At 33.6% G+C, this 57671-nt stretch carries 50 protein-coding genes and 4 tRNA genes (2 of these 54 only partly in view); 31 read left to right on the plus strand and 23 right to left on the minus strand.

The features are described 5' to 3' along the window. The 9 genes from JC605_RS11985 to JC605_RS12025 form a co-directional block, all read left to right on the plus strand. Window positions 1-645: the 3' portion of a serine hydrolase gene (locus JC605_RS11985; RefSeq protein ID WP_198856416.1), read on the plus strand. The gene continues 396 nt to the left of window position 1, outside the view; only the last 645 of its 1041 coding nucleotides appear in the window; the start codon falls outside the window, past its left edge; the stop codon is at window positions 643-645. Between the two features lie 5 nt (window positions 646-650). After that, window positions 651-1076, plus strand: coding sequence for a DUF1801 domain-containing protein (locus JC605_RS11990; RefSeq protein ID WP_198856417.1), 426 nt, complete (start codon window positions 651-653; stop codon window positions 1074-1076). Then, complete coding sequence (locus JC605_RS11995) at window positions 1073-2176, plus strand: MBL fold metallo-hydrolase (protein WP_198856418.1); 1104 nt, start codon at window positions 1073-1075, stop codon at window positions 2174-2176. The genes JC605_RS11990 and JC605_RS11995 overlap by 4 nt, the downstream gene beginning before the upstream one ends. 174 nt (window positions 2177-2350) lie before the next feature. Beyond that, complete coding sequence (locus tag JC605_RS12000; protein WP_198856419.1) at window positions 2351-3475, plus strand: lactonase family protein; 1125 nt, start codon at window positions 2351-2353, stop codon at window positions 3473-3475. 94 nt (window positions 3476-3569) lie between these two features. Continuing rightward, window positions 3570-4097: a GNAT family N-acetyltransferase gene (locus tag JC605_RS12005; RefSeq protein WP_198856420.1), complete on the plus strand. Its 528-nt coding sequence runs from the start codon at window positions 3570-3572 to the stop codon at window positions 4095-4097. Between the two features lie 92 nt (window positions 4098-4189). After that, complete coding sequence (locus JC605_RS12010; RefSeq protein ID WP_198856421.1) at window positions 4190-4771, plus strand: TIGR00730 family Rossman fold protein; 582 nt, start codon at window positions 4190-4192, stop codon at window positions 4769-4771. 82 nt (window positions 4772-4853) lie between these two features. Next, a complete protein-coding gene (locus JC605_RS12015; protein WP_198856422.1) occupies window positions 4854-5321 on the plus strand; it encodes an SRPBCC family protein in 468 nt (155 codons plus the stop codon). 272 nt (window positions 5322-5593) lie between these two features. Further along, on the plus strand, window positions 5594-5962 hold the full coding sequence (locus tag JC605_RS12020) for an iron chaperone (RefSeq protein WP_198856423.1): 369 nt from the start codon (window positions 5594-5596) through the stop codon (window positions 5960-5962). A gap of 8 nt (window positions 5963-5970) precedes the next feature. Next, window positions 5971-6654, plus strand: coding sequence for a 2'-5' RNA ligase family protein (locus JC605_RS12025; protein WP_198856424.1), 684 nt, complete (start codon window positions 5971-5973; stop codon window positions 6652-6654). A 1-nt stretch (window position 6655) separates the two neighbouring features. On the opposite strand, the gene JC605_RS12030 is transcribed toward JC605_RS12025, so the two are convergent. The 4 genes from JC605_RS12030 to JC605_RS12045 are packed head-to-tail and all read right to left on the minus strand — an operon-like array spanning window position 6656 to window position 10081. Continuing rightward, window positions 6656-7018: a glyoxalase gene (locus tag JC605_RS12030; protein WP_198856425.1), complete on the minus strand. Its 363-nt coding sequence runs from the start codon at window positions 7016-7018 to the stop codon at window positions 6656-6658. A 15-nt stretch (window positions 7019-7033) separates the two neighbouring features. Further along, the gene (locus JC605_RS12035) at window positions 7034-7459 is read right to left on the minus strand and encodes an SMI1/KNR4 family protein (RefSeq protein ID WP_198856426.1); all 426 of its coding nucleotides are present in this window, start codon (window positions 7457-7459) and stop codon (window positions 7034-7036) included. 3 nt (window positions 7460-7462) lie between these two features. After that, on the minus strand, window positions 7463-7921 hold the full coding sequence (locus JC605_RS12040) for a hypothetical protein (RefSeq protein ID WP_198856427.1): 459 nt from the start codon (window positions 7919-7921) through the stop codon (window positions 7463-7465). Window positions 7922-7933: 12 nt separating this feature from the next. Continuing rightward, on the minus strand, window positions 7934-10081 hold the full coding sequence (locus tag JC605_RS12045; RefSeq protein ID WP_198856428.1) for a cation:proton antiporter: 2148 nt from the start codon (window positions 10079-10081) through the stop codon (window positions 7934-7936). Between the two features lie 291 nt (window positions 10082-10372). Here JC605_RS12045 and JC605_RS12050 point away from each other — a divergent pair, with 291 nt between their 5' ends. The 7 genes from JC605_RS12050 (at window position 10373) to JC605_RS12080 (ending at window position 21147) form a co-directional block, all read left to right on the plus strand. After that, window positions 10373-11800 carry an L-serine ammonia-lyase gene (locus JC605_RS12050; RefSeq protein WP_198856429.1) on the plus strand — a complete coding sequence of 476 codons (1428 nt, stop codon included), beginning with the start codon at window positions 10373-10375 and terminating at the stop codon, window positions 11798-11800. Between the two features lie 192 nt (window positions 11801-11992). After that, window positions 11993-12811, plus strand: coding sequence for a 3-methyl-2-oxobutanoate hydroxymethyltransferase (panB, locus tag JC605_RS12055; protein WP_198856430.1), 819 nt, complete (start codon window positions 11993-11995; stop codon window positions 12809-12811). A gap of 164 nt (window positions 12812-12975) precedes the next feature. Then, complete coding sequence (locus JC605_RS12060; RefSeq protein ID WP_198856431.1) at window positions 12976-13665, plus strand: RluA family pseudouridine synthase; 690 nt, start codon at window positions 12976-12978, stop codon at window positions 13663-13665. Between the two features lie 76 nt (window positions 13666-13741). After that, the gene (locus tag JC605_RS12065; protein ID WP_198856432.1) at window positions 13742-15070 is read left to right on the plus strand and encodes an aldehyde dehydrogenase; all 1329 of its coding nucleotides are present in this window, start codon (window positions 13742-13744) and stop codon (window positions 15068-15070) included. A gap of 118 nt (window positions 15071-15188) precedes the next feature. Next, entirely contained in the window at window positions 15189-15986 is a 798-nt protein-coding gene (locus JC605_RS12070; RefSeq protein ID WP_198856433.1) for a hypothetical protein, read from the plus strand. A gap of 91 nt (window positions 15987-16077) precedes the next feature. After that, a complete protein-coding gene (locus tag JC605_RS12075) occupies window positions 16078-20130 on the plus strand; it encodes a PAS domain S-box protein (protein ID WP_198856434.1) in 4053 nt (1350 codons plus the stop codon). A gap of 162 nt (window positions 20131-20292) precedes the next feature. Then, window positions 20293-21147, plus strand: a complete 855-nt coding sequence (locus JC605_RS12080) for a neutral zinc metallopeptidase (RefSeq protein ID WP_198856435.1) — start codon at window positions 20293-20295, stop codon at window positions 21145-21147. A gap of 181 nt (window positions 21148-21328) precedes the next feature. Here JC605_RS12080 and JC605_RS12085 read toward each other — a convergent pair. The 4 genes from JC605_RS12085 to JC605_RS12100 form a co-directional block, all read right to left on the minus strand. Continuing rightward, window positions 21329-21402 (minus strand) — tRNA-His (locus JC605_RS12085). A 79-nt stretch (window positions 21403-21481) separates the two neighbouring features. Then, entirely contained in the window at window positions 21482-22198 is a 717-nt protein-coding gene (bshB1, locus tag JC605_RS12090; RefSeq protein WP_198856436.1) for a bacillithiol biosynthesis deacetylase BshB1, read from the minus strand. Between the two features lie 104 nt (window positions 22199-22302). After that, the gene (locus JC605_RS12095) at window positions 22303-23373 is read right to left on the minus strand and encodes a chorismate-binding protein (RefSeq protein WP_198856437.1); all 1071 of its coding nucleotides are present in this window, start codon (window positions 23371-23373) and stop codon (window positions 22303-22305) included. Between the two features lie 2 nt (window positions 23374-23375). Continuing rightward, a complete protein-coding gene (locus JC605_RS12100; RefSeq protein WP_012026684.1) occupies window positions 23376-23807 on the minus strand; it encodes a PaaI family thioesterase in 432 nt (143 codons plus the stop codon). 312 nt (window positions 23808-24119) lie between these two features. On the opposite strand from JC605_RS12100, the gene JC605_RS12105 reads away from it, so the two are divergent. Next, on the plus strand, window positions 24120-25631 hold the full coding sequence (locus JC605_RS12105) for a hypothetical protein (RefSeq protein WP_198856438.1): 1512 nt from the start codon (window positions 24120-24122) through the stop codon (window positions 25629-25631). A 593-nt stretch (window positions 25632-26224) separates the two neighbouring features. Further along, a complete protein-coding gene (gene purL / locus JC605_RS12110) occupies window positions 26225-29878 on the plus strand; it encodes a phosphoribosylformylglycinamidine synthase (RefSeq protein WP_198856439.1) in 3654 nt (1217 codons plus the stop codon). 186 nt (window positions 29879-30064) lie between these two features. Here the strand turns inward: purL and hypE are convergent, their stop codons facing one another. The 4 genes from hypE to hypA are packed head-to-tail and all read right to left on the minus strand — an operon-like array spanning window position 30065 to window position 32536. Then, on the minus strand, window positions 30065-31075 hold the full coding sequence (gene hypE / locus JC605_RS12115) for a hydrogenase expression/formation protein HypE (protein WP_198856440.1): 1011 nt from the start codon (window positions 31073-31075) through the stop codon (window positions 30065-30067). A gap of 1 nt (window position 31076) precedes the next feature. Continuing rightward, window positions 31077-31319 carry a HypC/HybG/HupF family hydrogenase formation chaperone gene (locus tag JC605_RS12120; protein ID WP_198856441.1) on the minus strand — a complete coding sequence of 81 codons (243 nt, stop codon included), beginning with the start codon at window positions 31317-31319 and terminating at the stop codon, window positions 31077-31079. Between the two features lie 3 nt (window positions 31320-31322). Then, entirely contained in the window at window positions 31323-32186 is an 864-nt protein-coding gene (gene hypB / locus JC605_RS12125; RefSeq protein WP_198856442.1) for a hydrogenase nickel incorporation protein HypB, read from the minus strand. A gap of 8 nt (window positions 32187-32194) precedes the next feature. Further along, on the minus strand, window positions 32195-32536 hold the full coding sequence (gene hypA / locus JC605_RS12130; RefSeq protein ID WP_198856443.1) for a hydrogenase maturation nickel metallochaperone HypA: 342 nt from the start codon (window positions 32534-32536) through the stop codon (window positions 32195-32197). A 162-nt stretch (window positions 32537-32698) separates the two neighbouring features. Here hypA and JC605_RS12135 point away from each other — a divergent pair, with 162 nt between their 5' ends. From JC605_RS12135 to JC605_RS12195, 13 genes are all read left to right on the plus strand, one after another. Beyond that, window positions 32699-33826 carry a hydrogenase small subunit gene (locus tag JC605_RS12135; RefSeq protein WP_198856444.1) on the plus strand — a complete coding sequence of 376 codons (1128 nt, stop codon included), beginning with the start codon at window positions 32699-32701 and terminating at the stop codon, window positions 33824-33826. A 17-nt stretch (window positions 33827-33843) separates the two neighbouring features. Further along, window positions 33844-35580, plus strand: a complete 1737-nt coding sequence (locus JC605_RS12140; RefSeq protein ID WP_198856445.1) for a nickel-dependent hydrogenase large subunit — start codon at window positions 33844-33846, stop codon at window positions 35578-35580. A 16-nt stretch (window positions 35581-35596) separates the two neighbouring features. Further along, window positions 35597-36343, plus strand: a complete 747-nt coding sequence (gene cybH, locus JC605_RS12145) for a Ni/Fe-hydrogenase, b-type cytochrome subunit (RefSeq protein WP_198856446.1) — start codon at window positions 35597-35599, stop codon at window positions 36341-36343. Window positions 36344-36374: 31 nt separating this feature from the next. Further along, on the plus strand, window positions 36375-36884 hold the full coding sequence (locus JC605_RS12150; RefSeq protein ID WP_198856447.1) for a HyaD/HybD family hydrogenase maturation endopeptidase: 510 nt from the start codon (window positions 36375-36377) through the stop codon (window positions 36882-36884). Window positions 36885-36894: 10 nt separating this feature from the next. Then, the gene (gene hypF / locus JC605_RS12155) at window positions 36895-39186 is read left to right on the plus strand and encodes a carbamoyltransferase HypF (RefSeq protein WP_198856448.1); all 2292 of its coding nucleotides are present in this window, start codon (window positions 36895-36897) and stop codon (window positions 39184-39186) included. Continuing rightward, the gene (locus tag JC605_RS12160) at window positions 39173-39799 is read left to right on the plus strand and encodes an FKBP-type peptidyl-prolyl cis-trans isomerase (RefSeq protein ID WP_198856449.1); all 627 of its coding nucleotides are present in this window, start codon (window positions 39173-39175) and stop codon (window positions 39797-39799) included. The genes hypF and JC605_RS12160 overlap by 14 nt, the downstream gene beginning before the upstream one ends. 1 nt (window position 39800) lies before the next feature. Further along, a complete protein-coding gene (gene hypD, locus JC605_RS12165; RefSeq protein WP_198856450.1) occupies window positions 39801-40877 on the plus strand; it encodes a hydrogenase formation protein HypD in 1077 nt (358 codons plus the stop codon). A 6-nt stretch (window positions 40878-40883) separates the two neighbouring features. Then, window positions 40884-41600 carry a sulfite exporter TauE/SafE family protein gene (locus JC605_RS12170; RefSeq protein WP_198856451.1) on the plus strand — a complete coding sequence of 239 codons (717 nt, stop codon included), beginning with the start codon at window positions 40884-40886 and terminating at the stop codon, window positions 41598-41600. Window positions 41601-41762: 162 nt separating this feature from the next. Then, the gene (locus tag JC605_RS12175) at window positions 41763-44171 is read left to right on the plus strand and encodes a TonB-dependent receptor domain-containing protein (protein ID WP_198856452.1); all 2409 of its coding nucleotides are present in this window, start codon (window positions 41763-41765) and stop codon (window positions 44169-44171) included. Between the two features lie 144 nt (window positions 44172-44315). Then, window positions 44316-44747, plus strand: coding sequence for a hypothetical protein (locus JC605_RS12180; protein ID WP_198856453.1), 432 nt, complete (start codon window positions 44316-44318; stop codon window positions 44745-44747). A 176-nt stretch (window positions 44748-44923) separates the two neighbouring features. Further along, entirely contained in the window at window positions 44924-46702 is a 1779-nt protein-coding gene (locus JC605_RS12185; RefSeq protein WP_198856454.1) for a long-chain fatty acid--CoA ligase, read from the plus strand. 121 nt (window positions 46703-46823) lie between these two features. Continuing rightward, window positions 46824-47678 (plus strand): hypothetical protein, encoded by an 855-nt coding sequence (locus JC605_RS12190; protein ID WP_198856455.1) that lies wholly within the window; start codon window positions 46824-46826, stop codon window positions 47676-47678. Between the two features lie 137 nt (window positions 47679-47815). Continuing rightward, window positions 47816-48730, plus strand: a complete 915-nt coding sequence (locus tag JC605_RS12195) for a phytanoyl-CoA dioxygenase family protein (protein WP_198856456.1) — start codon at window positions 47816-47818, stop codon at window positions 48728-48730. 109 nt (window positions 48731-48839) lie between these two features. Here the strand turns inward: JC605_RS12195 and JC605_RS12200 are convergent, their stop codons facing one another. The 11 genes from JC605_RS12200 to JC605_RS12250 form a co-directional block, all read right to left on the minus strand. Beyond that, entirely contained in the window at window positions 48840-49385 is a 546-nt protein-coding gene (locus tag JC605_RS12200) for a 3'-5' exonuclease (RefSeq protein ID WP_198856457.1), read from the minus strand. A 20-nt stretch (window positions 49386-49405) separates the two neighbouring features. Then, a complete protein-coding gene (locus JC605_RS12205) occupies window positions 49406-49972 on the minus strand; it encodes a metallophosphoesterase (protein WP_198856458.1) in 567 nt (188 codons plus the stop codon). Between the two features lie 73 nt (window positions 49973-50045). Beyond that, complete coding sequence (locus JC605_RS12210; RefSeq protein ID WP_198856459.1) at window positions 50046-50549, minus strand: hypothetical protein; 504 nt, start codon at window positions 50547-50549, stop codon at window positions 50046-50048. Window positions 50550-50872: 323 nt separating this feature from the next. Beyond that, window positions 50873-51970, minus strand: coding sequence for a slipin family protein (locus JC605_RS12215; protein ID WP_198856460.1), 1098 nt, complete (start codon window positions 51968-51970; stop codon window positions 50873-50875). 747 nt (window positions 51971-52717) lie between these two features. After that, window positions 52718-53500 carry a hypothetical protein gene (locus tag JC605_RS12220; RefSeq protein WP_198856461.1) on the minus strand — a complete coding sequence of 261 codons (783 nt, stop codon included), beginning with the start codon at window positions 53498-53500 and terminating at the stop codon, window positions 52718-52720. A gap of 12 nt (window positions 53501-53512) precedes the next feature. Then, the gene (locus JC605_RS12225; RefSeq protein ID WP_198856462.1) at window positions 53513-54061 is read right to left on the minus strand and encodes a 3'-5' exonuclease; all 549 of its coding nucleotides are present in this window, start codon (window positions 54059-54061) and stop codon (window positions 53513-53515) included. 144 nt (window positions 54062-54205) lie between these two features. After that, window positions 54206-54778, minus strand: coding sequence for a hypothetical protein (locus tag JC605_RS12230; protein WP_198856463.1), 573 nt, complete (start codon window positions 54776-54778; stop codon window positions 54206-54208). A 209-nt stretch (window positions 54779-54987) separates the two neighbouring features. Then, window positions 54988-55059, minus strand: a tRNA-Pro gene (locus JC605_RS12235). A gap of 57 nt (window positions 55060-55116) precedes the next feature. After that, a tRNA-Asp gene (locus JC605_RS12240) sits at window positions 55117-55189 on the minus strand. Between the two features lie 20 nt (window positions 55190-55209). After that, window positions 55210-55283, minus strand: a tRNA-Arg gene (locus JC605_RS12245). 826 nt (window positions 55284-56109) lie between these two features. Next, window positions 56110-57671 carry the end of a DUF4132 domain-containing protein gene (locus tag JC605_RS12250; protein WP_198856464.1) on the minus strand. It continues 3505 nt past the right edge of the window, so the window shows 1562 of its 5067 coding nt (coding positions 3506-5067); its start codon lies beyond the right edge, outside the window; the stop codon is at window positions 56110-56112.

Here is a 57671-nt window from a genome sequence, read left to right on the forward strand (position 1 = left end):
GGAATCACTGATTTACAAAAACCTTTACTTTTTAAACCAGGAAGCGATTTTAAATATGGCAATGAGGGTTATCCTATATTGGGTCAAATTCTCGAATCGGTATCTAAAAAAAGCTATTCAGAACTAGCAAATGAGCTGTTTAAAAAGCTTAAAATGAATAATACATTTTGCTATTCAAAAGACAGCGATAAAAATTTAGTTACAGGATACATCTCTAACGGTAATAATCTAGAAAAAGCAGAAAATAATTTAATATCTCCATACAAAGTGCCTTCAGGCGGTCTTGTTTCTACTGTAAATGATCTTTTAATTTGGAATAACAACCTTCACAAGGGAAAAATTCTAAAACCCGAATCATACAAATTAATGACATCGTATACAATTCAAAATCAACATAACTTTTTCGGAAAAGTAAAAGAAGGATACGGTTACGGTTTAAGAATTATCGAAAAAGAACCCGTAAAATATTTTGGACATACTGGCCTTGGCAACGGATTTTCTGCTGTAAACTTGTATTTTCCTGACAGTGATGTAAGCTTAATTGTTTTAGAAAATCAGATGCCCGAAGATTCTAATTTGTTTTATGCTTCTGAATTTAAAATCAAAAACATTCTTTTTAAAAGTGATTTATTAAGTAAATCGTAGACAAAATGGCAAAAAATAAAACTACAGAAACTCAAAGTAGCGTTACTGATTTTATTAACGCTGTCGAAAATGAAGTTAAAAAAAATGATGCTTTTGAACTTCTAAAAATAATTCAAGAAGCAACTGGTTTTGAACCCAAAATGTGGGGACCAAGCATTATTGGTTTTGGAAGCTATCATTACAAATACGACAGTGGACACGAAGGTGATGCTCCGTTGGCTGGTTTTTCACCAAGAAAAACAGCCATGACCGTTTATTTTTATCTGCCAGAAGAAAAAAGAGAAGAACTTTTATCTAAACTTGGAAAACATACTTCGTCTAAGGCATGCATTTACATTAAAAAACTCACAGATATTGATATTGAAATCTTAAAAAAGATAATTTTACTTTCAATTGAATATACCCAAAATTTATATCCTCAAAATAAATGACAACATTCCTAATTCTATTATTCCTGATTGCTTTTGCAATTTATATGTTTCTTCAACACCCAAAATTCGGAAAAGCACCTTCGGGAGAAAGACTGGTTCAAATTCAAAATTCGCCGCAATATAAAAACGGAAAATTCGAAAACCAGAGCTTTACACCCGATCTCGCCGAAGGCAAAACTATGGCTGGAGTTTTATTTGAATTTTTCTTCAAGAAAGTAGATCGAAAAATTCCGACAGATTTAATTCCGTCAGTAAAAACCAACTTAAAAGAACTCGCATTAAATCAGGATGTTTTAGTTTGGTTTGGGCATTCGTCTTATTTTATTCAGTTGGAAGGAAAACGCTTTTTAATAGATCCCGTTTTTAGCGGGAACGCCTCTCCTATTCCAGGAACAACAAAATCGTTTAAAGGAACTGATATTTATACGGTCGATGATCTCCCTGAAATTGATTATTTGCTAATCACGCACGATCATTACGATCATTTGGATTACGATACCTTCTTAAAATTAAAACCTAAAACTAAAAAAGTTGTTACTGCTCTTGGTGTTGGCTCGCACCTGGAATTCTGGGGATTTCCTTCTGAAAATATTATTGAGAAAGATTGGTATTCTAAAATAGAATTAGATGAAAATCTAACAATTCACACCACGCCATCAAGACATTTTTCGGGTAGAGGTTTTAAAAGATGTAATACGCTTTGGACTTCTTTTGTTTTAGAAAGCAAGGATTTTAAAATGTATTTGGGCGGAGACAGTGGCTACGACAAGCATTTTGCCGAAATTGGCGAAAAATACGGACCGTTTGATATTGCTTTAATTGATAACGGACAATACAACGAAAGTTGGAAATATATTCATAATTTACCTCAAGATGTAATAAAAGCCATGAAAGACCTGAAAACAAAAAGAGTATTTCCGGTACATTCTTCTAAGTTTTCATTATCTCTTCACGCTTGGGACGAACCTTTGAAAAAAGTAACCGAATTGAATAGTTTGTCTGAAAATCCGATTCCGTTAATTACACCAATGATTGGCGAAATTGTTGAATTGAAAAATGATAAACAAGAATTTAAACAATGGTGGAAAGGGGTTAACTAATGTTATGAATTATGAATTATGAATTCTAAACCGAATTATAAATTCATGCAATGTCACCCTGAGCGAAGTCGAAGGGCGATCCAATTGACACTAGGGCTTCGACTTCCCTCACCCTGACAAAAGTGAGCAAAACTTGAAACATGAAACTTTAAAACCTGAAACAAACTAAAAACCGTGAAACCAAAAATAATATTTCTATCTTTTTTCTTCCTTTTAATAACTAATGTCTTTTCTCAAAACACCTATGTATTTTTAGGGTCTTACAATCGTGATAAAACTGCTGAAGCTATTCAAGTATATCAATTGGATACCTTAAACGGAAAATTGACCAAATTTACTTCAGTCAAAAACATTATAAATCCGTCTTATTTGACGGTTTCGCCAAACGGAAAATATGTTTATGCCTGCACAGACACTAAAACACCAAATGCAGGAAGCGTAAGCAGTTTTGAATTTAATCCGTCAGCAAAAACTTTGACTTTTTTGAACAGTCAAAGAAGCGGTGGCGAAAATCCTGTTTATGTCAGTGTTCACAAAAACGGAAAATGGCTTGCCAATGCCAATTATACAGAAGGAAGTGTTTCTGTCTATCCTATTTTAGAAAATGGTAAAATCGATTCGATTGCCCAGAATTTTCAGTATATGGACGGAAGCGTAAATAAAGATAGACAAACTAGATCTCACGTACATTCGGCGGTATTTTCTCCACAATGCGATTATTTGTTTTTACCCGATTTAGGAGCCGACAAAATACGCTGCTATGCTTTTGATGAAAATCTGAAAAAGCCATTAGTAGAAACTAAAAATCCGTTTACGAAAACCGATTTAGAAGCTGGCCCAAGACATTTAACCTTTCATCCAAATCAAAAATATGGATATTGCATTGAAGAAATGGCTGGACAAGTAAGCGTTTACAGTTATGAAAATGGTGTTTTAAATAAAATCCAACGCATTGCTACACACTCAGATAAAATAAAAGATGGCTTTGAAAGTTCTGATATTCATATTTCTCCTGATGGAAAATTTTTATACGCAACAAATCGTGGCAAAGAAAACAATATTGCTATTTTCTCTATCGATGAAAATGGTCTTTTAAAAAACATTGGCTATCAATCTACTCTAGGAAAACATCCGAGAATTTTTGCTCTCGATGAAAGCGGGAAATTTTTGGTTGCCTCGAATGTTTTAACGGGAAATGTAATTGTTTTTAAAAGAGATTCTAAAACTGGATTATTAAAGAAAATGGGAAAAGAAGTAAAAATGGAGAATGTTTCTTGCGTACAGATTAAACAGATTTAATTTTCTTATAAGGTATATTATAGATAATCTTGTTATTTCTCGTTCCTCGAAATGACAAACTTTGTGTTAAAAATTATTAAATAATTAAAAAAATATGACAATAAGTAACTTCAATTTACAGCCAGATTTCTTAGAAAATGAAATATCCAAGTTAATTCCGTTAGAAGAAAAACATTTTGAAGCCTTATTTAAAGCAGCTTCCGATCCGTTAATTTGGGAACAAAATCCTGCGAAGGATCGACATCAAAGAGATGTTTTTAGAGCTTATTTTGATCTAATACTTACAAAAAGTCCGTTCCTAATTCTCGATAAACAAACCAATGAAATAATGGGAACAACAAGTTTCTACGATTACAATCCAGAAAAATCGAATATTAGCATTGGTTACACTTTTATTACCCGAAAATATTGGGGCGGCCCGTACAACAACTCAAACAAAAAATTAATGATCGATTACGCATTTGAGCATGTTGATTCGGTACTTTTTCATATTGGAGCAGAAAACTTCCGTTCGCAAAAAGCCGTTTTAAAACTTGGAGCCAAAAAAATCAACGAGTTAACATTTACGGTTAATGGTCGTGAAGTACCATATTTTGAATATGAATTGAAGAAAAAATTATAGAAAATTATGAGTTATGAGTTATGAATTTTGAGTTGACGATAACTTGTAATTTATATCATAACTCATAATTCATAACTCAAAAAACTCAAAAAATGAAAAGAATAACTGTTTTCTGTGCTTCAAGTTTTGGCACTGAAAAAATTTACGAAGAACAAGCAACCAATTTAGGCAAAACCTTAGCCAAACAAAATATAGAATTAGTATATGGTGGTGCAAATGTCGGTTTAATGGGCGCTGTCGCTGATGGAGCTTTAAGTGCTGGCGGAAAAGTAATTGGCGTGCTTCCTAATTTTTTAAGATCGAAAGAAATTGCACATTTAGGCCTAACCGAATTGATTTTGGTCGAGAGCATGCATGAAAGAAAAACCAAAATGAACGATTTGTGTGATGGTGTAATCGCACTTCCAGGTGGTTTTGGAACTCTAGAAGAACTTTTCGAAATGTTGACTTGGGCGCAATTAGGTTTGCATAAAAAACCAATCGCAATTTTGAATGTAAATGGCTATTATGATTCTCTAATAACGCTATTGCAAACTATGACAGAAAAAGGATTATTGAAAGAAGTCAATCAAAAAATGCTTTTGGTTAGCGATTCTATTGACGATTTATTAGATCAAATGAAAAATTACACTGCGCCCACTGTCGGAAAGTGGATTGATAAAAAAAAGTTATAAGTCAGAACTTAAGATCTCAATACAAATTTTAGAGTTATATTTACATTTCCTCGTTAGATCTAACTAATTAACTTCAAACAAAATGAAAACAGAAAACAACAAATACGCAAAGGCAGAAATGCTGATAAGAAAGCCTGTTTCAGAAGTTTTTCAGGCTTTTATTGATCCGCAGATTACAAGTAAATTTTGGTTTACAAAAGGATCTGGAAAATTAGAAGAAAATCAAAAAACAGAATGGACTTGGGAAATGTATGGTTTTTCTCTTTCTGTTACGACAATTGTACTTCAAGAAAATAAAAAAATTGTTATTGAATGGGGAAATCCTGACGAAATTACATTGGTAGAATGGGTTTTTAATCCGTTGAACGAAAGTGAAACTTTTGTAAGTATTACCAATTCTGGTTTTCATGGAGACACCGATAAAATTATAGATCAGGTTCGTAATTCGACTGAAGGCTTTACTTTGGTTTTGGCTGGAGCAAAAGCTTATTTAGAACATAATTTACAACTGAATTTGGTTTTGGATCGTTTTCCAAAAGGACTTGCTTAATCTTATTTAACCGCAAAATCTGTGTGTGTGTGTGTGTGTGTGTGTGTGTGTGTTTACCGCAAAGAACACAAAGGTTTACGCAAAGCTTGCTAAGTATTTTAAGAGTCACTAAAACGAAAAGTCCACAAAGCTTTATCTGTACAAAACTTTGCAAACTTTATATCTAGATTCTGTTTAGTCTCTTAATAAAATAACTTTGCGCCCTTTGCGGTTAGAAAACTAGCCACAAAGAAAAGCAACTTGAAACTTGAAACCTGAAACAAAAAAATGTCATGGAAGTTAAAAAACCAGAAAATATAGATGAATACATTGGCGGATTTCCTAATGATGTTCAAGAAATTTTGGAAAAAGTAAGAATGACGATTCAGAAAGCAGCGCCTGATGCAAAAGAGAAAATCAGTTATTCGATGCCAGCTTTTGAGCAAAATGGAATTGTAGTTTATTTTGCTGCTTTTAAAAACCATATCGGACTTTATGCTTTGCCAAGCGGACATGAAGCTTTTGCTGCAAAACTCTCTAAATATAAATCGGGAAAAGGTTCTGTACAATTTCCTCTCAAAGACCCAATGCCTTATGACTTAATTACTGAAATTGTAAAATTTAGAGTCAAAGAAAATCTGGCAAAAGCCAAAAAGAAATAAAACCACAAATGAATTTAACCCAACACTACGACCAACTTTACAAAACCTCTTCTGAGATTATTTCGACAGGAAAATATTCAATTGATTCTGAACTTAAAAATGAATCCGATTCTCGTTTTGGAATCACGTTGCTTATTCGCCCAAATGATGAAATAAAAGCAAATATTCACACTTTCCTAAATGAATTAAGAAAAGCAGAACCTGAGCAATATTTTTACCCTGATTCAGATATTCATATTACAGTTATGTCTATTATTTCTTGTTCTTCTGATTTTACTTTAAATCAGATATCGGCAAAGGAATATATAGAAGTAATATGCAGAAGCCTTGTTGATGTTGAGAAAATTCAAATTCATTTTAAAGGAGTAACTGCTTCTCCGTCTGCTCTTATGATTCAAGGATTTCCAAGCGATGAAACTCTAAATAATTTACGAAATAGACTTCGTGAAAATTTCAAAAATTCAGGATTAAAACAAAGTATCGACAGCCGTTATTCTATATCTACAGCACATTCAACTGTAATGCGTTTTCAGGAAAAACTCCATGATCCGAAAAAATTAATAGAAATAGCCGAAAAATTTCGTGATTATGATTTTGGAGAATTTGAGGTTAAAAACTTAGAATTGGTTTACAATGATTGGTATCAGCGTAAAAGTACGACACGCGTTTTAGGTGATTTTGGATTGAGGTGATTCACTTAAATTTCCCAAAATGCCATAAAACTCCCGAAGGATCGTGCATAAAACATTCACTCCCCCAATCTAAATATTTTATCGGAGTTAATTTTACTCCTTCATATTTTTCAGGAAGATTTAGAGACAAAAGTTCGCTATAATATCGTTCGACATTATCCACTTCGAGAAAAATCATAGTGTTTTCTATCCAGCTTTTATCGTAGTAATCTTGGAGGTAAAAAGCGATTTCTCCTGTTTTAAAAACTGAAAAATTAGATTCTAAAACTGTTTCCTCAAACCCTAAATCACGATAAAAACTTCTTGAAACTTCAAAGTTCTTAGCGCCAATAAACGGTCTGATAGATTTAACATTGTGATTCATATAATCCATTTAAATTTATAAAAACCATTCCACTCCATTATCAAGTCGAAGGAGAAAATCTGTAAATGAATTTCCTATTTCAACATGATACTTTGTGTCCAAATCTATAGAAGGCGAAAGAATAATTTTTAAAGAATTATCATCTTCAAATTCAATTCCAATAAATTCTCCACTTCCATTTGTACCTATTGCTAATGTTTGGGGCAGTTTTTCAAAAATATGATATTCCAAATTAGCATCAATAATTTCTTCTAGGCTCCAAAGTTTTATAAACTCAGCTCCAATAAACTGATCGATTCCAAGATAATTTTCGACATAAAAAACATAATCTTCAGGAAGATCAAATTTTAAATGTGCTTGAATATCTTCAATATCAACTGAAGATTCTATCTTTCTCTTAGGAAAACGATACTTCTGCAAAATCTCATCTAAAGTCTCCATATACTATAAATTTATGTCGTTATAATAAATTAAAAACCATTTATTCTGAATGAGTTTAAACTGTCTTTCCACTTCAAAACCACTGTCAGGAATCCAAAATCTTTCTGTAATTAAGGTATCGGTTTTTACTAATGAATGCTGATATTCTTCTATTTCCGATTTTTCGGCAACGGGAATTGCTTGAAACTGCCAATTCTTTCTTGTCCAATTGTACTGCTCAAAACCTGAAACATGCTGTCCTTCAATCGGAAAATCAACTCTCGAAACCTGAAAAAGAGAATCAGAATGGAATTTTTTATTGAATTCGTCAAAACTCTCAGGCAATTCTATTTTTACAGGTTTTACAACGCTATCATTTTTAAATGCTATTTCAGAATTTAAGTTCACATCTTCTTTAACTTTATTGCAATTCAAAGAAATAAAAGTGAGAGCCAAAACAAGCAAAATAGTTGAAATTTTCATGAAGATTCGATTTTAACCTTTCTTCAAAATACTTCCTAAACCACGCCCGATTTGTTCTATTGCTTCAATACCTTTTGCTAAAGGCGATGCAGTAAAATCTTCGTAAGCATCCATTGCGCTTTCTTTTCTGTCGTCTTGCGGATAAACAAGCATTACATTATTGCTATCAAAATACTTTTCAAACTTTGTTGGCAATTTATCAAAGATTGATTGATAAGAAACAGAACCTTTTCGAGATAAATTGACAATAATAAAATCGGTTGGTTTTATGTCTTCAGAAATTACTTCAAAATTTTCCCAATCAGAAACATTTTTAAAACCAAATTTACTGTTCAGTTTTAAATTAGAACCAATTTGCTGAATAGCTTCATGCGTTTTCTTTTCAGCATAAATCACAATCGGAATGCTTAATTCTTGTGACAAACGGCTCACTTTCTGCATTAACAAATGAAAACCAATTCCTCTTTCTGAAAACGGCGGACAAATAAAAACCAATCTTTTTTCTTCAATAAAATTCTTTTGAAACCTGCAGATAAATAAAGTCTTATCTACATTATTTATTATCGAATCTACATTCTCTCCGAAGATTTTATCAATAAATCCAGTCTTTCTTGGCCAGCCCACAATCACAATATCCGACATAATTTCTTTTGACGTTCTTGCAATTCCGCTCGCAGGATTATGGTCGATTCTGGCAATCGTATTAATTTTTACTTCTGAAGCCGATCCTTGAATTACAAATTTATCGGCTGCTTTTCTGTATTTTAAAATGTTCTTTTCTGCCTGATTATTGTTTGGAACAATCGTTAATAAAGTAACTGGATTAGATGATTTTTTATCTTTTATCAAAAGAGCAAAATCTAATAAACTTGCCGCAGCAGAAGATTTTGCTAACGGAATCAAAATATGTTCGTCTAAAATTTGATCTTTGTCGGCGTCTTCATGTGAAATTTCTTCTTCGCAGATGGCAATTTTTTTCGCTGCTTTTTCAGTTGCAAACGAAGCTACGATACACGTAATAAGAATTAGGATGATAGTTCCGTTTAAAATATTTTCGTCTAAGATTTTAGCTTTAAAACCAACTAAAATTACTGCCAAAGTTGCCGCTGCGTGCGCACTGCTCAATCCAAAAATAAGCTGTCTTTCTGTTCTAGTGTATTTAAAAACAATTTGAGTAAAAAATGCTGCGATCCACTTTCCAAAAATTGCTACAACACTCAAAGTTCCCGCTACGATCAAAGCTGTTGGTCCGCTTAAAATAACGCTTACATCTACCAACATTCCAACAGAAATCAGGAAAAATGGAATAAATAAGGAGTTTCCAATAAATTCAATTCTATTCATCAACGCAGAAGAATGTGGAATTAATGGATTAAGCGCTAAACCTGCAACGAATGCACCAATAATTGGCTCTACTCCTGCTACCTCGGCCAAAAATGCGGCAAAGAAAACCACAGAAAGCACAAAAATATAATGAGCGTGTTTTTCACTTTCTAATTTCTTAAAAAACCATTTTGCAACACGTGGAATAATCATAAACATTATCGCAGAAAAAATGGCTAAAGAAACAATTAATTTAACCCAAAATGCCTGATTCAAATTCCCTTGACTACTTCCCATAATTACCGCTAGGATAATCAAAACTGCAGTATCGGTCAAAATAGTTCCGCCGACTGTAATGGCAACCGCTTGGTTTTTAGCAATTCCCAACTTGCTTACAATCGGGTAAGCAACCAAAGTGTGGGTTGCAAACATGCTCGCTGTTAAGAAACTGGCATTAAAATCATATTTCAACAAGTAAAAACAAACCGGAAATCCTATTGAAAGTGGCAGAATAAAGGTAAAAAATCCAAATAGAACACTTTTGTTACGATTGGCCTTAAACTCATTCATATCCAATTCTAGTCCCGCAATAAACATGATATACAAAAGCCCGATTGTCGAAAATAAATCGACTGCAGAGTTTTTTGCCAGAATATTTAATCCGTGCGGGCCAATAATAACACCCGAAATGATAAGTCCGATAATTCCAGGAATATTGATCTTTTTTAATAAAATTGGGCAAAGCAGGATTATAAATAGTATTAACGAAAAAATTAATACTGGGTTGCTTAGAGGTAATTCGAATTCTTGTAATAGATGTCTGAAAAATTCTATCATATGGTAACTTTATCTTCTTGTGGCATTAACATTTGTAAAAAGACATTTCAGAATTAAAACAAAATTCCAGGAAGTATTAATATTAAGAGCCAAGCAATGCGCCTCGTTCTTCTACAAAAATACCGAAAAAACACGAACTTTTTACGGAAAGTGCATATTAAGGTTTTAAATTTATTTCGTTGCCGAATTATTAAATTTTAATATTTTTTTTAACAAATACGCAAGATTAACACTCAAAAAGAAATCATCATTGCATTATTCGATTATCTTTGTCTTAACAAAAATTGAACAATGGAAGAATGTATCTCTGTTTTTGATATGCTTAAAATTGGCGTTGGCCCTTCAAGCTCACACACTTTAGGTCCTTGGCGCGCTGCCGAACGCTTTCTAGAAGAGTTGAAAGACGAAGCAATTTTAGAGGATATCACAAGGGTAAAAGTCGATTTATATGGCTCACTTTCTTTAACTGGAAAAGGCCACGCAACAGATCTTGCCGTTATGCTCGGATTGAGTGGACAAGATCCTGAGTATATTCCTGTCGAAGATATTGCTGGTATTATTAAAAAAATCGAAACGACAAACGAAATCAATTTGGGAAACCAAAAAGTGATTCCGTTCTTTTTTCTTCAAGACATTGTTTTCAATAAAGATTTTCTTCCGTTTCATGCAAACGGACTAAAATTTACGGCTTACAAGTCTGATGATTCTGAATATGAATCTACTTTCTATTCTATCGGAGGAGGATTTGTGGTTAAAGAAGAACGTACAAATGCCAAAGAAAAAAAGGCTATTAAATGTGCATTTCCCTACCCAATTCAAAACGCAGCCGAATTATTGAATTATACTATTACTGAAAACAAATCGATTTCTGAAATTGTATACGAAAATGAAATTTCGATGCGTCCAGAAGCTGAAGTGCATTCTGAATTAATGCGCATTTGGAATACGATGCTGGAATGTATGTATATTGGATGCCATTCTGAAGGTATTCTTCCTGGCGGACTTCATGTGCGTAGAAGAGCTTTTGACATGCATCAAAACTTAATCGGATTATCTAACTATAATGATCCGCAGAGCTGGCTGGAAGAAATTAGAAAAACCGAAGTTAAATTCCGCCAAATCTTAAAATGGGTTAGCTGTTTTGCACTTGCCGTGAACGAAGTAAATGCTTCTTTAGGCCGTGTAGTTACTGCTCCAACTAATGGAAGTTCAGGTGTAATTCCTGCTGTTTTAATGTACTACATGGTAATTGAAAACCATAATGCAGGCGAAAAAGAAATAAAACAATTTTTGATGGTTGCTGGCGAAATTGGCAGTATATTCAAAAAAGGATCAACTATATCTGCCGCAATGGGCGGTTGTCAGGCAGAAATTGGCGTTTCGTCTTCTATGGCTGCAGCAGCGCTTTGCGAATTAATGGGCGGATCTCCTGCTCAGGTTTTAATGGCAGCAGAAATTGCAATGGAACACCATTTAGGTTTAACTTGCGATCCTATTGGCGGATTGGTTCAGATTCCGTGTATCGAAAGAAATACAATGGGTGCCATTAAAGCAATAAATGCTGCTGAATTGGCCTTAGAAACCGATTCTAAAAATGCTAAAGTTCCATTAGACAAAGTAATTAATACGATGTGGGAAACAGCAAAAGATATGAATTCAAAATATAAAGAAACTTCTGAAGGAGGTCTGGCGGTTGCCGTAAATATGGCCGACTGCTAAACTTTAAGTTATCAAGAATTCTACAAATTAATACTTATACATAAGCTGCATAATTATTTTATTATAATGTAAAACAGGCAATTTTGATTAGAATTTAAAGACCGAAAACTATTTTCTGTCGAAATATTCTACAATTGCTAATTCCTGTTTTACATTTATTCAATACTTTTACAATATCAAAAAAACATTAAAATGTCAGTAGCAAAAAAAGATTATAAAAGAATCACAACAAAGTCATTAATAGAAATGAAAAGCAACGGAGAAAAAATCTCTATGCTTACTGCGTATGATTATACAATGGCAAAAATCGTTGATACCGCTGGTGTCGATGTAATTTTAGTTGGTGATTCGGCATCAAACGTAATGGCTGGACACGAAACAACTCTACCTATTACTTTAGATCAAATGATTTATCATGCTTCTTCTGTAGTTCGCGCTGTAGAAAGAGGTTTGGTTGTAGTTGACTTGCCTTTTGGAAGTTACCAATCTGATCCAAAAGAAGCTTTACGTTCTTCTATTAGAATTATGAAAGAAAGTGGTGCTCATGCTGTAAAATTAGAAGGCGGAAAAGAAATCAAAGAATCAATTAAAAAAATATTACATGCTGGTATTCCAGTAATGGGACACTTAGGTTTAACTCCTCAGTCTATCTACAAATTCGGAACTTATAGTGTTCGCGCAAAAGAAGAAGAAGAGGCTGAAAAACTAATTGAAGATGCTCAAATGCTTGAAAAAGTTGGATGTTTTGCTGTTGTTTTAGAAAAAATCCCAGCAGAACTTGCTAAAAAAGTAGCAGAAAGCATTTCTATCCCAGTAATCGGAATTGGAGCTGGAGGTGGCGTAGACGGTCAAGTTTTAGTAATTCACGATATGTTAGGAATGAATAATGAATTTAGTCCGCGTTTCTTACGTCGTTACTTAAACCTTTACGACCAAATGACTAAAGCAATCGGTCAATATGCAGCAGATGTTAAGTCTAGTGATTTTCCTAATGCTAATGAACAATATTAGATTTTAAGATACTAAGGTTCTGAGTTGCTAAGGTTCTAAGTTTTTAGGGCAAGGGAACAAAGGTTCAAAGATTTTTGAATTGCCTCCAGCTTTAGCTGGAGGTTTATTTTTAACACATATTAAAGGCTTTAGCCAAACTTTTCAATTTAAAATTTCACTTCAAAATGAAAATTGTTTCAGATAAAAATAATCTCCAAATTTTACACGAAGATAATCACATTATCGTGGTCAATAAACGTGTAGGTGATATTGTACAGGGAGATAAAACGGGTGACAAACCTTTGTCTGATGTTGTAAAAGAATATATTAAAGCTAAATATAACAAACCAGGTGATGTTTTCTTAGGCGTCATTCACCGATTAGACAGACCTACAACGGGAATTGTGGTTTTTGCTAGAACGAGTAAGGCTTTGTCTCGAATGAATGAATTGTTTAGCAATCGTGAGACTAAAAAAACATATTGGGCTGTTGTAAAAAACAAACCAAAAGAAGCAAAAGCAAAACTGATTCATTATTTAAAACGAAATGAAAAAAATAATACTTCTAAAGCTCATTTAAAAGAAGTTCCAGATAGCAAATTGGCTAGTTTAGATTATACCATAATCAAAGAACTTCAAAATTATACGGCATTAGAAATCAATTTGCATACAGGTCGCCATCATCAAATTCGTGCTCAATTAAGTGCAATCGGATCTTCGATTAAAGGAGATTTAAAATACGGAGCAGATCGAAGCAATCCTGATGGCGGAATTCATCTTCATGCTCGAAAACTGACTTTTGTACATCCGGTTTCAAAAGAGAATATTACAATTATTGCCCCTACTCCAGACGATCCAATTTGGAATGCTGTATGATTTTTATGATTTAATTGTTAAATTTTTAAATTTTATCGATTAACTTGCAGGGAGAAAAAAACAAGCTAATCGTAAAATGGACTTTAAAAGCGACATCGGATATCGAAAGGAAACTCTAAAAAAGTTATTGTATAATATTCAAAAAAGCGAAGATTTAATTGTAAAAGCTTTATATGATGACTTTAAAAAACCAGAGTTTGAGGCTGTTTTGACCGAAACCAATTATGTCATTTCAGAACTTAAAGATGTTATCAAAAACCTTAACAAATGGGCAAAACCAAAACGTGTTTTTCCGTCACTGCTTAATTTTCCTTCTACCGATTATATTTACAAAGAACCTTATGGCGATGTATTAATCATTGCTCCTTGGAACTATCCTTTTCAACTTGCTTTATGCCCTCTTGTTGCTGCTGTCGCCGCAGGAAATAGAGTTGTTTTAAAACCATCTGAACTTACACCTCATACTTCTGCTGTAATTGCAAAAATTATAGAAAAAACATTTCATGTTAATCATGTTGAAGTTTTTGAAGGCGGAGTTGATGTTTCTAATAAATTACTGGCGCAGCGATGGGATTACATCTTTTTTACAGGAAGTGTCGCTGTTGGAAAAATTGTTGCAAAAGCCGCAGCAGAAAATTTAACGCCAGTTACTCTTGAATTAGGCGGGAAAAACCCGTGCATTATTGATCAAACGGCCAATTTAAAACTGGCTGCAAAACGAATTGTTTGGGGAAAATTTATAAACGCAGGACAAACTTGCATTGCTCCAGATTATATTCTAATTCAGAAAAACATGAAAGTTAATTTCATTTCTTTTATGATTGAAGAAATCATAAAAGCTTATGGAAAGAAAGTAGATAAATCTCCTGATTTTGCACGAATTATAAATACGAAAAACTGGTATAGATTAACCAATATGATTCAAGGCGAACATGTTTTATTTGGTGGAGAAAGCGATGCCAATAAACTTTATATTGCACCTACTCTTCTTGAAGAACCAGATTTAGATAGCGCTGTTATGAAAGAAGAAATCTTTGGGCCTATTCTGCCAATTCTTGTTTATGAAAATGAAAATGATATTGAAAAGGTTGTAAGCCGTTATGAGAAACCTCTTTCATTTTACATTTTTAGCGAAAATAATTCATTTGCAAAGAAATTAATTTCAAAATACTCTTTTGGAGGCGGATGCATTAACGATACGGTTATTCATTTTTCTAACAATAGACTGCCTTTTGGCGGTGTCGGGCATAGCGGAATTGGTGCTTATCATGGCAAACGAAGCTTCGATACATTTTCTCATCATAAAGCAATTGTAAAAAAAGGAAATTGGCTTGATTTGCCAATGCGTTATGCGCCATATAAGGATAAACTGGGCCCAATAAAACGAATTCTAGACTGGCTATAAATCAGTTAAAAACATTTCGGAATGTTTTGTAGATTTTTATACGGAATTGATTAAATATATTATATTTACGTCAAGATACCTTTCAAATATTACAAGTCTATAAAACAATCTTACATAAATGAAATCTACACTTGACCAAATTGAGGACATTAAAAAAAATGGCTTTTCCCTTGATTTTGCTACAGTTTTTAATCACGCCTTCGAAAATTATAAAAAAATAGCACTTTATTCTGGGCTAATCATCTTGGTATTTTCAATTATTGCAGCTGTAGCTTTTATGGGCATAATGGTTGCCTATTATGGAGCTGAAGCAATCTCAAAAGATTTTATTCAAAATTTTGAAAACCAACAATTCACTACTATTCAGCTTGTAATTCAAACTGTTGCCGTTTCTATAGTTGCAGGAATAACAGCTCCATTTGGTGCTGGTTTTCTAAAAATGGCAGATTCTGCAGACAGAGATGTAGAATTTAATGTTTCTACTATCTTCACTTATTACAAATCACCATATTTTGGGCAAATTTTTGTTGCAGCCTTTATTCCTGCCCTTTTCGGAACTGCTATTGCCAATTTAATTGAAAGTGCAGGAATCATATTTGTTGGAAATTTAGTTTCATTTATGGTTTCTTACTTTATGTTTCTATCAATTCCGTTAATTGTTTTTGGAAACCTTGGGGCTATAGACGCTATAAAATCGAGCTTAGTTATCGCTACAAAAAACCCACTTAATATATTTGCTTTTTTCATCATAGGTTTCCTTGGTTCAATGGTTGGTTTTATCGGTTGTTGCGTGGGGATTATTTTCACTGTTGTTTTTAATAGTTCAATGATTTACGCGACCTATTTTGCCATTTTTGGAACACAATCTGAAGATGAAGATTCAATTGATTCAATTGGAAAATACAATGTAGATTAAAATAGAAAATTCTTAATTTCAGAGAACTTAACCACTTCTTTTTAAGAATTTTCAAAACGCTATTTACTAAACCAACATACCCCCAAATTCTATGGCCGCAAACTGTAGTTTTTTCAATTTGATTCTTTCAGGAATTTCCACTGTTGGAAGTACCTTCGAATCGATTGTGACTAGGTGGTATGTATTTAATTCAGACATAATTTACTACAATAACCATAAGCTTTTTGTTTTAGGTTTATCGCTCTTTGCATTTCTGTCGCTTCTAGTTTACCAATTTTTTAGAATTAAAGCTAAAATTGGATACTTCATCGAAAAAAAGAAAGAACAAGATACCGTTGGCAGAGAATATCAGCTTTATATTTTATTTTTTGGTATTGCAGTTATTATTATTGAGATCATAAATGAGATCTTTAAAATTAGACCTAAAAGTCTATTAATAGTCAATGTTTTAATTGGTATTTTTGTTCTTGTTATCTACACTATAACAAACAAAATTAAATGGGTAAGAGATCACATTCAACAGATTTTCATTTCCTGCTTCTTTGTTTATATCAGTTATGTTGCTTACAACATTGTCACTTTAAGCAGTGATGTTGTACCAATTATTGTCTTCCTGATTTCATTTTTCTTTTCTTACAACATACTTAAGCCCATAAAAATATACTGGCTTTTTGTTGCGTTAACATTTGGCTTTTTAATAGCAACAGTTGCATTTCAGCTAATTCCAATAAAATCTTCTATTTTATTAATCAATTTCTGCATCCTTATTTTCATCATAAACCAAGTAAAATATGCAGTTTTATTAGACAATAGAGACAATTTTAGATTTGCAAGCGAAATTGTTCATAAAGGAAATTCGCTTACAATAGCATCCAACCAAAAAGGTGAAATACTTTTTTGCAGCGAAACCATAACCCCTATTTTAGGATACCAACCTGATCAGGTTATGGGTTTAAAATTCTGGGAATTGACTGAAAATTTAGAATCCAACGAAAAATTAAATCTTGTTAGAAATCAAGAAAACAAACTTTACATTAGAAAATTAAAAGCCGAAAGCGGTGAATATAAATACATTCAATGGAAAGATAAAAAATTCTCAGACGACCTAATTATTAGCATTGGACAAGACGTAACAGAACAAGTTATTGTTCAGGATCAATATAAAAATCTAATTGAAACGGCAACAGATATTATTTTTGAAATCGATGCTGACGGTCATTTTACTTTTATAAATGAATTTGGCATTTCTGCTCTTGGATACACTCAAAACGAAATAATCAAAAAGCATTATTCTAATTTCATTCATGATAACTATATCAGTAGTGCTGTTGATTTTTATGAAAATTTGGTGCTTAACGAAAATAATTATCCGATTATCGAAATTCCTATTTTGAAGAAGAATGGTGATGAAATATGGATTTCACAAAAAATTATTGTTCGAAAAAACGACTTAGGATTAACGGCTGGATTTTCTGGAATTGCGCGAGATATTACCGAGAAGAAAAACATCGAAAACGAGAAAAAAAGACGTCTTAAAAAAATTGAGGCCTATAATAATTCAACCAAAAAATTATCTACGACAGACTTTAGCAAATACGATGATTTAAATACGGTTATAGATTTAATCTTAAAAGAAGCCGCCTCTATAAGCAATACGAACCGCGTAAGTTTCTGGAAATACGACAATGATTTAATTACCTGCAAAAACCTTTTTAGCATAGACAATCAAAGTTTAAGCGATAAAAACATCTTAAATAAAGAATCCTATCCTATTTATTTTGAAACCTTAAACAACAAAGCCATTATTAACGCGCCAGACGTATTCAACAAACTGGAAACCTCTGAGTTTCAAAAGCTTTATTTTACAAAAAACAATATCAAATCAATGCTAGATGTACCTATTTTCTTAACGGGACAATTAGCAGGCGTTGCTTGTTTTGAAAGCACAGAACAAAAACGAGAATGGGATAATGAAGACATTAATTATGCGAGAACTATCTCTGATGTAATTTCACTTGCAATTTCTTCACAAATGCGTTTAGAAGCAGAAAGAAAATTAGAACTTAAAAGTCAGCTCTTGTCTGCACTTTCTCTATGTACCGAAAAGTTTCTCTTGAGCAAAACTACTCATCAGATGTTTCAGGAAACCTATCAAATTATTGGAAAAGCAGCCAAAGTAGATCATATGTATTACTACGAAAAGGATCCGATTTACAATACTGTTAGTCAAAAATATAAATGGTCGCGTGAAGGTGTTGTCCATCAAATTACTCCTCTGCACCATATGACAGAAGAAAATCTTCAAGAAATTTATGATGTTGCTTCGCAAAGAAAAATTCTAAACACATTTACAAGAAATCTTAATGATGGTTTTTTCAAAAAACTACTTATAGATAATGAAATTCAATCGATCTTAATTCTGCCAATTTACATTAACGATTTATTTACTGGTTTTATTGGTTTTGACGACTGCACTACTGAAAGAAAATGGTCTGAAGACGAAATAAACATCTTTCAGGTATTAGCAAATAATATCTCGTCTGCTCTAGAAAGAAACCGAAACGAAACTAAAATTATTGAAAGTGAAGAGAAATTTAAACTGATTGCAAACAACATTCCTGGCACAGTTTATCTATCAAAATTTGATGCCTTCTCTACCAAAATATTCTTAAACGATGAAGTTTTAAATCTTACGGGATATTCAAAATCTGAATTTATTGAAAATAATTTATCTTTCTTATCGTTAATTCATCCAGATGACAAAGAAGAGGTAATTAACAATCAAATCGATAATCTACAGCATGGAATGCCTTTGCATAATGTATATCGCATTCAACGCAAAACTGGCGAGTTTATTTGGATTGAAGAATTTGGAGATGTAATTAAACGAGATGATGAAATTGAATTTGTTGGCGGAATTTATTTTGACATTACAAGTAAAAAAGAAATAGAAGATGCTATAAAAGCGAAACAGCTGGCTGAAGCGGCAAACAAATCAAAATCTGACTTCTTGGCTAATATGTCGCACGAAATTAGAACTCCTTTAAACGGAATTATTGGTTTTACACACTTATTAATGAAAACGGAATTGGAGGAAATTCAAGAAAAATACATGACCACGATTAACCAATCAGCTCATTCTCTTCTTGAAATTATAAATGACATTTTGGATTTCTCAAAAATTGAAGCAGGAAAACTGGAACTGTTTATTGACCTATATGATATTAAAAAAATTTTAGGTCAAGTTTTTGATTTAATTGTTTACGAATCGAACAAAAAAAATCTGGAACTTGAATTAAACATTGATCCTGATGTTCCCAAATATATCTGGACAGATATTGTTCGTCTCAAACAGATCTTGATTAATCTGCTTTCAAACGCTGTTAAATTCACAACCGAAGGATCTATCAAATTAAACGTTTCGGTTTTAGAAAAGAACCATAACAACAATTGCGTGCTTCGTTTTGCCGTAATCGATACTGGAATTGGAATTCTTGAAAAAAATCAGAAGAAAATCTTTAAAGCTTTTCTACAAGAAGATAGCTCTACAACAAGAAAGTTTGGAGGAACCGGATTAGGCTTAACCATATCTAACCAATTGCTCGCTTTAATGGAAAGTCGTTTACAGCTGGAAAGCAAAATTGACGAAGGAAGCACTTTTTTCTTTGATTTAAATCTAAAAACAAGTAATCAAAGTATAAATGATAAATATAATGCCGAGCTTAAAAGTTTAGATATCGATCTAGATTCTGATGAGATCGAAACAAACGACAATAATATTACTTTTCTAATTGTAGAAGACAACAAGGTAAACATGCTTCTTCTTAAAACAATTATAAAAAACTTATACCATAATGCCTTTATTTTCGAATGCGAAAACGGGTACGAAGCCATTCAACAATTTGAAAAAATAAATCCAACCCTTATTTTTATGGATATTCAAATGCCAATAATGAATGGTTATGAGACTGCAAAAGCCATTAGAAATACTAAAAAAGGGCGCGACATTCCGATAATTGCCGTTACGGCAGGTGCTGAAAAAGAAGAACGCAATAAATGCATTTCTGCCGGAATGGACGATTACATTTCTAAACCAATCATGAAAGGAACAGTTGAAGAAGCATTAGTAAAATGGCTAGGATGATTTAGTTTTTGAATCTCAGTTTGAGTCACAGCCTTAATAAATTGCTTTTGATAAAAAACAAAAAAATGAGACTGAAAACTTAATGTTCCGATTGTGAAATTTATCATAAAAAATCTATAAATTCGTACAACGTTTTAATAACCAGATTAAAAAGAATTCAATATGAAATGGCAAGGCAGAAGACAAAGTGACAATGTAGAAGACAGAAGATCAATTTCTGGCGGTGGCAAAGCACTAGTCGGCGGTGGAGTTATTGGGATTATTATTTTACTGCTTAATGTTTTTGGCGGTGAAACAGGTCAGCAAATAGCGCCAATTCTAGAACAAATGCAAGGTGGACAATCCCAACAAACAGAAACTGCAGCTCCTCTAAGCGAGGAAGATAAAAAAATGGGCGAATATGTAAGGACTTTACTTGCATACAATGAAGATACGTGGACAAAGATTTTTGCAGAACATGGAATGACCTACGAAAAACCAAAATTAGTTCTTTTTAAAGGCGCTGTACAAACTGCTTGCGGCGGAGCATCATCTGCTTCAGGTCCTTTTTATTGCCCAGGCGACCGCAAAGTATATATGGATTTAGATTTTTTTGAAGAGTTAAAAACTAAATTTGGCGCAAAAGGAGGCGATTTTGCGATTGCATACGTTATTGCGCATGAAATTGGCCATCATATTCAAACCTTAATGGGAACATCTTCTAAAATGCGTCAAATGCAGCAAGGAAAAAGCGATGCAGAAGCTAATAAATTATCTGTAGCCTTAGAATTACAAGCTGATTTTTATGCTGGAGTTTGGGCACACGATAACCAGAAAGATCTTGATGTGGGAGATATAGATGAAGCTTTAAGTGCTGCAAATGCTGTTGGAGACGATGCTATTCAAAGCAAAATGCAAGGACATGTTGTTCCTGATTCTTTTACTCACGGAACTTCAGAACAAAGAATGTATTGGTTTAAGAAAGGTTTTACAACTGGAGATATTAAACAAGGAACTACATTTGAAGAAATTAGATAATACATAAAAACCAAATAATTACCAACCAAAAAAGCACAACCCTACCAGTTGTGCTTTTTTCATGAAATCAAAAAAAAATCCAAACATCAAGTTGAGACACTTTGATATTTGGATTTTAAACATTTGAAAGTTTTGTCTTTAAACTAAAAAAGCCTTGAATTTCTTCAAGGCTTTCTTTCTGGGTGGCTGACCGGGTTCGAACCGGCGACCCGCGGCACCACAAACCGCTACTCTAACCAGCTGAGCTACAACCACCATTTTTCTGCTTAGCGAGTGCAAATATAGAACAAAGGTTGAGTTCTACAAAGAAAAAAATGAAAAATTTTCATAAAAATTATATCAAATTTTCTAAGCTATTGACTGCCAAACATCTTTCAACTGTAAAACCTTCTGCAAAATCTTTCCCAACTAGTCTTCCTAAGTCCTGCGCGCGGTAATTTAGACTTTCAAAAAAGTTTTTACTTGTAATTGGTGTTGCAGGTTCTTTTGAATTCGGATCGTAAAATTGGGTTTTATAAGCAGAAATCGCTTCTACTTTCTTTTTTTCAAATCCTGTAATATCTACAACAAAATCTGGAGTAATATTTTTCCATTGAATATAATGATAAACAATTTTAGGTCTCCACGCTTCTTGCTGTACTCCATCAATCGAAGTTTCAATTTTCATTAATCCCGAAAGAAAGCAAGAATCAGAAACTAGTTTGCTTCCTTTTCCATGATCAATATGGCGATCGTCTATTGCATTGCACAATACAATTTCAGGTTTGTATTTACGTATCATTTTTATGACTTCTAATTGATGTTTTTCATCATTCACAAAAAAGCCATCGCGCATTGCTAAATTTTCGCGTACTAAAACACCTAAAATCTTAGCCGCATCTTTTGCCTCCTGATCTCTAATTTCTGCAGTTCCACGTGTTCCTAATTCACCACGTGTTAAATCTACAATGCCTACTTTTTTCCCAAGGGAAACTTCTTTTAAAATTGTTCCAGCACAACCTAATTCTACATCGTCTGGATGTGCACCAAATGCTAATATATCTAGTTTCATTTTCTCTTTTTGTTTGTTTTGTTTCAAGTTTAGCCACAGCTGCAATATTAAGTCTCAGTAACTGAAAACTGTGACTTTGACTGAAAACTCATAATTCATAACTTCTAACTCCTAACTTTCAAGACTCTTTTCATCGTCATTGATTTATTGACGCTTTCTTCCCATTCTTTTTCCGGAACGCTTTCTCTTGTAATTCCGCAACCCATATATAAAATTGCTTTTTCTTCCTGAATCTGCATGCATCGTAAATTTACAAATAAATCAGAACTTGCTTGAGCTTCTCCAAAAGTGCTGTTCAATTCACCTAGAAAACCTGTGTAAAAAGTTCTATCATAATTTTCGTTTTCAATAATAAATCCTTTCGATTTCTTTTTTGGAAGTCCGCAAACGGCTGGAGTTGGATGCAACGTATCGATTACTTCTTCTAAAGTCGAATTATCTTTTAAAACTCCAGAAATATCGGTTTTTATATGCCAAATAGATCCTGCTTTTAAACTATAAGGTTCAGAAACCACAACCGAAGCTGTAAATTCTCGAAGCCTTTTTACAATAAAATCAGTTACAAATTGCTGCTCGTCTTTTTCTTTTTGCTGCCAAACAATTTTAGTTTCCTGATTGTCTTTTTGCGTTCCTGCCAAAGCCATCGTTTCAAAAACATTTCCGTTTGCCTTTAGCAGTTTTTCTGGAGTCGCTCCCATCCACAAACCAATTTTAGGATGAAAGAAACAATAGCAAAAAGTTGCTGGATACAATTGAACCAAGTGCTGAAACGTTTCAATAAAATCAAATTCAGATAAAGGCACTTCTTCGTTTCGCGATAAAACGACTTTTTTGAATTCTTCGTTTTTTATCGCTTGAATTCCTTGTGCTACCAAATATTCGTATTGAAACTTAGCTTCAGAATCAAAATTTAAATCGTCAATCTCGATTGGTTCAAATGAAGCTGGCTCTTTGTGGAAAGAAATAATTTCTGATTCATTTTCAGGAATCAAGACTAGTTGTTTTTCATCAAAAGAAGCAAAAACAAATCCTTTTTCACTGTAATCAGAAACATTGTATAATGTATTATTTTGCTGTAAAATCCCAACATAGCTTTCTGTATTGGGCTTTGAATAAAGTACAAAGGGTAAATTTTGTTCTTTATGATTTTTAATTTTTAAGAAAAATGAATTCATATTTATTCGCTTTTCTTTCTATCCAAAACCATATTCGTCAATTTGCAAAGCGAAACCAGATTTCCCTCTTCATCAGTAATTTTGATTTCCCAAAGATGGAGACTTCTTCCTTTGTGAATAATTCTGGCTGTTCCAAAAACATAACCTTCACGAATGCTTTTTAGATGATTTGCCGAAATCTCGATACCTCTTACCTCCTGTTCTTTCGGATTGATAAAAAAGAAAGAAGCCGCACTCCCCACACTTTCTGCCAAAGCAACAGAAGCGCCTCCATGCAACAATCCCATTGGCTGATGAACACTTGGATTTACAGGCATTTTTGCAGTTAAAAAATCTTCTCCGGCGTCTATATATTCTATTTTTAACGTTTCCATCAATGTGTTTTTAGAAAACTCATTGCAGCGCGCCAAAATCTGCTCTTTTGTATAATTCATTAAAATAAACTTTAAAATCGTAAAATTAAAGAAAGATAAGACATAAATCTAAAATCCGATCCTAAATTTAAAATTCAACTTCAAACGTGTAGGTTTTTTGTTATTTTTACAAAAACAATCAAAATCAATCTTTGGCTAGAAATTATTTTATTTGCCACAGATTGGACAGATTAAAGGGATTTTAAAAATATAGCCAAGAAATACATAAATTTTCGCGAATTATATTTCAATTTAATTTGAGAAAATTCATGGAATTGGTGGCAAAAAAAATCTTTTTAATCCTTTTAATCTGTGGCAAAAAAACTTTTTTAAATGCGTCAACACTTTACACTTTTAATCTTCGGAATCATTCTTGCTTTCAGTTCTTGTCGAACTGATTTTGATACCGTTGCTAGTTCTGGAGATTTAAAGTTTTCAAAAGACACCGTTTATTTGGATACTGTTTTTAAAAATATTGGCTCAAGCACTTACCAATTAAAAGTCTACAACCAAAGCAAAAAAGACATTTCGATTCCGATTGTACAATTTAAAAAAGGCTTGAATTCTAAATACAGAATGACTGTTGATGGAATGTCGGGTAACAACGGTAAGATTTTTCAAAATGTTACACTTTTAGCAAAAGACAGTTTGTACATTTTTATAGAAACAACTGCCGATATTACAGATGCCAATCCTGATGATTTTTTATATACTGACCAAATTCAGTTTGACAGCGGAGCCAATTTGCAAGAAGTTGCTTTGGTTACTTTAATTCAAGATGCTGTTTTTTTATATCCGAACCAAAATACTGACGGAACCAAAGAAAAAATTAAAATTGACGGCAAAGATGTTGATGGATTCTATTTGAGCGAAAATGATCCTATAAATGGAAACGAGCTTCTTTTTACAAACGAAAAACCATACGTCATTTATGGATATGCTGGAGTTCCAGAAAACAAAACCATAACTTTTGAAGCTGGTGCAAGAATTCATTTTCATGCCAATTCTGGTTTGTATGTTGGTAAAAATGCTTCTCTAGAAATTAACGGAAAAACTTCTACGACAAACAAACTCGAAAATGAAGTTATTTTTGAAGGCGACCGTTTAGAATCACTTTATTCTGACATCCCTGGGCAATGGAAATCGGTTATTTTTGAAAAAGGAAGCGCGAATCATTCTATCAATCATTTGACTTTAAAAAATGCGATTGTAGGCTTAGATTTCAGAAGTTCATTAAATCCTATTTCGATCAAAAACACACAAGTTTACAATTGCGTTGAATACGGAATTTTAGCTCAAAACGAACAAATTACTGGAGAAAACATTGTTATAAATCGTGCTGGAATAGCAAGTTTATCTTGCATCTATGGCGGAAATTATAGTTTTGCACACTGTACTTTTAATAATAATTGGTCAGGCAGTTCTCCGTTTGCAGTAAATTTAAGCAACTCTTTGGCAGGAGCAACTCCAGAAACCAATCCGCTTACTCAGGCTACTTTCAATAATTGCATTATTTATGGTTCAGCTACAAACGAATTAAATTTAGATAAAAATGCAAAAGCCACATTTGTTTATCAATTCAATAATTGTTTATTGAAATTTAGCAACTCAACAACCAATCCTAATTACCAATTCAAAACCGATACAGAACATTACACGAACATTATTCTAAATGAAAATCCTAAGTTTTATAATGCTTCTGAAAATAAATTCAATATTGATAAAACTTCTGCCGCTTTCGCTAAAGGGAATCAGGCCTATATCATTACAACAGATATTTTAGGAATTACAAGAACTTCGCCGCCTGACTTGGGTGCTTATCAGAATCAGGATTTCCCTAAATAATGGTTTTGCCACGAAGGCGCTAAGGCGCAAAGTTTTTTTAGAATTTTGCTTGTGTATTTTGCTCGCAAAGACGCAAAGACGCAAAGTCGCAAAGTATTTTGACAAAGTATCCATGCAGTTTGTAATTTCGACGGAGGAGAAATCTTCGCGAGTAACTCCGCGAAGAGAATTCAATCTTTGTCGAGCTTCTTGTGAAGATTTCTCCTCCGTCGAAATGACAAAACACACTTAAAGCTAAGAAAATTACCACAATTAACTTTTAATTAAAATCATTTTTTCAAAATTTATACTTTTTCTTCATTTCCAGATTTCGTAATTTTTGCAAATCCATTCATTTAAAGACATTAAACTTATGAACTTTAAATTTTGATTTTTTTCTTCTAAAAGTTTAATATTACAGAACATATCAAAAAAGAAATTTTAATAAATCATTAAATTTCAGGAAAGACTCAAACTTATTGATTTTGCGTCTTTTTGGTAGAAAAAATGCAAGAAAAAAGCAATTTCATTTTTTTTGAAAAGAGATCGTTTTCAAATTTGCGCTTACTATTTATTTACATTAAATTTGCAGCTCAATACAACAAACTACACAAATGATCCATTTCTTTGAAAACCAAAGCAAAACTGTTTTTGCCGTACAAACGCAAAACGAAATTTCAGCTCAAGACATTTCAAAATTAAACTGGCTTTTTGCCGACGCAAACAAGATCGAAAAATCTGCATTGACAGGATTTTTTGTTGGTCCACGCGCCACTATGATCACACCTTGGAGTACAAATGCTGTAGAAATTACTCAAAACATGGGAATTTCTGGCATTATCAGAATCGAAGAATTTCATCCTGCAACGGAAGATTTTACTGATTTTGATCCAATGCTTTCTCAAAAATTCAACGAATTAGATCAAGAAATCTTCACTATCAACATTCAACCGGAACCAATTCTGGAAATTGATGATATTGCGACTTATAACAAAGTTGAAGGTTTAGCTTTAAGCGAAGAAGAAGTTGATTATTTAAATAATCTTTCGACTAAACTAGGAAGAAAATTAACTGATTCTGAAATTTTTGCTTTTTCTCAAGCGAATTCAGAACACTGCCGTCACAAAATCTTCAACGGAACTTTTGTAATTGACGGTGAAGAAAAAGAAACTTCTCTTTTCAAATTAATCAAAAAAACATCTCAGGAAAATCCTAACGATATTGTGTCTGCTTACAAAGACAATGTTGCTTTTGTAAAAGGACCAAAAGTGCAGCAATTTGCTCCAAAATCGGCAGACAAACCTGATTTTTACGAAATAAAAGAATTCGATTCGGTTATCTCATTAAAAGCCGAAACACACAATTTCCCAACAACAGTGGAGCCTTTCAACGGAGCTGCAACTGGTTCTGGAGGAGAAATTCGTGACCGTTTAGCGGGAGGTCAAGGATCTTTACCATTAGCTGGAACTGCAGTTTATATGACTTCTTACTCTCGTTTGAAAGAAGATCGTAAATGGGAAAATGCTGTTGAAGAAAGAAAATGGTTGTACCAAACACCAATGGATATTTTGATCAAAGCTTCAAACGGAGCTTCTGATTTTGGAAATAAATTTGGTCAGCCACTTATTACAGGTTCTGTTTTAACTTTCGAACATTCAGAAAACGACCGCAAAATTGGTTATGATAAAGTAATCATGCAAGCAGGTGGAATTGGATACGGAAAACTAGATCAATCAATCAAAAAGAAACCACAAGAAGGCGATAAAATCGTAATTCTTGGTGGAGAAAATTATAGAATCGGAATGGGTGGTGCTGCGGTTTCTTCTGCAGATACAGGAGCTTTCGGTTCAGGAATCGAATTAAATGCGATTCAGCGTTCAAATCCTGAAATGCAAAAACGTGCTGCAAACGCGATTCGTGGTTTAGTAGAAAGCGACAATAACCCAATTGTTTCTATTCACGATCACGGAGCTGGAGGTCACTTAAACTGTCTTTCTGAGTTAGTGGAAGAAACTGGAGGTTTAATCGATTTAGATAAATTACCAGTTGGAGACCCAACGCTTTCTGCAAAAGAAATTATTGGTAACGAATCTCAGGAAAGAATGGGATTGGTTATTGGTCAAAAAGATATTGATACCTTACAAAGAATTGCCGACAGAGAGCGTTCGCCAATGTATCAGGTTGGAGATGTAACGGGAGACCACCGTTTTACTTTCGAATCAAAATCAAATGGTTCAAAACCGATGGATTATGCTTTAGAAGATTTCTTCGGAAGTTCTCCAAAAACGGTTATGACAGACAAAACTATCGACAGAAAATATGCTGATGTTGCTTATTTAGCAAATGACTTCGAAAGCTATTTAAAAGACGTTTTACGTTTAGAGGCTGTTGCTTCAAAAGACTGGTTAACTAACAAAGTTGACCGTTGCGTTGGAGGAAAAGTGGCTAAACAACAAAATGCAGGACCGTTACAATTGCCTTTGAATAATGTTGGAGTTATGGCTTTGGATTATTTAGGTAAAGAAGGAATTGCAACTTCTATTGGGCATGCTCCTATTGCAGCTTTGATTGATCCGGTTGCGGGATCTAGAAATGCGATTGCAGAATCGTTATCAAACTTAGTTTGGGCACCAATTATTAATGGTTTAAAAGGAGTTTCATTATCTGCAAACTGGATGTGGGCTTGTAAAAACGAAGGTGAAGACGCTCGTTTGTACGATGCTGTACAAGGTTGTTCGGATTTTGCAATTGAATTGGGAATCAATATTCCGACAGGAAAAGATTCACTTTCAATGAAACAAAAATATCCAAACGATGAAGTAATTGCGCCGGGAACGGTTATTATTTCAGCTGCTGGAAACTGTACAGATATTAAAAAAGTAGTAGAACCTGTTTTACAGAAAAACGGAGATTCTATCTATTATATTAATTTATCTCAAGATGATTTCAAACTTGGAGGTTCATCTTTTGCACAAATCAGAAACACAATCGGAAACGAAACTTCTACAATTAAAGATTCGGTTTTCTTCAAAAATGCATTTAATACAATTCAGGAATTAATCTGCGAAAACCAAATTCTAGCAGGTCACGATATTGGAAGCGGTGGTTTAATCACAACTTTATTAGAATTGTGTTTTGCTGATGTAAATCTTGGAGCTAAAATTGATTTCTCTGCTTTCGAAGAAAAAGACTTATTGAAAATCCTTTTCGCAGAAAACATCGGAATCGTATTCCAAGCTAAATCTGATGCAACTGTTGAAGCTAAATTAAAAGCAAACAATATCGAATTCTTCAAAATTGGTTCTGTAACTTCTACAGCTTCTTTAGAAGTTGGAAACTGGAACTTAGATATTCCAACTTATAGAGATGTTTGGTTCGAAACTTCTTATTTATTAGATCAAAAACAATCTAAAAACGGAAGAGCTCAGGCACGTTTTGAAAACTATAAAAATCAGGTTTTAAATTATACTTTCCCTGCACATTTCACAGGAAAAAAACCAGAAATCGACAACTCTAAACCAAGACCAAAAGCGGCTATTATTCGTGAGAAAGGAAGTAATTCTGAGCGTGAAATGGCAAATGCAATGTACTTAGCTGGTTTTGACGTAAAAGACGTTCACATGACAGACTTAATCTCTGGTCGTGAAACACTTGAAGACATTCAGTTTATTGGTGCAGTCGGAGGATTCTCTAACTCTGACGTTTTAGGTTCTGCTAAAGGTTGGGCCGGAGCGTTCTTATACAACGAAAAAGCAAAAACAGCTTTAGATAATTTCTTCAAAAGAGAAGATACTTTATCTGTTGGAATCTGTAACGGATGTCAGTTGTTTATGGAATTGGAAGTTATTAATCCAGAGCACGAGGTTCACGGAAAAATGCATCATAACGAAAGCCAGAAACACGAAAGTATCTTTACTTCTGTAAAAGTTCAAGAAAACAATTCGGTTATGTTGTCTACATTAGCGGGAAGCACTTTAGGAGTTTGGGTTTCTCACGGAGAAGGTAAATTCAAATTGCCTTACGCAGAAGACCAATACAACATTGTTTCTAAATATGCTTACGAAGGTTATCCTGCAAACCCTAACGGTTCTGATTACAACACGGCTATGATGTGCGATAAAACAGGAAGACATTTAGTAATGATGCCTCATATTGAGCGTTCGACTTTCCAATGGAACTGGGCACATTATCCAAAAGACAGAAATGACGAGGTTTCACCTTGGCACGAAGCTTTTGTTAACGCCAGAAAATGGATTGAGAAAAACTAAAAATATATTTTTACTAAAAGCGCCCGATAATTCGGGCGTTTTTTTTTGCCACAGATTACACAGATTAACACAGATTTTTTTCTAATAAAAGAAATCATCATAATCCTTTTAATCTATGGCTATAAAAAATAACTTGTGTAATTGCTTCGTCTATTCACTATCGCTCAGGTCGTGGCAAAAAAAAAATTAACAAATTCGTGGCAACTGTTCTCCCACTAAAGGATTTACCACTCTTTTGCCTCCAAAAGCACTTTCGATAATTATTTTTGAAGGATGTTCAGGAGTGACAAAACCAATTTCTGATGCGTTTGGATTTGCTTTTTGCAAAATTCTCAATACCTCATCTTTAATTTCTGGCGCAGCAACGCAAACAAAAATCCCTTCATTGGCAACATAAAGTGGATCTAACCCCAATAATTCACAAGCACTTTTTACCTGATTTTCTACTTTTATATTCTCTTCTAAAAGTGAAATTCCTAAATTAATTTCTGCCGATATTTCATGTAAAACTGAAGCCAATCCGCCACGAGTAGCATCTCTTAAAAAATGAATTTTATCTCCAAATTGTGTTATTAAATCTACAACTGTATGGTTTAAATTTGTTGTATCGCTTAAAATATCGCTGTCGAATTCTAATCCTTCACGTTCTGACATAATTGCCATTCCGTGCGAAGCTATTGCTCCATTTATGATTATAACATCATTCTCCTTAATATTTTGAGCTTTAATATTCGCTTTTTCATGAATAACTCCAATTCCAGAAGTATTGATATAAATTTTATCTCCTTTTCCTCTTTCTACAACTTTTGTGTCTCCAGTAACGATTTTGACATTTGCCTTATCAGCAGCTTTTTTTACTGATTTAATGATTTGAATAAATTCTTCCAAACCGAAACCTTCTTCTATAATTAAAGCAAGTGAAAGATATTTAGGAACTGCACCACACATCGCAAGATCATTTACAGTACCATTTACAGCTAACTCGCCAATATTACCGCCTTTAAAAAATATAGGCGAAATGACATAGCTGTCTGTAGAAAATGCCAAACTGCCTTGTATGTCTAAAAATGCACCATCATGGCGAACTTCTAAAACATCATTCTTTAAAATTTTAAAAATCACTTCATTCAGTAATTTTGTCATATGTTCACCACCACTGCCATGATGCAAATGAATTACTTCACTATTTTTTTCCATTTCACTCAATTAAATCTTCACCCATTTCCTTAAGAACCTCCATTGTTCGTTTAGCCTCTTCTTCGTCAATAATTCCAATGGCAGCGCCCACATGAACTAACAAATAATCTCCAATTTTAGCCTCTGGAACAAGAGCTAAATTTACTTCTTTAATAATACCCTCAAATGATACTTTTCCTATTCTAAAAGTTTCGTCAAGTTCTACTGTAACTTTTTCTAAACGGCCGGGAACTGCTAAACACATATACTATTGTTTTATAGATTGAGACAAAAAATCGTACCAAGCCGACAATCCTTCTCCTGACGTTGCTGAAACTTCAAAAAAGATTAAGTTCGGATTGACTTTTTTCGCATATTCTTTTAATTTTTCTAAATCAAATTTCAGGTAAGGCAGTAAATCAATCTTATTAATAATACAAATTTGCGATCCCGAAAACATGTCAGGATATTTTAGTGGCTTATCTTCTCCTTCGGTAACCGATATAATGACAATACGTTTTAATTCGCCAAGATCAAACATTGCAGGACAAACTAAATTCCCAACATTTTCAATCATTAATACAGAATCTGAAACAGGTTTTAGCTCTTTAACGGCTTTTGCTATCATTTCGCTATCCAGATGACAGCCTTTTCCTGTATTAATCTGCAATACAGGAACATTCAATTTATGAATTCTATCTGCATCATTTGTTGTCTGCTGATCTCCCTCGATTACAGAAAAAGCCATTTTGCTTTTCAAATCTGAAATTGTTCTTTCTAATAAAGATGTTTTCCCAGAACCCGGAGAACTAACTAGATTTATAGAGAAAATATTCAATGCTTCAAAAAAGCCTCTGTTTCTTTCGGCAGTAAGCTGATTTTTAAATAAAATATCTTTCTCCAACTGTACTATATTAACTTCATGAGAATGCGAATTCCCATAATTATGGTCATGCTGATGGTCATGACTGTCATGGTCATGGTCATGATCAGAATGGTGTTCATGATGATGATCTTCGTGATGATGGTGATGAAAATGTCCAGAATGATAATGAGAGTAGGAATTTTTATCTCCGATTTTAGTAAACCTAATTTCGTTTTCATCAGAACTGCAACCGCAAGTGGTACACATAATTAAATTTATTTAATGATTATTTTCTTTATTTTCAACTCTTTTCCTGTTATGATTTCTTTAAAAGGACTGTTACAATTTGGACAACTGTCAAAACTTTTTTCGATTTGGAATTTCGTTTCACATTCAGCGCATTTTGCTGTTCCTTCAGGTTCTTCTATAAACAATTTTGCATCTCTTAAAACGGTTCCGTTTATGCATTGCGGCCAGATAAAATGAAAAGAACTCATTTCAATGCCAGATAATTTTCCTATTTGCAAGTAAATCTCTAAGGCCTTGTTTCCTCCTATTTTATCTACCTCTTGTTTAGCAATTTTTACGATTGAAGTAACTATAGAAAGTTCATGCATAACTTATCTGTTCTTTAAAATATATTTCAATTTCGCAAGGTATCAACAAAAGAAATCCCAAAAACTGATATTTATCACATTCATAGCAACAATATTTAGATAATTTTAAAATCCTTTTAAACACACAAAAAGTCTTTTTATCTATAATTTAAAACATAACGGATGGAGGAAAAAAACAAAGAAAACGAAACCTATTACAATAGTATTGAAAGACAAGGTTACAACAGAAGGGATTTCTTAAAGTTTGTAGCTTATATTGGAGCCTACATGGGCGTTCAAAGTTCGGCAATTGGCCAGATAGCCAAAGCGCTAGAAACTACTCCACGTTTGCCTGTAATTTGGGAGCATTTTCAGGAATGTACCTGCTGCAGTGAATCCTTCATTCGTTCTGACCATCCTATTGTTGCAGATATTATCCTAGACAAAATTTCTTTAGACTATACTTTGACATTAATGGCCGCATCTGGTCATCAGGCTGAAGCAGCTAAAAAAGCTACTATGGAAAAATATAAAGGAGAATACATCCTTTGCGTTGAAGGTTCTATTCCGATGGGAGCTGATGGAAACTATTGCTGTATTGGCGGCCGAAGTGCTGTAGATATTCTTAAAGAATCTGCAGCAGGAGCAAAAGCTATTATTGCTTGGGGAAGCTGTGCTACATCTGGTTGTGTACAAGCCGCAAAACCAAACCCTACTGGAGCTGTGCCAATTCATAAAATCATAACAGACAAACCTATTATAAATGTTCCTGGCTGTCCTCCTATAGGCGAGGTAATGGCTGGAATTATTGTGCATGTGGTAGCATTTGGAAAACTGCCTGAATTAGACAGTTCTGGACGTCCAAAAGCTTTTTATTCAAAAAGAGTTCACGACAGCTGTTACCGCAGACCTTACTTTGATGCAGGATTATTTGCAGAAAATTTTGATGATGAAAATGCAAAAAAAGGTTATTGCTTATACAAAGTAGGCTGTAAAGGGCCAAGCACTTATAATGCTTGCGGCAATATGAAATGGAATGGCGGTGTTAGCTATCCTATACAATCTGGCCACGGCTGCATTGGCTGCAGTGCTAAAGATTTTTGGGATGCAGGAAGTTTTTATTCCAGAGATGCAGCTGTAAGCCCTGGCAATATTGAAGCTAATGCAGATACTCTGGGAAAAATTGCTCTTGGAGGCGTAGCTGCAGGAATTGGAGTTCATGCTATCCTTTCGAATGTATCGAAAAGAAAAGAGCTTAATCAGAGAATTAATCAAGGAACTGAAAACGAAAAACACTTAGAGGATTTATAATCTAATAAAAATAAAACATGGCAGAGCGAATAGTAGTAGATCCAATTACCAGAATTGAGGGGCATCTTAGAGCCGAAGTAGAAATCTCAGACGGCACAATACAAGAAGCTTTCCTATCTTCTACAATGGTTAGAGGTTTAGAAAATATTGTAAAAGACAGAAACCCAAAAGATGTTTGGGCCTTTGTGCAAAGAACCTGCGGCGTATGTACATCAACACATGCAACGGCATCTGTACGATCTGTGGAAGATGCGCTTGGAATTGTTATTCCGCCCAATGCAGAAATTGTTAGAAATATCATGTTAGGCTCATTATACCTTCATGATCACGTAGTGCATTTTTACCATCTGCATGCTTTTGATTGGGTTGATGTACTAAGCGGACTAAACGCCGATCCTGTAAAAACATCTCAATTGGCTCAATCCATATCCAATTGGCCCAAAAGTTCACCTGGTTATTTTTCTGATTTGCAGAAAAGATTAAAAAAATTTGTAGCCAGCGGTCAATTAGGAATTTTCGCAAATGGATACTGGGGACATCCGCAAATGAAATTGCCTCCGGAAGCCAATTTAATGGCAACCGCACATTATCTAGAAGCATTAGAATGGCAAAAAGAAATTGTCAAAGTTCACGCTATTTTTGGAGGCAAAAATCCGCATCCTAATTTTCTTGTGGGAGGAATGGCCTGCTCTATTAATCTTGATGATGCTAGCGGCTTAAATGCTGAAAGATTGGCATTTGTAAGACAATTGCTGGAAGAAGGAAAACGATTTGTAGAACAAGTTTACCTTCCAGATGTTTTAACCATAGCAGGTTATTATAAAGACTGGGGCGCCATTGGAGGCTTTCATAACTTTATGACTTTTGGTGATTTTCCAACACAAGGGTATAATAACACCAATAGTGATACTTTTAAATTTCCGTCGGGAGTTATTCTAAATAAAGACCTCACAAAAGTACACGATCTAGATCTGAGAGATTTAAAAACTGTAGAAGAATACGTAAACAATTCTTGGTATGATTATGAAGGAGACGGCAATACCGGAAGACAGCCTTGGAGCGGAGAAACCAAAATAAATTATTCTGGTCCAAAACCTCCTTATACGCATTTAAATGTTGATGAAAAATACAGTTTTATTAAAACACCAAGATGGAAAGGCCATGCTATGGAAGCTGGCCCTCTAGCTAGAATGTTAGTAGGATATGCATCGGGAAGAGAAGAATTCAAAGATACTATCGATGCTGCCTTATCCAAACTTCAAATTCCTGCAGAAGCTTTATTTTCTACTTTAGGCAGAACTGCTGCAAGAGCATTGGAATCGAAATTAGTGGCTGGCTGGAATCTCGAATTCTTTGACCGTTTAATTGAAAACATTAAAAATGGAGATACCAAAATGGCCAACATGGAAAAATGGGAAACTTCAACTTGGCCTAAAGAAGCTCAAGGGGTTGGTCTTGTAGAGGCACCAAGAGGTGCATTAAGCCACTGGATCGTAATAAAAGATGCAAAAGTTGCGAACTATCAGCAGGTAGTTCCTTCGACTTGGAATGCTTCTCCGAGAGACCCTAAAGGACAACGTTCGCCGTATGAAAGCAGTTTGTTAAATACACCTGTCTCTAATCCAGAGTTGCCATTAGAAATCATTAGAACCATACATTCATTTGATCCTTGCATTGCCTGCGCTGTTCACTTATATGATGAAAACGGCAGTATTATTAAAGAAGTAAACGATATCTCAATCTGTACCGTATAATTTAAAATTGTTAAACATGCCAGCAAAAACTAACGATTATAAAAGAGCCTACATATGGCAGCTGCCGATACGTATTTTTCATTGGGTAAATGCATGGGCTATTACAGGACTAGTGGCTACAGGGTTTATTATTGGCAATCCGCCAGGTATAATTTCGACTAGAGAAGCAACAAACCAGTTTTGGTTTGGGTATGTCCGAGAAATTCATTTTGCCTGTGCTTATCTATTAGTAGCCGTAATGATTTTAAGAATTTATTTTGCTTTTAAGGGAAATAAATATGCCAGCTGGCGTGTGTTTTTTCCTTTCAAAAAAGAAGGTTTTAAACGAATGTGGCATGTTATAAAATATGATATTTTCCTGCAAAATGAACATACAAATGGCTCTCCATCAGGAGCCGTGGGACACAATAGCGTAGCCGCAGCCTCTTATTTAATAATGTTTGTTATGGCGTTAATTATGATTGCTACAGGTTTTGCAATGTACGCTCCAACCTCAACTTGGTTTTTTCCTAAAATGTTTGGCTGGGTAACCAATTTTGCTGGTGGTGATTTGAACGTCAGAACTATACATCATTTTACCACTTGGACTTTTATATTGTTTGCTATTGTTCACATTTATTTAGTCTTCTTTCATGACTGGCTTGAAGGACTAGGTGAAACGTCGGCAATGGTAAGCGGTTATAAGTTTGTACGAACTGAAAGAATAAAAAAAGACGAAGATTTAGAGAAAAAGATCGAAATCGTTGAACAGGAAAAAGTTTAAATCGTTTCATCGATTTCAAAAATAAAATTAGATGCAGGAAGAAATTATTGCAAAAAAAATAGATGAGTTTCACACAGATGGAAATGAGATTTTAGTACTTGGAATTGGAAACTATTTAATGGGAGACGAAGGTGTTGGCGTACATTTTATAAACAGAATAGACAAAGCCCAATTTCCCGAAAACATTTCATTTATTGATGGAGGGACAGGTGGCTTTACCTTGATTCCTTATCTAGAAAATCATAAAAAAGTAATCATTGTAGATGCAACGATGGATGGTAAAGATGAAGGAACAATTACGCTCTTAAAACCTCGTTTTTCAGAAGACTTTCCAACTGCATTAAGCGGACATAATTTTGGACTTAAAGATATGGTTGACATTTTATCAATGCTGAATGTCATGCCCGAAATCTCTCTGTACACAATTACAATCCTAAAAATGGAACCTATGTCTATGAACCTTTCGCCAAAGGTAGATGAAGCAATCCAAAAAGTTACCCTTCAGATTATTCAGCAAATTGAAAATTTTAAAAATACATAATTCACTTTTTTTGAATCTTACATTTCAAATAACAATTTCAGGTAGTGTGCAAGGTGTAGGCTTTCGTCCCTTTGTATATAATTTGGCAATCAGCTATGATCTGAAAGGCTATGTTTCTAATAATGAAAATGGAGTCATTATCATAGTACAGGAAAAATCGCCTACTGTAACTGAATTTTATAAAGAGCTTAAAAAAAAACATCCTAAAAATGCTAAAATAAAACACATTGAGATTGTAGAAATTTTAAGCGATGAAACATTTGATACTTTTTCTATAAGACCAACTGAGAAAAACATCGCAATCAATGCTCCTCTAACTCCTGACTTTGCAATCTGTAAAAACTGTAAGAGTGAGGTTTTAGATCCAAATAATCGACGTTATTCTTATCCATTTATAAGCTGTACGTCATGCGGACCAAGATATGCTATTGCTAGAAAGTTTCCTTTCGAAAGAGAAAACACAAGTTTAAATGAATTTAAAATGTGTAAAACATGTCTTGAGGAATATAATAATCCCAAAGACATTCGTTTTCATTCTCAGACTAATTCATGTCCTGAATGTGGTGTAAGAATTTCATTTACAGACAATAAAGGAATCATAACAAAGGGAACAAATAAAGAAATATTTGAAGCTCTTTGCGAAAAACTTACAGCAGGAAAAATCATTGCCGTAAAAAACATCAGCGGCTACCTACTCTTATGTGATGCAACAAATCCTAAAGCAGTTCTAGAATTACGAAACCGAAAAAAACGCCTCACAAAACCATTTGCAGTTTTATTTAAAGACATTAAACAAATAGAAAATTATCTGTATTGTCAGAAAGCAGAAAAAAAAGCAATCACTTCCTGCCAAGCTCCAATTGTAATTTTACCGCTAAAAAAGAAAGCAGATTTAGCTATTACAGAAATCAGTCCAGCTATAGAAACTGTTGGCGCTATGCTGCCGAATTCTGGCATTTTACATTTAATTTCAAACTTGTTTCAAAAACCATTTGTGGCAACTAGTGGCAACTTTAATGGCGCAGCAATCTGTATGAACCAAAATGAAGCTTTAAAATCATTAAATTCTGTTGCCGACTTTTATTTACATCATGATTTAGAAATTCAACATTCGCAAGATGATTCTATATTAAAATTTTCAAAAAAGCATAAGCAAAAAGTAATATTGCGTCGAGCACGTGGTCTTACTCCAAATCTCAATTTGTCTTTTTTAGCTCCGAGGTCAGAAAAACTGCTTTGCTTAGGTTCAGATCTAAAAAATACTATTACAATTACACCAAACGAACAGACCTACATAAGCGAATACATTGGAGATCTTGCAAATTATGATACTTATAACAGATTTGAAAAAAAGATTAATAGCTATTTGACTTTTTTCAATTTTTCACCACAAAAAATTATTTATGACCCGCATCCCAGTTACCAATCTGCCAATAAAATTTCAGCTTTCACATTCGAAAACAAAACTATAGAAACGCTTACAATACAGCATCATGAAGCACACTTTGCTGCTATTTTGGGTGAGAAAAATTTATGGAAAAAGCGCAAAATATTAGGAGTTATTTGGGATGGAGCAGGTTTTGGAAGCAATACAGAGATATTTGGCAGTGAATTTTTTGAATATAATCTTGGACAGATTAACAGAATTGGGCATTTAGAATATTTTCCGTGGATTTTAGGCGATCAAATGTCTAGGAATCCAAAAATAGCAGCATTCTCGATTAGCAGAAACAATCATCACTTTCAGCAACTTTTCAATAAAAACGAAATCAAAATTTATTCGAAACATATTGAAAATAGTGTAATAAAAACTTCTTCGATGGGACGCTTATTTGATGCCGCTGCTTTTATATTGGGCTTCAAAAATCCAATTTTGTTTGAAGGCGAAGCTGGAATGTATCTCGAAAAACTAGCTCAAGAAGCTTTTAGTAAATCTACTGTAAAATTGAAAGATTACCTTCAAGACGAGAAAATCACAAATCTGATTCCAACAAAAACACTTTTGTTAAATCTCAATAAAGCAGTAAAAAACAATACCCAGATAGAAAACGCCGCATTAAATTTTCATTACACTTTAGTTAAATGCATTGAAAAAATAGCTAGGCACAAAAAATCAAAACATCTCGCATTTAGTGGCGGCGTTTTTCAAAATACGGTCCTTATTGATTTAATAATTGATCATTTAAAACCAAAATACAAACTGCATTTTCATGAAATGCTTTCTCCTAATGACGAAAACATTTCATTTGGACAACTGAGTCATTATTTACACTTAAAAAAATTAAAACATGGATATTCTTGAACTATTAGGGCATATTGGGAAAACAGAAGAAAAAGACAAGATTTCTTACTCTACTGGTGTTGTTATGGCATTGAGTCTTAAAGACATTGGATTTGAAGAAATAATGTATGAAGATTTTATTGACGGCATGAAATCTATTTTTGAGAAATCAAGTGAAAAAATCTCTCCAAAACGTTCTATTGAAATTTTCAATAATTATGTTGCCCTCTTACAAGAAGAACTAAAAGTAAAAAATGCCGCAATAGGAACTGCTTTTTTAGAGAAAAATGCTTTAAAAGAAGAAATTACTTCTCTAGCCAGCGGTTTGCAATATGAAATTTTAGAAGAAGGCACAGGCGAAATTCCAAAAATATCAGATACAGTAAATGTTATTTACGAAGGTTCTTTATTAAATAAGACCGTTTTCGATTCTACTAAAGATTCTGGACCACAAAAAATGCGTGTATCAGAAACCATAAAAGGCTGGCAGGAAGCTTTACAATTAATGCCCGAAAAATCAAGTTGGAAAATTTACATTCCGCATCATCTTGCGTATGCCGAGATTGGCGCACCGCCAATGATACAGCCCAACTCTACTTTAGTGTTTACTATTAAGCTCTTAAACATTGTCTGAAATGAAATATCTTTCTGAATATCGAAATCCCGAACTAGTAAATTATTATTTAAATGAAATTCATAAAATTACCACTAAACCTTGGAATATCATGGAAATCTGTGGTGGTCAGACACATTCATTGGTCAAAAATGGATTATTAGATTTGCTTCCCAAAAATATTAGAATGATCCACGGACCAGGTTGTCCCGTTTGTGTTACTCCAATTTCATTAATAGATAAAGCAATAGAATTACTGAAAAAAGGTGTCATTTTATGCTCTTTCGGAGATATGATTCGCGTGCCCGGATCTTCTAAAAGCTTACTTCAGACAAAGGCCGAAGGAGGAGATCTTCGAATTTTATATTCACCTTTGGAAGCTGTAAATATTGCCTCAAAAAATCCAGATAAAGAAGTCGTCTTTTTTGCTGTAGGTTTTGAGACTACCGCACCAAGCAATGCTTTGGCTGTTATCTATGCTCAAAAATTAGGGCTTACTAACTTTAGTTTATTAGTCTCTCATGTATTGGTTCCACCAGCTATGGAAGCTATTTTATCTGATGAGTTTTGTACCATTAATGCTTTCCTAGGAGCGGGTCATGTATGTACGATTGTTGGTCTCGGAGATTACTATCCTATAGCTGAAAAATATAAAATTCCTATTGTGGTTTCAGGATTTGAGCCTGCCGATATGGTTCAGGCCATTTATCATACCGTAATTCAATTAGAAAAAGGAGAACACAACGTAGAAAATCAATATACCAGATTAGTAAAAGAAGAAGGCAATGTAAAAGCCAAAGAAGTTGTTAATAGTGTTTTTACAATTGGAACTCAGGAATGGCGAGGAATTGGTGTAATTAAAGACAGTGGACTTGTAATGCAAGCAGAATATAAAATGTATGATGCTAGCCAAAAGTTTTCGATCACAACTTTGCACAAAAATACAGATCAATACTGTATTGCCGGACAAATTTTAACAGGACATAAAAGACCAAATGAATGTCCTGAATTTGGGAAAAAATGCAAACCGTCCAATCCCTTAGGCGCACCAATGGTTTCTTCTGAAGGTGCTTGCGCGGCCTATTTTAATTATTTGTAAAAAATTATGATTGGATTTCTGATTACGATTTACGCTGGATTAGAACATGCCTTTGAAGCTGATCATTTACTGGCTGTAAATAATTTGGTTACTAATAGAAATAGAATCAAAGATGCTTTAAAAGATGGAATGTTCTGGGGTGTTGGCCATACTTCCACAATTTTTTTAGTTGGCATTATCATGATTGGCTTTAAAATTTCGATAAGCGAAAATATATTTAGCTATCTCGAAGCTATTGTAGGTTTGATGCTTATTGTGCTGGGAATAATTCGTTTGTTTAAATTATTGTACAAGAAAAAACATGCGCACACGTATTACCATAGTCACGAGCATACGCACAGTAACGGAGTTACACATACACACATGCACGCTCACACCTACTATCATTCGCATCCTATTGCCTCTTTTAAACATGCCCATTTTGATGAATCAACAAATTATAAAACGGCATTTGGCGTAGGACTGGTTCATGGTTTGGCAGGGAGCGGATCTTTGGTTATTTTGGTTATTTCGCAAATGAAAACTCCATTAGAAGGATTACTTTATATCCTAATTTTCGGAATTGGTTCTATAATAGGAATGTTTATCGCTGCTGGATTATTTAGTATTCCGTTTACAAAAAGCATTCTCAAATCTCAAAAATTGCAATATGCCTTAATAATAATTTCTTCGGTAATATGCATCATCTTCGGCTTCAAGATTGTTTATACTAATTTATTCTAAAAATTAAGTTTATTCAGATATAAAAAAATGCTACGACGCTATCCCCATGTCGTAGCTTTTTTTTCTTCATTAATTATAATCTAATTAACATATAAGAATAGCTTAATGATATCTTAAGGCTATTTTTAAAGCTTCATTTACTGCGATAAATATCTTTGCTTCATGAAAAATATTATACGCAAATTATACCTCCCAATTCTCTTATTTACTTTAAGCCAATTTTCTTTTGCTCAAAAAACAGCAATAAAAGGAACCATCACCGACGGAAAAACCCCTATAGAATTTGTTGATGTTATTTTAAAAAGTACAGCCGATTCAACAAAAACTGCTAATTATACCACAACAGATGTTTCCGGCAATTTCGCTCTAGAAAATGTAACTTCTGGAGAATATCTGCTTCAATTTAAATTAATCGGTTTTAAAATAAATACTAAAAAGATAAAATATACAGGCACGGCTATTTCACTCGGCACTATCATTTTGCAAGAAGATGCAAATCAGCTTAATACTGTAGTTGTAAACTCACAGAAAAAACAGATTCAAAAAACTGCAGAAGGTTTTGTTTTTAATGCGGTTTCAAATATTTCGCAATCAGGAGGAACAGCAATTGATATGCTAAAAAATATTCCAACAGTTTCGGTTGATGCTGATGATGCCATTTCGTTAAGAGGAAAAACGCCTTTGATTTTAATCAATGGGAAAAATTCTGCTATTACTGATATGAATCAGATTCCTGCAAGCAGTATTGAAAGCATCGAAATCATTACAAGTCCGACTGCAAAATACGATGCTAATGCAGAAAGTGGCATTATCAATATCAAACTTAAAAAGAATAATCTAAACGGAATAAATGGTGCTGCAGTTCTTGGTGGCGGTTTTGGAGCAAAAGGAAGATTAAGCAGCTCTGCTCTTTTAAATTATAAAAACGACAAATGGAATGTTGGCCTTGCTTACGACAATCGTTTTGCAGGAAGAACAAAAAGTATTGAAGGTGACCGAACGAACTATTTTATTCAAGACGAACATTATATCCATCAGACTCGAAGTGACCAGCGTACAGAAGGTTTACAAAATCTAAAATTCAATCTTGATTTTTCTCCAAACGAAAGAAACACTTTCTCTTTTGAAGCACTTGGAAATCTTGAGAACAAAGACAATGAAGAGACTTTAAAAACGAATGTTTATAACGATTCAGATGCCTTTTTCTCTGCTAACCAACGCCATTCTTCAGAAATTCAAAAAGCTAAAGCTGCAGAGTTTTCGTTAAATTATGACCGAAAATTTTCTGATGACAGAAAAAGTTTAAATGCAAACATTACCAGTTCTTTCAATTTTGGCAGAGAAAACACAAATATCGATACCAATAATTACGATGAAAATGGAATACTGATTGGTGACACATTTTGGCAAAAAACACATAATTATGGGAAAGAAAATATTTCGAATGCTATTGTAAATCATGCTTTTCCAATTTCAGAAAAATCAACCATTGAAACAGGCTATAAAGGAACTTTTAGATTTTTTAATTCTGATTTTCAAACCGCTGATTTAATTAATGGCGATTATGTAGTTAATCCGCTTGCAAGTAATATTTTTGATTTTAATGAACAAATAAATGCCTTTTATGGACTTTTAAATTCGTACTCTGGTTCAAAAGACAATCAGAAATGGAAATATAATGTCGGACTTCGTGCTGAACAAGTTTCAAATAATGGAAAAACAGAAAATGGAAGTGATAATTTTTCTAATCATTATTTAAAACTTTTCCCTTCGGCATCTGTTCAATTGAATTTGCAATCTGACGAATTTTTAAAATTTGGTTATAGTAAACGTATAAATCGCCCAGATCTAGATGATTTAAATCCTTTTGTTGATATTACCGATGCATTAAATCCTCATAGTGGAAATCCTTATTTAAAACCAGAAATTATTCATATTGTAGAATTAAATTATAATAAAGAATGGGATAAATATTCGCTTTCTGGAAATGCCTTTTATAGAAATGCTAACAATACCATAAGACAATATTCCACATTGCAAGATAATGGAGTTGTTTTATTACAGCCTCAGAACATTGGAAACATGGTTACGTATGGAGTTGAAGGTATTTTTAGCCTAAAACCATTCTCTTTTTATGATGCCAATATTAGTTTAACGGCTTTTCAGCAAAACATTAGTGCAACCAATTTACCACAATCTGAAGATGTTGTCAATAGTGCATTCAGTTGGTACGGAAAAGTGATCAATAACTTTGTGCCGTGGAAAGATGGAAAACTACAAATTATAGGAAACTACAATTCTGCTGTTGCAACTCCACAAGGAAAAAGAATCCCGATTTACAATGTTGATATGGGATTTCAGCAAAAATTAGGAAAAGGAAATGCACGATTAGGCTTAGTTGTAACCGATATGTTTAACACATTAGAAAGCGGTTATAAAAACAATACTTTATTATTTAAAAGCAATAGAACTTCAAAATCTGATACAAGAGCTTTAATGATAACGTTTGCTTATACCTTTAGATCAGATTTCAAAGAAAAATTACTAGAAAATCAGTTTTCGACGGAGTAAAAACTGACATAGAATCATAAAAAAAGAAAAATTTCATTCTTGTATTTTTAAGCTATTATTCTATTGAAAAATTGAATTATATTCGCCAAAAGAAATCAGCTCGACAGATTTTTTAAGCCCGAAAAACACTTAATCCTACATAGAATGAAATTTTTACATTTATTAGTGGTCACACTATTTTTTACTGCCTTTCAATCGTATTCACAAGTACACGTTGATCAGATCATCCATAATTCTAAAGAACGTTACATTACCACAACTATTGGTTATCCAGTTCCAGGAACTTTTGCACCTTTGAACCAAAAAGAGCCTATTACAGTTTTAAATCCAGACGGAACAGGTTTTATTCAGGCCGAAGATTTAAGCAAACAAAAAATAAACTGGGGAATAGAATGCACAGAAGAAGGTGTTCCTGTTTTTAAAGAAGGATTCAACAGTGCAACTTATACATTTTGGTACAGACCAAATGACAGTGAAGAATGGTATTACTCTCAATTCTCTATTCATTTTGCCAAAAAGAAAATGTTTTTAATGGGCGAAAGAGTAAAAACTTACGAAGATTATAACGTGCAATAACTTTCAAAAGCATCTTCAAATTAAATTTTTCTTGATTTTTTGGAAATTTCACGGCGAAAAAGAAAACGTTTTCGTTGATTTTTAATAGTCTCTATAAATTTTCCCATTAAATTTTATAAAACTGAAAATCATACCCAAATTTTATTTAATTTGCAATAAAATTCAATATATTAAACATGGTTTCAATCACACGCCTTTTTGATTTTCCCTATTATCAACAAGAAACTTACAACCTTCCAGTTGCTCTTGCAACCAAAAAAAATGGAGTCTGGGAAAAAACATCTAGCCAAGAATATATTGCAAAAGCAAATGCTGTTTCGAGAGCATTATTGCGTATGGGCGTTCAGAAAGATGATAAAATCGCATTAATTACTTCGAACAACAGAACGGAGTGGAATATAATGGATATTGGTATTTTGCAGACTGGTGCTCAAAATGTTCCTATTTATCCAACTATCGCAGAAGAAGATTACGAATATATTTTAAACCATAGCGGTAGCATTTACTGTTTTGTTTCTGATGAAGAAGTATTACAGAAAGTAAATGCCATAAAAGCAAATGTGCCAACTTTAAAAGAGGTGTATTCCTTTAATGAAATTGCAGGTTGCAAACACTGGACAGATTTACTTGCACTTGGTGAAGACGAAAGCAATCAAAGCGAAGTCGAAGCTAGAAAAGACAGCATCAAAACAGATGATTTAGCTACTATTATCTACACTTCTGGAACAACAGGAAGACCAAAAGGAGTTATGCTTTCGCACAAAAATATTGTGTCAAATGTTTTGGACAGTGCGCCAAGAATTCCGTTTGATCCAGGGAAAAGCACTGCATTAAGCTTCTTGCCTATTTGCCATATTTTTGAAAGAATGATTTTGTACATCTATCAATATTATGGTGTTTCAGTTTATTTTGGAGAATCGATCGATAAAATCAGTGACAACTTAAAAGAAGTTCGTCCAACTGTCATTACAGCTGTACCAAGACTTTTAGAAAAAGTTTACGATAAAATTTATGCTAAAGGAGCCGAATTAACTGGCATCAAGAAAAAACTGTTTTTCTGGGCTATTGATTTAGGCTTAAAATACGAACCATACGGAGCTAACGGATTCTGGTATGAGTTCCAATTAAAAATTGCTCGCAAACTAATTTTTAGCAAATGGAAAGAAGGTTTGGGAGGAAATCTAGATTTAATGGTTTCTGGAAGTGCCGCTTTGCAACCACGTTTAACGAGAGTTTTTGCTGCTGCAGAAATTCCAGTTATGGAAGGTTACGGTTTATCTGAAACATCACCTGTAATTGCAGTTAACGATCAAAGAAACAGAGGTTTTAAAATTGGAACTGTTGGAAAACCAATTCGTAACCTTGAAGTTAAAATTGCTGAAGACGGAGAAATTTTATTAAAAGGACCAAACGTAATGTTAGGTTATTATAAAGATCCTGAAAAAACGGCCGAAGCAATTATCGATGGTTATTTCCATACAGGAGATATTGGAGAAATTGATAGTGAAGGTTTCTTGAAAATTACAGATCGTAAAAAAGAAATGTTCAAAACTTCTGGAGGTAAATATATCGCTCCGCAAATGATTGAAAATGCCATGAAACAATCTCGATTTATTGAGCAGATTATGGTTATTGGTGAAGGTGAAAAAATGCCCGCAGCCTTTATTCAACCCAACTTTGAATTTGTAAAAGAGTGGGCTAAAATTCATAAAATTACTTTAGGAAGTACAGATGCTGAAATTTCTTCAAATCCAGATGTTATTAAACGAATTGATGAAGAAGTAGAAAACATCAACAAAAAATTTGGTCACTGGGAACAAGTGAAACGCATTGAGCTAACTCCAGATGTTTGGTCAATCGATGGCGGACAACTTACTCCTACCTTAAAATTGAAACGAAAAATTATTAAAGAGATTTACAAAGACCTTTATGCTAAAATCTACGGAAACAATTAATAAATCAAAATAATATAACCAAAGCGAAAAGGCCGTCTCAATGAGATGGCCTTTTTTTAGTTTTGAATATTTTTTTGTCTGAATATTTTTTAACTATTTTTAATCTACTAAAAATAAAATAATGAAAGAATATATCGACAATATAAATTGGTCACAAGTTTGGGAGTTTTCAAAACAATTTATCCTGCCTAACATCGGTTGGTTTATACTCTGGATTGTTTTATTTATTGTTCTCGGGATTATTTTAGGCATTCTTTTCAATGTATTTTTATATCGAAAAAATTTCTTTTACCGCGACAAAAAATATTACAACTGGTTTGCCAAACTCTGGATTCCGTATTTCCTAATTGTCATTCTCTATTTTATGACAATGATTGGCTTGTTCTACGGAACGCATTCTATTTTACGCAGCGAAAACAAGAACATTGCCGCTAAGATTTATTCTAACACTTTTGGAACCACATTTTCATCTGAAAAAGAGAAAAAAGATTTTTTGCATGCTTTGCAATTGCTTTCAAATTCTTCAGAAGATGCCAGTAAAACGTTTACTAAAGCATTTGCATCTTATATCAAACAAAACAATAGTGGTTTAAGCACTTTAGATAACTTCAAAAATTCTTCGACTTCTTACTTGCTTGAAAAATACGAATCGGATGTTTACAGTGCTTGCGTCTACGGATTTATGAAGGCCGTCGACAAAAAAGCCGACATGAAAAATGTAAAAGACATTAATTATGTCGATTTTAAAGCTACTTTGGCAAAACTAGATCAGATTGAACCTCAAAAGATTGAACTCTCCTTACAATCAGAAATGGGGCGAAAATTACAATCGGTACAGAACTTTATTTTTTATGGAATTCTAAAACACGAATTGATTTTTTTTCTGTTTTTTCTTTTGATTCCGTTTGTTGAACTTCTCATTTATATCAAATTTGTAAAAGCACCAAAAACAACTCAAAATACAGTTGCTGTTTAATTGATAAAGATTTTGTTCTAAAGGCTATCTCAATAGGATAGCCTTTTTTAGTATCAAAAAAAACGGGTATTTTTACTTTAACCCCAAAATTATAATTCCCGTATTTTTATGTTTTCATTCAACTAAAATTGAAAAGTATGCCTTGGACAATTCTCGAACAATTATGGAACCGTGCTGTAAATCCAGAAAACACGAATCCAGATCTTACCAATTGGGACAACGAAATTAAAACATTGTACCAATTAGGTATTGCCATGGAAGATACTTTATTCTTTTTATATTCTGAAAAACCAGATTTTGAAACTTTCAAGACATGGATTAATAACAGAAAACGAAATGCTGCCTCAGAAATAGAGGATTTAATAGAAAATGTATTGTCTGAAGAAGATCTTCAATTTTGGAATGAGAACGGTTATATAGTAGTTAAAAATGCCATTTCTAAAGAAGATTGCCGAGCCACACAAAACGCAATTTGGGATTATTTAGAAATGGATCCAAATCAAAAAGAAAGCTGGTACAAACGTCATGAAAAACAAAAAGGATTGATGCTTAATTTTTCGGATCACGAAACTTTAAATCGTAACCGTTTTTCGCCAAGAATAAAAAAAGCTTACGAACAGCTTTACACAACCAATAAAATTTACAAAACTATTGATAAAGTAAGTTTTAATCCTCCGGAAACAGAACATTTCACTTTTCTTGGAAGTCCGTTGCACTGGGATATGAGTTTAAAAAAACCGCTTACTTATAGCCTTCAAGGTTTACTGTATTTAACCGAATGCGGAGAAAATGATGGCGCTTTTCATTGTGTTCCTGGTTTTCATAACCAGATTAATGAATGGCTCGATCAACTTGCACCGAATGAAAATGCTAGAGAAAAAGCTTTAAAAACTTTACAGCCAAAACCAATTACAGGAGATTCCGGTGATTTTATAATCTGGCATAATGCACTGCCGCATTGCGCAACACCCAACAAAGGAGAAAATCCAAGAATGGTGCAATATCTTACTTATCTTCCAGATGATTACAATGCTACAGGAGAATGGATTTAATTTATTTATAGCAATTGTAGAAAATGCAAAAAACTGCAAATACAACGATTTACAGTTTTCTGCAGTTATCAGCTATCCTTTTTAATAACTGCGATTAACAAATTAAATTCTAATTTTTAAGGCACCAATTCAAAATCTTTGCGATGTTTTTGGCATCGTCAATTCCGCGGTGATGTGTTCCTTCTAACGGAATATTAAGCAATGCAAGCGCACCATTCATTCCTGTTGGTTTAACCAAGCCAAACTTTTCGGCAAAATGCTCTTTTACATTGATATGCTCCTCTCCCATTGGATACGAAACACCAAACGATTTACATTGTTTTTTCAGCATATTTAAATCGTACTGACCGTAACTTGCCCAAGTATACAAATCAGGATTATACTCGTCAATAAGCTCATTGATGGCATCTTCGAAACTAACTCCGTTCTTATCAAGTAAATCCTGAGTGATGGTGGTTAATTCCGTACAAAACAAACTAACGGTTGAACGTTGTGGCTTTACTAATATTCCTTTATTCTTCGAAATTGCTCCTGTTTCTGTGTCTAATACAGCTAAACCAATTTCAATAATTTCATTTTGCTGTCCGCTCGGGACAGCACCTTGCCAACATGTGGCTTCTAAATCGATAATAATAATTTTATCTGTAGTTTTCATTTTTTTAATTTTTAAAAATTTTACAATTCTCTGTCTCCAAAAGGAGCTTTCCAATCTTTCTTTAAAATAATGGCTTTTACCTCATCATAAGAAAGAGGTTCATAATTGTGGCAGTCAACACCAACATCAAACGATCGAGAAGTTTCATCATCAAACAAATGACCATGAGAGTGACCGTATAAATGCCATGTTCCTCTAAAAGAACTTCTCCATACTTTCATTGCGTAGTGAAACAAGATTATTTTCTGCCTTCCGTTTGGTGTATCTGCATCTTCAACACTTAATTCATAATAATCTTTAATCCATTCAAATCGTTTTGCATAACTCAATGCCGATTTATCGTGATTGCCTTTTACAAGAAAAATAGAACCATTTAATTGGTCTAAAATTTCTTTTGTTCGTTCTGGTCTTGCCAGCGAAATATCTCCTAAGTGATAGACAATGTCTCGCGGACTCACCTTTTCATTCCAACGTTTAATGAGTTCCTGATCCATCTCTTCTATCGAGGCAAAAGGCCGTTCACTAAACCTAATTATATTCGTGTGACCAAAATGATGATCAGACGTAAAAAATATTTTTTGATTCATTAATTTTTTAAATTTTTAATTTGAAACCACCAATTTTATATTGATGGTTTCTGTTGTATTTTCTCTGTTTTTATCAGAAAAACATGCTTTTAATATCTAAAAAGAAACTTCTTTTCTTAGACTTTTTTTCAGGCTTTTCTCTTTTTTCAGAGTTCTTTTTTTCAAAAGCAGCTTTAGCTTTCTCAAGCTTTTTTACTGGTTTTGTTTCTTCTTTTTTAGAAGTTTCATAAAACTTTTTGAATGGACGTGGCTCAAAATCAAGCAAAATAGCTGCCATGTTTATAGCATCAATATTTGATGGATCTGTTTCTCCTTTTAAGAACGTTTCGATAGGACGGAATTTATCTTTCTTTTCCTTAAACTTGTTCTTTTTGGTATGATCGAAATCTAAGCCCAGAAGATTCTTGAAAACATTCAAATCATCTTGAGTTGGGTTATTCTCGAAAATAAGCCAGCACAAATCACGAAGTTTACCACGAGAAGGCTTGTACAAATAATCAAAGTATTGACCGCCTTTTTCTGTCTCGTATTTATTTCTAATTGCTTTTTTATATTTTTCTAGTGTATTGTTTTGCATGGTATTTTTCTTTTGCAATTCTTGGGAATCTCAGGAAATTGAAGGCTTTTCTGGGAAATCCAATATCACAAAAGTTCAAAAGCACGCTTGCTTTACTAGAGAAATATCTCTAAATGATATATATGGTTTCCCGAAAATTTACCTTTTCATTCCATAGGCTAATGCATTCTAAATCTGCTTCTATAATCGAGGCAAACGAAGATTCACTAAACTCCACTGTATCTGTCTGACCTTTATGGGCCGACCCAAATCCTATTTCTTGATTCATCCTTAAATTTTTATTATTAAACTTAAACAATCAACATTTACTGCCAATGGTTCTTTTACTTTACGAAGATTTCTTTTAATTGACCAATTACGTTTCCGCCGCCAGAAATAGTGATTTCACCAATTTTATCTGCGATTTTTTCAACGTATTCCATCTCTTTCAACTTCCACAACATTTCGTTTTCTTCCATCAGCTTTGCTGTGTTAAGCAAACTTCTTGTTGCAGCAGTTTCTTCTCTTCTCATAATGCTGTTGGCTTGCGCTTTTTTCTCCGCAACCAAAACCTGATTCATGATTTCTTTCATATCTCCTGGAAGAATTACATCTCTTATTCCAGCATCAGAAATTTTCAAACCTAAATCTTCGATTTTAGTTTTTGCTTCTTCTAAAATAGCTTCGGCAATAGCATCTTTTTTAGTTAACAATTCATCTAAAGTCAAGCTTCCAACAAAAGCTCTTAAAGCCAATTGCATTGCTACATACAATTGTTTTTCAAAATCTTTATTTTCAGTCAAAGCTTTCATGATATCAACTACTTGGTATCTCACAAAAAAGTTAATTCTCAATCCTGCTTTATCTTTAGTCAACAATTCTTGGCCGGAAATCTCCAATTGCTGCTGTCTTGTATCGACAGTTTTTACTTCGATTGTAATGGCGTTATTCCAGAAATAATGTGTTCCAGATTTCAATTCTTTCACAAAAGTTCCATTCACAAATAACAAAGCCTTGTCGTTGCTTGCCACAATGAATTTTCTTGTAAAGTATCTCATCTTAACATTTTCCAATAAGTTTACTGGAATATTTTCTGTGATTTCAATCTTAGACAAATCTGCTTTAATGAATTCATTTTTTACAACTCCTTTCCAAAAAGCATATTTTCCTGGCGTTAAAACTTCTTTGAAATTTCCTTTTACGAATTGTAATACAATTTCGTTATCGGCAACCTCAACAACTTCCAAAAGAGATACTAACACTTCATTTTGCAATAAAATATCCAACTCAAAAGGAGCCTGAAAAGATCCATTTAGATCATAAATCATAATGTTTTTATTTCCAAAAATCCAGTGTAATCCTTCTTCTAAGACTTTTTCTAATTTTCTATTTTCGAACACCAAGCCCACTTGGTAAGTCTCGATTTTAATTCTTTTTATCATAATTATATTTTGTTTCAGGTTTAATGTTTCAAGTTTTGAAATCTATAACCTCTATTATCTTTCTTCTTTCTTCTTGCTAAATAAAAAAACCTCTTTGCCTTTCTCCTCTAAGAAAAACGGACGAATAGTTTGTTCTTTGTCTGTCTGAATTATTTCTGATTCTATTTTATTGAAAGAATCCCCAAATTCTCTTAACAATCAAATCAAAAAGAAAACAAACTTTTCAAAACACATTTCTATTTGCACTGGCTTTATCAGAGTGTGGAACATCAGATTGTAAAATCCTAATTTCACTGACAAAGACAAATCAGTTTTTTCTAATGGTCATCTTTTTAAGAGTGATGGTCTCTACTGTTACAGGTTTTTGAGACCCGTCGACTTACCGGATTCGTCCAACCGAAACGCGTTCGGTGCAGGATTCGAACCTGCATAACACATCCAATGCTCTATCCAAATTGAGCTACCACATTACTGTGAATGGGATTCGAACCCACACCCCTCAGATCCCTTGTGCGATAATTTTTTGGAAAACCATCAAAACCTCCAAACCAAGCTGCATAGAAAAACATAATACGCTTTCGCGAAAAGTCTGCTACAATAGTGCTATACAGAAACACCCAACAAGGCTTGTTTGATATTTTTAATCAAAGTTTCCTTTGATATCATTTCATTTTTTAAAGAACGTTTTTTCTTCTTAAACAAAGATTCAAATGATCCTGCGCAATTATTTTGCGCAGGATATTTTTTTTAATTAATCCATTCTATAACCGTCGATAAATAAGCTTCTCTTACTTCATCAAATCGAGTTATGTTCGGAATATGATTTACTTCTAATAAATATTTAGAACCATCTTTTGCAACGATATAATCATTTCCAATCATATCCATTTGCAGAGTTTCTTTTATATGAATTGTATCTGCTAGCAAATCTTCATCAACAGGCATAAAACCTGCATTGTCAGGATGAATAGATTTTAACCAATCGTCTCCTTCTAATTTAATCTGCCAATAAACATCTCCAATCATCATGATACGAACGGCTTCTCCTTCATAATAAGGTTCAATTGTAGCCGTAAATTGGCTTTCCCATTCTCCTGTAAAACGATGTTTATTCTCGCCGCAATGCCAATTACCCCATTTGGCAACCGTATCATTGGCAATATTTACAGAAGCTCCTGCACTTATAAACCCACGAGGTGCACTAAATTTTGAAAGAGATAATGCTTTTACCAAACACGGAATCTTAAATCGGCAATCCAACATTGCTGCCGCATTCGGATAACAGTCTCCTCGCCAAATTGCTAAACCAGTAATAAAATCGAAATCATTATCGTAAATTCCGTAATAAACCACTTTATCAACCGGAAGCATTCCAACTCCATTTGTTTTTTCCATATAAAGCACTCCATCTTTTACTACGATTTTAGGAATAGACTGATGCCAAATAATGTGTCCTGAATAATTGGCTTTTATAACATCATATTCTTCTTGTTCTATGCCAACTAAGGCTATTCTATTGTAGGTTTCCATTTTTTTAATTTATTATTTCTTTAAAACTTTATGCAGCAATTTGGCTGCATTGTAAGCATCATCCGCTCCATTATGATTCTCTCCTTCAAAAGATTCTCCTATCAACTCTAGCTCTTTCAATAATCCTTTAGGTTTCTCCTGAAGGTAAACTAAATTAAAAAGTGTCTTTATATTCAAATAGTCATTTCTAAATGGGTTTTCAATTGCTTTTGATTTACATTCTTGTTCTAATATTTCTTTATCAAAATCGCCATAACCTGCAAATGTTCTATACTTTGCCGAATACTTGGAATTAATTTTCTTCAATGCTTTCTCAAGAGAAGTTCCTTCTATCTGTAGTTTTTCATTTGTAATTCCAGTTAATTGGCTACAAAAAGAAGAAACTTGAGAAACTTCTGGTTTGATATAAAAACTTTGTTTATCTTCAATTTTTCCAGACGATAATATTAACTTGCATACTCCTATCTCGATAATTTCTCTCTGATTTAAGAGTGTTTCCTCCTTAGATTCCCAGCAAGTTGCTTCAATATCAATCACTATAATTTTATCATATAACACCATGATTTCTAAATTCTTAATTATTATTTTTAAATAAACACACAATTTCCCGATACTTTCTTTTTTTTGAAATTGCTGTTCGCATCTCATAAAAATACCCGAACTGACGGACTGCTAATCTCTAATAACTCTTTACTATTACTATTACTATTCATTAAGCACCACTTTCATTCGTTTAATACCAAAATCTGATTTCCTTAATTTGCACATTCTTTCATCTGAAATGTGATGGAAAACAATCCCTTCAATGTCATTCTCTGATAAGAATACTTCTAAATCCTTAAAATCAAGACTTACAAAATCAAGTATTTCACTTCCGTGTTTTACCAATGTATGTTTCTCAAAATTTTCAGAGTTACCTTGAACTTTTGGTCCACATAATTCGTAGGTTCCGTCAACTTTACTTTCTAATCCATCAAAACCTTCAAAAAAATGTTTGTCCTCCGATTTTGAACGGTCGCATTTTAACCAGTGTGGATGATGACCTGATTTTGGATCAGCTTCCTGACAAGGAATTGCACCCATCGGGATTGCTCTTCCTTTTTTAGCATCAAACCTTTTAAATATTTCACCGCCTATAATCGCTGCCGATGTACCATCAAATTTTCTAGTTGCAATGGCTTCTCCATCAAAAACCCATTTGTTTTCAATATTAATTTTATCTACTACCCTTCCTAAATCATTAGGATCTTTGGCGAATAATGTGCTTATCTTTTTCATCGTATATTTTTTAATTTTTCATTTTGTACAGGAAGAGTCCCGATAGCTATCGGGGCGAACTCTCAGGAAACTGATCCTAAATCAGCCGTGTTTACCATTTCACCATTCCTGCATTTTTTTTAAGTTTCTAAGTTGCTGAGATGCTAAGGGACTAAGTTTTTTTAACTTTTAAATCCGAATCTTAGCAACTTTAAAAACCATTTCATTTGTCTGGGAAGCAGGATTCGAACCTGCGACCTCCCGCATCCAAAGCGGGTAAACAACCTCCGTTATCTTCCCAGGTCTATTTAAGTACCTTAGAATCTTAGTGTCTCAGCAACTTAGAAACTTTAAAAAAGCGGCTCATACGGGAGTCGAACCCGTTTCTCCCGAGAGACAGTCGGGAAGGTTAGCCAGTAACCCCAATGAGCCAGTTCCTTCTAGAGAACAAGTGATTTTGGAAGGATTCGAACCTTCGACCATCTGCTTAGAAGGCAGACGCTCTATCCAACTGAGCTACAAAATCATTTATTTTTGGGCATAAAAAAAGCACCTGATCAAAGGTGCTTTACAAAATTCAACGTGATATAACTATCCTATTGCCTATATTGATGCACCTGCATTGCGAAACGTCCAAGATCGAATCTTGCGTTTAGTGGTAATCCGTATGATATTTTATTTTGTAAAGCCATTTTTATATGCTGTATTATATTTTAAAATTCTTGTTATTATTTGAAACGCTGTGTTTCAATTTTGTTTGGCAAAGATAAAGTCGAAAAAATCATATTTCCAAATATTTTTTAAGATTATTTTTCTGATTATCAATTAGTTACATCTTAAATTAAAACAAAGAAATTCCTGTCCGCAAACTGATGCAGATCTCTATTTTGTATCAAATGACTGTTACTCATCAGATTACTTTCCAATACTATATTTCTCTATTTTGATTAATCATTAAACATTTTGGTCAATTATTTTTTTAGTTTTTTTTAATTATGGTTTGTTTTTCTATCATTCTAAACATCTTTTTTGTCACACTGAGCGAAGTCAAAGTGCTTTTTAAACGAAGTCAAAGTTGCTTTAAAACAAAAAAAGCGCCCTACTTTGAGGACGCTTTTTTATTTTATGATGAGTTTGACTCTAAATTTTACATTTCAATTTCATAAAAATACATATTGCATCCTGATACTTTAGCCGGAAGTGATCCTGCTAAGTGGTCAAAATATTTTGCAATTGAAAGTCTCATCTGTATTTTTCTGTTTTTAAATTATGGGAACAAATGTAATATTTTATTTCTTAATTTAACATTTTACAATAAAAATGTTAAAATTATTATTTCCAAAACTTAACTATTAAGCATACGTCTTATCAATCTGACTTAAAATAGTCGGATCCTGAATTTCATTATCTTTCGCAAACAATAAAACTTTAGACATAACCTCAGCCGATTTAGGATCATCATCTGCAAATGGAAGGAATAAACGTCCTCTGTGTTGCGAATGAATTGGCAATATCGATAAATATTTACCTGGCATCTGATGTACAACCGCACTTCCTAAATGAACGCTAAACTCTGCCAATTGTCCTTTGATGATGGCATGGTTTCCAGTAATTTCAACATTCTTGATTTTGAATAAACGCAATGTTTCTCTTAACAATACTGCTCTCATCTCGATAGAAGAATGGCTCGCTTCTGGATCAACGCCACCAACGTGGGCAACGCTTACCACCAAATCAATATCGCGCATTACTTCTGAGAAAATCCTCGGATTGATATCTTCAAAAGCAATGTTTTTATAATCTTTTAAAGAATGGAATTCGATAGTTTCTAAAGTCGGACTCTCAACATCTGCAGGCGAAAACCAATCTGCCATCGCGTACATTTTTACCTGATAGCCTTCTTTATGGAAAACTTTCTGTAATCCTTCTTCGTAATCTACTTTCCAGCCTCTTGTTTTCAATAAAGCCAAAGTTTGATTCGGTTGAACTTGATGCCCTGCATAACGTCTTGAAACCGATTTCTCTTTCAATTCATCTGGCGTTGGAACATACAATTCTCTAAAAATCTGTTTAAAAGGCTGCTGCAATTTATTATCAAAACAATATTTCTGGTAATCGACCCAAACATTATTTTTATGCAAATCGAAACAGTGTGCAATTCTAAAAGTCTGCTTTCCGTTTAACGAAATCATTTCTCCTAAACCGGTAACTAAACTTCCATCGACATAAAAACCAATCTGATTGTCATTAGAAATAAAAACTAATTTTTCTAGATGCTTTGAAATAATTGGATGTTCGAAAAGGTTTTGCATTTCTGCGAATAAAAACTCGTCGCCGCGAATCATACTTTCTTCCAAACCTTTTCTCGAACGAGTCCATTGCTCACGCATGGTTTTTCGGTAATTGGTCAATTCCAAAATGCCTTTATCTTTTTTGTATTTCGGCGGAATCGATTTTAATTCTTTTCCTGCTTTATAGGTAACCAAATCAGCTTTTCCTTCATTATTGATAATCAAACTAATTGTAACATCGTCTAAAACCACTTCGGTTTCTTTTGATAATATATTTTGAACTTGTTTGGTTTCCATTGCCCAAGTCAAACGAACTGGATCTGGATAACCTGCATTTCTAGCTAAGTTTTCTAAAGCCACACGAATCGCCAAAGCTTCACTCGCTTGTTTCATCGAGCCAAACTCTTTGCTTTCTTTTTTAAACTGCTGTAAATATTCGTAACGCGCCAAAATATCTTTTTCTGGACTTGTTTTACTTAACGGAACCAATCCATAAACTCTTAAATAATCTTGATCTCGTTTGTCTTTTACTTTGGCAGTAACTTCTCTAATTTTTAAATCTCCTGTAATCGTATCAGCGTATAATCTAGCACGTCTGTGACCGTTTCCGTCTGTTACATATT

It is taken from the genome of Flavobacterium sp. IB48 (assembly GCF_016405855.1).
GTDB classification, from domain to species: domain Bacteria; phylum Bacteroidota; class Bacteroidia; order Flavobacteriales; family Flavobacteriaceae; genus Flavobacterium; species Flavobacterium ginsengisoli.

What these genes read in the sequence shown, in the direction of transcription:
- JC605_RS11990 (WP_198856417.1), top strand. Translation starts at nt 651, where the DNA reads ATGGCAAAAAATAAAACTACAGAAACTCAAAGTAGCGTTACTGATTTT.
- JC605_RS11995 (WP_198856418.1), top strand. Translation starts at nt 1,073, where the DNA reads ATGACAACATTCCTAATTCTATTATTCCTGATTGCTTTTGCAATTTAT.
- JC605_RS12005 (WP_198856420.1), top strand. Translation starts at nt 3,570, where the DNA reads ATGACAATAAGTAACTTCAATTTACAGCCAGATTTCTTAGAAAATGAA.
- JC605_RS12010 (WP_198856421.1), top strand. Translation starts at nt 4,190, where the DNA reads ATGAAAAGAATAACTGTTTTCTGTGCTTCAAGTTTTGGCACTGAAAAA.
- JC605_RS12015 (WP_198856422.1), top strand. Translation starts at nt 4,854, where the DNA reads ATGAAAACAGAAAACAACAAATACGCAAAGGCAGAAATGCTGATAAGA.
- JC605_RS12020 (WP_198856423.1), top strand. Translation starts at nt 5,594, where the DNA reads ATGGAAGTTAAAAAACCAGAAAATATAGATGAATACATTGGCGGATTT.
- JC605_RS12025 (WP_198856424.1), top strand. Translation starts at nt 5,971, where the DNA reads ATGAATTTAACCCAACACTACGACCAACTTTACAAAACCTCTTCTGAG.
- JC605_RS12030 (WP_198856425.1), bottom strand. Translation starts at nt 7,018, where the DNA reads ATGAATCACAATGTTAAATCTATCAGACCGTTTATTGGCGCTAAGAAC.
- JC605_RS12035 (WP_198856426.1), bottom strand. Translation starts at nt 7,459, where the DNA reads ATGGAGACTTTAGATGAGATTTTGCAGAAGTATCGTTTTCCTAAGAGA.
- JC605_RS12040 (WP_198856427.1), bottom strand. Translation starts at nt 7,921, where the DNA reads ATGAAAATTTCAACTATTTTGCTTGTTTTGGCTCTCACTTTTATTTCT.
- JC605_RS12045 (WP_198856428.1), bottom strand. Translation starts at nt 10,081, where the DNA reads ATGATAGAATTTTTCAGACATCTATTACAAGAATTCGAATTACCTCTA.
- JC605_RS12050 (WP_198856429.1), top strand. Translation starts at nt 10,373, where the DNA reads ATGGAAGAATGTATCTCTGTTTTTGATATGCTTAAAATTGGCGTTGGC.
- panB (WP_198856430.1), top strand. Translation starts at nt 11,993, where the DNA reads ATGTCAGTAGCAAAAAAAGATTATAAAAGAATCACAACAAAGTCATTA.
- JC605_RS12060 (WP_198856431.1), top strand. Translation starts at nt 12,976, where the DNA reads ATGAAAATTGTTTCAGATAAAAATAATCTCCAAATTTTACACGAAGAT.
- JC605_RS12065 (WP_198856432.1), top strand. Translation starts at nt 13,742, where the DNA reads ATGGACTTTAAAAGCGACATCGGATATCGAAAGGAAACTCTAAAAAAG.
- JC605_RS12070 (WP_198856433.1), top strand. Translation starts at nt 15,189, where the DNA reads ATGAAATCTACACTTGACCAAATTGAGGACATTAAAAAAAATGGCTTT.
- JC605_RS12075 (WP_198856434.1), top strand. Translation starts at nt 16,078, where the DNA reads ATGGCCGCAAACTGTAGTTTTTTCAATTTGATTCTTTCAGGAATTTCC.
- JC605_RS12080 (WP_198856435.1), top strand. Translation starts at nt 20,293, where the DNA reads ATGAAATGGCAAGGCAGAAGACAAAGTGACAATGTAGAAGACAGAAGA.
- bshB1 (WP_198856436.1), bottom strand. Translation starts at nt 22,198, where the DNA reads ATGAAACTAGATATATTAGCATTTGGTGCACATCCAGACGATGTAGAA.
- JC605_RS12095 (WP_198856437.1), bottom strand. Translation starts at nt 23,373, where the DNA reads ATGAATTCATTTTTCTTAAAAATTAAAAATCATAAAGAACAAAATTTA.
- JC605_RS12100 (WP_012026684.1), bottom strand. Translation starts at nt 23,807, where the DNA reads ATGAATTATACAAAAGAGCAGATTTTGGCGCGCTGCAATGAGTTTTCT.
- JC605_RS12105 (WP_198856438.1), top strand. Translation starts at nt 24,120, where the DNA reads ATGCGTCAACACTTTACACTTTTAATCTTCGGAATCATTCTTGCTTTC.
- purL (WP_198856439.1), top strand. Translation starts at nt 26,225, where the DNA reads ATGATCCATTTCTTTGAAAACCAAAGCAAAACTGTTTTTGCCGTACAA.
- hypE (WP_198856440.1), bottom strand. Translation starts at nt 31,075, where the DNA reads ATGGAAAAAAATAGTGAAGTAATTCATTTGCATCATGGCAGTGGTGGT.
- JC605_RS12120 (WP_198856441.1), bottom strand. Translation starts at nt 31,319, where the DNA reads ATGTGTTTAGCAGTTCCCGGCCGTTTAGAAAAAGTTACAGTAGAACTT.
- hypB (WP_198856442.1), bottom strand. Translation starts at nt 32,186, where the DNA reads ATGTGTACCACTTGCGGTTGCAGTTCTGATGAAAACGAAATTAGGTTT.
- hypA (WP_198856443.1), bottom strand. Translation starts at nt 32,536, where the DNA reads ATGCATGAACTTTCTATAGTTACTTCAATCGTAAAAATTGCTAAACAA.
- JC605_RS12135 (WP_198856444.1), top strand. Translation starts at nt 32,699, where the DNA reads ATGGAGGAAAAAAACAAAGAAAACGAAACCTATTACAATAGTATTGAA.
- JC605_RS12140 (WP_198856445.1), top strand. Translation starts at nt 33,844, where the DNA reads ATGGCAGAGCGAATAGTAGTAGATCCAATTACCAGAATTGAGGGGCAT.
- cybH (WP_198856446.1), top strand. Translation starts at nt 35,597, where the DNA reads ATGCCAGCAAAAACTAACGATTATAAAAGAGCCTACATATGGCAGCTG.
- JC605_RS12150 (WP_198856447.1), top strand. Translation starts at nt 36,375, where the DNA reads ATGCAGGAAGAAATTATTGCAAAAAAAATAGATGAGTTTCACACAGAT.
- JC605_RS12160 (WP_198856449.1), top strand. Translation starts at nt 39,173, where the DNA reads ATGGATATTCTTGAACTATTAGGGCATATTGGGAAAACAGAAGAAAAA.
- hypD (WP_198856450.1), top strand. Translation starts at nt 39,801, where the DNA reads ATGAAATATCTTTCTGAATATCGAAATCCCGAACTAGTAAATTATTAT.
- JC605_RS12170 (WP_198856451.1), top strand. Translation starts at nt 40,884, where the DNA reads ATGATTGGATTTCTGATTACGATTTACGCTGGATTAGAACATGCCTTT.
- JC605_RS12175 (WP_198856452.1), top strand. Translation starts at nt 41,763, where the DNA reads ATGAAAAATATTATACGCAAATTATACCTCCCAATTCTCTTATTTACT.
- JC605_RS12180 (WP_198856453.1), top strand. Translation starts at nt 44,316, where the DNA reads ATGAAATTTTTACATTTATTAGTGGTCACACTATTTTTTACTGCCTTT.
- JC605_RS12185 (WP_198856454.1), top strand. Translation starts at nt 44,924, where the DNA reads ATGGTTTCAATCACACGCCTTTTTGATTTTCCCTATTATCAACAAGAA.
- JC605_RS12190 (WP_198856455.1), top strand. Translation starts at nt 46,824, where the DNA reads ATGAAAGAATATATCGACAATATAAATTGGTCACAAGTTTGGGAGTTT.
- JC605_RS12195 (WP_198856456.1), top strand. Translation starts at nt 47,816, where the DNA reads ATGCCTTGGACAATTCTCGAACAATTATGGAACCGTGCTGTAAATCCA.
- JC605_RS12200 (WP_198856457.1), bottom strand. Translation starts at nt 49,385, where the DNA reads ATGAAAACTACAGATAAAATTATTATTATCGATTTAGAAGCCACATGT.
- JC605_RS12205 (WP_198856458.1), bottom strand. Translation starts at nt 49,972, where the DNA reads ATGAATCAAAAAATATTTTTTACGTCTGATCATCATTTTGGTCACACG.
- JC605_RS12210 (WP_198856459.1), bottom strand. Translation starts at nt 50,549, where the DNA reads ATGCAAAACAATACACTAGAAAAATATAAAAAAGCAATTAGAAATAAA.
- JC605_RS12215 (WP_198856460.1), bottom strand. Translation starts at nt 51,970, where the DNA reads ATGATAAAAAGAATTAAAATCGAGACTTACCAAGTGGGCTTGGTGTTC.
- JC605_RS12220 (WP_198856461.1), bottom strand. Translation starts at nt 53,500, where the DNA reads ATGGAAACCTACAATAGAATAGCCTTAGTTGGCATAGAACAAGAAGAA.
- JC605_RS12225 (WP_198856462.1), bottom strand. Translation starts at nt 54,061, where the DNA reads ATGGTGTTATATGATAAAATTATAGTGATTGATATTGAAGCAACTTGC.
- JC605_RS12230 (WP_198856463.1), bottom strand. Translation starts at nt 54,778, where the DNA reads ATGAAAAAGATAAGCACATTATTCGCCAAAGATCCTAATGATTTAGGA.